Here is a 53,849-nt window from a genome sequence, read left to right on the forward strand (position 1 = left end):
CCCTTCCCCCTCGGAGCTCCCCCCGTCATGCACCCGACCCAGGACGAGAACCGCCCGCTCTCAGCGGCCCAGCACGGCATCTGGGTGGGGCAACAGCTCGACCTCCAGAGCCCGGTGTACAACGCCGGGGAGTGCATCGAGTTCAAGGGCGCGGTGGACCCGGTGCGCTTCGAGTCCGCCCTGCGCCGCACGGTGGCGGAGTCCGACGCGCTGCACTCGCGCTTCGTGACGGGTGAGCACGGGCCGGCGCAGCGCATCGGCGCGGGCACGGACTGGACGCTGCACCTCGTGGACCTGAGCGCGGAGGCGGACCCCTGGGCCGCCGCGCGCGAGTGGATGTGGAAGGACCTGGGCCGCACGGTGGACCTGGCGACCGGGCCGCTGTTCTCCCAGGCCCTGCTCACCGTGGGGCCGGAGCGCTCCTTCTGGTTCCAGCGCATCCACCACATCGCCATGGACGGCTACGGCTTCTCGCTGCTCGCGCGGCGGGTGGCGGAGCTCTACACGGCGGAGGCGAACGGCAAGCTGGCCCCGGTGGGCTTCAACCGGCTGGGCCCCGTGCTGGACGAGGACGTGGCCTACCGCGAAGGCCCCCAGTGGCAGAAGGACCATGACTTCTGGGTGGGTCGCTTCGAGGACGCGCCGGTGCCCGCGCTGCTGGCGGAAGCGGCGCCCATGTCGTCGCGCTTCCTGCGGCGCTCGGAGCACCTGTCCCCTGAATTGATGGCGGCGTTGCAGGCCGGCGCGAAGCAGGCGGGCGTGAGCTGGTCCGACCTGGTGCTGGCGGTGACGGCCATCTACCTGCACCAGCGGACGGGCGCGCCGGAAGCGGTGCTGGGCCTGCCGGTGATGGGACGGCTGGGGTCGGCGGCGCTGAAGGTGCCGTGCATGGCCATGAACATCGTGCCGCTGCGCATCGCCGTGCGGCCCGACGCCGGGCTGTACGCGCTGGCCCGCGACGTGGCGGCGGAGATGAAGGCCGCACGTCCGCACCTGCGCTACCGCTACGAGCAGCTCCGCCGCGACCTGCGCCTCGTCGGTGGACAGCGCAAGCTGTTCGGCCCCGTCGTCAACATCATGCCGTTCGACTACGCCCTGGACTTCGCGGGCGTGCCGGGCACCGCGCACAACATCTCCGCCGGTCCCGTGGAGGACCTGTCCTTCGGCTTCCATGCGCGCTCGGGCGGCAAGGACCTGCGCGTCGATCTGGACGCGAACCCCTCCTGCTACACGGAGGCGTCCCTGGCCGAGCACCAACGCGGCTTCCTCCAGCTCCTGGAGTCCCTGCTCGCCACGCCGGAGCAGCCCGTGCGTCGGGGCCCCGCGAGCTGGGGCGCCACCGGGGTCGCCGGTCCGGACGCGTCGATCCTCGACGGCGGGCCGGTGCCTGGCGTGCGCCCGGTGCTGGAGATGCTGAAGGCACAGGCCGAGGCCCGGCCGGATGCGATCGCTTTGGAGCACGGCCGCTGGCGGATGACGTACCGCGAGCTGCTGGCGGCGTCCCAGGCACTGTCCCTGCGGTTGCTGGAAGCGGGCGTGACGCCGGACACGGCGGTGGCGGTGAAGGTGCCCCGGGGCACCGATGCCATCGTCGCCAGCCTGGGCATCCTGTTCGCGGGCGCGGGCTACCTGCCCATCGACCCGTCGGGGCCTGCCACCCGCAACGCGGCCATCCTGGAGGACGCGCGCCCGGCCGTGATGCTGGTGTCCGAGCGCCCGACGCCCGACGCGGATCCGACCGCGCCCGGCGTCCTGGTGGTGCAGCGGCTGGAAGCGAGCGCCGAGGTCGCTCCGGCGTCCGATCCGGAAGCCCGCCTCGCCTACGTCATCTACACCTCCGGCTCCACCGGCCAGCCCAACGGCGTCCAGGTTCCCCGCAGTGCCCTGGCCCACTTCGTCGCGGGCGCGACGCAGCGCTACGCGGTGGGTCCCGACGACCGGGTGCTCCAGTTCGCCCCGCTCCACTTCGATGCCAGCGTGGAGGAGATCTTCGTCACGCTGTGCGCGGGCGCCCGGCTGGTGCTGCGCACCGATGAGATGCTCCAGTCCGTGCCCCGCCTGATGGACGCCTGCGCGGAGGCCGGCATCACGCTGCTCGACCTGCCCACGGCCTTCTGGCACGAGCTGGCCTACAGCCTGTCCACCGGCGCCGCCCGCCTGCCCGAAGCCCTGCGCACGGTCATCATCGGCGGTGAGGCGGCCCTGCCGGAGCGCATCGCCCGCTGGCGCGACGTCGCGGGCGACCGCGTGCGCCTGCTCAACACCTACGGCCCCACCGAGGCCACCGTGGTGGCCACCGTCGCCACCCTCGCCGGCCCCGACGCGCTCGCTTCCGGTGACGAAGTGCCCATCGGCCGTCCGCTGCCGGGCGTCGTCGCCGCCGTCATCACGCCGCAGGGCCGGCTGGCCGCTCCGGGCAAGGAAGGCGAGCTGTGCCTGATGGGCGGAGCGCTCGCCCGGGGCTACCTGGGTCGTCCGGAGCTGAACGCCGCGCGCTTCACCTCCCTGGCGCTGCTGGAGGGTCAGCCGCGCGCCTACCGCACCGGCGACAAGGTGCGCGTGCGCGACGACGGCCAGCTCGTCTTCGTGGGCCGCGTGGACGACGAGTTCAAGATCAGCGGTCACCGCATCGATCCCGGCGAAGTCGAAACCGTGTTGCTCAAGCATCCGGGTATCCGCGAGGCCGCCGTCGTGGGACAGGTGTTGCCGGGCGGGTCGCGCCGGCTGTGCGCGCACCTGGTCGCTTCTCCTGAGCCCACGCCCGCGGAGCTGCGCAAGCACCTGCTGACGGCGCTGCCCGCGCCCATGGTGCCCAGCGCCTTCGCCTTCGCCCAGCGCCTGCCGCGCACCCGCAACGGGAAGATCGACCGCAACGCGCTGAAGAACGCACTGCCGCCGGATGAGGGCGCCGCGCTGCTCGCCACCGCGACGCCGCTGGAGCGCACCGTGCTGGAGGTCTGGGAGCAGGTGCTGGGCCGCGCCGCCTCGTCGCTCCAGGACGACTTCTTCGAGCTGGGCGGCCAGTCCCTCCAGAGCATCCAGGTCGCCAACCGTCTGAGCATCGCCGTGGGCCGCGAGGTGCCGGTCGCCACCGTCTTCCGTCACCCCACCGTGTCGGGCCTCGCCCAGGCCCTGGAGCGCGGCAGCGCGGAGGGCTCCGAGCCCGGCGGCCTCACCGCCGCGATGCTCGCGGACGCCGAGCTGGGCCTGGACATCGTCCCCGCCACCACCGGCGAGGCCTGGGCGCGCGAGTCCACCCGCCTGGGCACCGGCTTCCGCCAGGTCCTGCTCACGGGCGCCACCGGCTTCGTCGGCGCGCACCTGCTCCACCAGCTCCTGCAACAGCCCGACGTCCGCGTCATCTGCCCCGTGCGCGCGAAGGATGAGGCGCAGGCGATGGAGCGGCTGAAGTCCGCGCTCGTCGGCCAGAAGCTTCCCACCGCGGGGCTGGAGGCGCGGGTGCTCGCGCTTCCGGCGGACCTGTCCCTGCCGATGCTGGGCCTGGACGCCACGCGCTTCCACGGCCTGGCCGCGGAGTGCGACGCGGTCATCCACAACGCCGCCGTGGTCAGCGTGGTGCGCGAGTACGGCAGCCTCCAGGGCGTCAACGTCCGGGGCACGCGCGAGCTGCTCAAGCTGGCCGCCGCCGTGCGACCCAAGCCCTTCCACTACGTGTCCACGCTGGCGGTGGCCCCGCAGACGAACCTGGCGCCGGACGTGCCGGAGGCCTTCGTCCCCGCGCACCCCGGCCTGCGCGACGGCTACCAGCAGAGCAAGTGGATCGCGGAGCGGCTGGTGCAGCAGGCGTCGGAGCGCGGCCTGCCCGCGACGGTGTACCGCCTGGGCCGCGTGGTGGGCGCGCCGGACACCGCGCTCGTCAACACGCAGGACCTGGTGTGGCGCATCGTGCTCGCGGGGCTCCCCGTGCGCGCCCTGCCCCTCTTGGACGTGGGCGAGGTGTGGACACCGGTGGACTTCGTCGCCCGCGCCATCGTCCAGCTCGCGCGCCGCTCGCACCCGGGCGCCGTGTTCAACCTGACGCCCACCGCGGAGGTGCGCCTGTCCGAGCTGTTCGGCTGGGTGCGCGACTACGGCTATCCGCTGGACCTCTGTCATGTCCCCGAGTGGCGCGAGCGTGTCGCGCGCGGCTCCGGGGGCCACGACGCCACCCTGGCGTTCTTCGACCTGCGCAGCGGTGACTCCACGCCCGCCTTCGGCCTGGGTCCCATCCGCTGCGAGCAGTTGCTGGCCGCCCTGGAGGGCACGGACGTCGTGTGCCCTCCCACCGACCGGAATCTCCTCTACCGCTACCTCGACTCCTGCGTCGCGCAGGGAATCCTGCCTCCGAAAGAAACGGCGCTCCCGTGACGAACTCCTCCTGGTCTCCCTCCTCCTGGCGCGCGAAGCCAGTCCGCTACATCCCCGACGACTACCCCGACCTTCCCGCCCTCGCGCGCGTGGAAGCGGAGCTGGCGAAGCTGCCGCCCCTGGTCCCCGCGGAGGAGACGCGCCGGCTGCGCGACGCGCTGGGACAGGTCGCCGAAGGCAAGGCGTTCCTCCTTCAGGGCGGTGACTGCGCGGAGAGCTTCAAGGAGTTCGCCGCCCAGAACGTCCGGGACACCTTCCAGTTGCTGTTGCAGATGGCGGGCGTCCTCACCTTCGCGGGTGGCTGCCCGGTGGTGAAGGTGGGCCGCATCGCGGGCCAGTTCGCCAAGCCGCGCTCCAACGCCACGGAGACGATCAACGGCGTCACCCTGCCCAGCTACCGCGGCGACATCATCAACGGCATGGACTTCAACTCCCGCGAGCGCACGCCGGATCCGCAGCGCCTCTTGCGCGCGTACCACCAGTCCGCGGAGACGCTGCAACTGGTGCGCGCCTTCGCCCGCGAGGGCTACACCGACCTGACCCGCCTGCTGGGACACCGGCCGGAAGCCGAGGGCGCCGTGCGCCCGGTGGACTTCTTCACCAGCCACGAAGCCCTGCTCCTCAACGTCGAACAGGCGATGACCCGCGTCGATGAAGCCACGGGCGGCTGGTACGACACGTCCGCGCACATGCTCTGGATTGGCGAGCGCACCCGCCAGTTGGACGGCGGCCACGTGGAGTTCATGCGCGGCATCCAGAACCCCATCGGCCTCAAGTGCGGCCCCACGATGGAGCCGGACGACCTCTTGCGCCTCATCGACACGCTCAACCCCCAGGGCATCCCGGGCAAGCTCACGCTCATCGGGCGCTTCGGTTCGGATCAGGTCGCCATCGCCCTGCCCCACCTGATGGCCGCCACCCGCCGCCATGGCGGCCCCGTGGTGTGGTCCATCGACCCGATGCACGGCAACACGCACAAGGCCAGCAACGGCTACAAGACGCGCTCGCTGGAGCGCATCCTCGCGGAGGTCATGGCCTTCCTCCAGGTCGCCGCCGCCGAGGGCGTCCACCCCGGTGGCCTCCACCTGGAGATGACCGGCCAGGACGTCACCGAGTGCCTGGGCGGTCCGCTGGACGTCTCCGAGGACGACCTCTCCAGCCGCTACCACACGCACTGCGATCCGCGCCTCAACGCGGATCAGGCCCTCCAGCTCGCCTTCCGCGTCGCCGACGGCCTCCACACCGTGCGCGCCCCCCAGGCCCGCGCGGCCTGACGCGGCGCGCGGCCTTGACAGTCCCGAACCGAAGCGGCTAAACGTCGCGCCGCTGATAATGAGAACCATTTTCATAATCACGAATGAGTGGCGGCGGTTCGGGGCGGGCGCCGCGCTGTTGACGAGCCTGTGTCTGGGCGATCCAGCGCACGCGGGCGCGATGCAGACAGGCGGGGCCGCGCAGGGGCCGGAGGCCACGCCCTCCGCTTCGGCGGCACCGGTCGCCGCTCCGGCGGCACCGGTCATCGAAGCGCCGAAGCTCCTCCAGAAGACCGAGGCTTCCTACCCCGCCGAGGCCCTGGCGGCGCGCCTGGAAGCGAACGTGCGCCTGCAACTGAAGGTGGACGCGGAAGGAAAGGTCACCGAGGCGGAGGTGATGGAGCCCGTAGGCCACGGGTTCGACGAGGCCGCGCGCACCGCCGCGCTCCAGTTCCGCTTCGAGCCCGGCAAGCGCGACGGCGTCGCGAAGCGCTTCCGCATCGTCTACACCTACGCCTTCCGGCTCCCGGTGGACGCCGCCCCTCCGGGCCCCGTGGCCGAAGCCGGCACGCCCCCGGACGCGGCGTTGCCGCCCGAGGTGGTCTCCAGCACGGATGAGAACACCATCGATGTGACCGTCGTCGGCGAGTCCGCCGCCGAGCGCCACCGCCAGTCGGCGGAAGCGGTGCAGGTCATCGAGATGGAGCAGATCGGCTACGAGACCGCGGACCTGGGCAAGGCCCTGGCGCGGACCGAAGGCGTGGACGTGCGCCGGGCCGGAGGCCTGGGAAGCAACACGCGCGTCTCGCTGGCGGGCCTGTCGGATGATCAGGTGCGCTTCTTCGTCGACGGCATCCCGCTGGAGTTCGCGGGCTACGGGCCGGGGCTCGCCAACGTGCCGGTGAACCTGGTGCAGCAGATGGAGGTCTACCAGGGCGTCGTGCCCATCCGCTTCAGCGCGGACGTGCTGGGCGGCGCCGTGCAGCTCATCACCGACCAGGACGTCCACGACTCCGGCGTGGCGGCCTCCTACGAGCTGGGCTCCTTCGACACGCACCGCATCACCGCGAGCGGCCACCACCTGCAGGAGTCCACCGGCCTGCTGGTGCGCGCGCACGGCTTCTACGACAACGCCCGCAACGACTACCTGGTGGACGTGCAGGTCCCGAACGACGCGGGCAAGCTTGCGCCCGCGCGACTGCCGCGCTTCCACGACGGCTATCAGGCCGGCGGCGCGAGCCTGGAGGTGGGCTTCGTGGACCGCCCGTGGGCCCAGCGCCTCCTGGTGCGCGCCTTCATCAACGCGACCGACCGGGACATCCAGCACAACCCGTCCATGACGCAGGTCTTCGGCGACGTGACGGGCACGGACGGCTCCGCGGGCACCACGCTGCGCTACGCGCAGACCTTCGGCCAGGGCCTCACCGTGGACACCGTGGGCGGCTATACGTTCCGGCGCAGCCGCTTCCTGGACGTGAGCAAGTGCCGCTACGACTGGTACGGCCGCTGCTTCGTGACCCTGGAGACCGGGGGCGAGATGGACTCCGGGGCGGTGGAGCGCTACGTCAACCAGCACGCCGTCTTCGCGCGCTTCAACGCGAGCTGGCAGCCGGGCGCGCCGCACACCCTGCGGCTCGCGGTGGCGCCCACGTTCGTCGTGCGCACGGGCGAGGACCGCCAGCTCCAGCTCCTCCAGCAGGCGGATCCGCTCTCCGCGGATCGCGACGTGGGCTCTCTGGTGACGGGCCTGGAGTACCAGTACGAAGCGCTCGAGGGCCGGCTGCAGAACGTCGCCTTCGCCAAGGACTACCTCCAGTCCACGGGCGCGCAGAAGCTGCTCGCGAGCAACGAGTTCCTGGACCTGACCCGGACCACGCACGAGCTGGGCGTGGGGGACAGCTTCCGCCTGCGCCTGACGCCCACCCTCACCGCGAAGGCATCCTACGAGTGGGCCACGCGCCTGCCCCGTCCGGACGAGCTCTTCGGCGACGGCCTGCTCATCGAGGACAACCTGGAGCTGGTCCCCGAAACCAGCCACAACTTCAACCTGGGGTTGGGCGTCTCCCTGCTGCCCGGCCGCCACGGCTCCTTCCGCGCCAACGTGGGCGGCTTCGCGCGCCTTTCGGATCAGCTGATCACGCTCATCCCGCAGGGGAGCTTCTCCCGCTACCAGAACGTCTACGCCGCGCGCTCGCTGGGGGTCATCGGCGCCGCCGGCTGGACGTCCCCCGGACAGCTCCTGTCGCTGGACGGCAACGCCACCTGGCAGGACGTGCGCAACGTGTCCGGCGAGGGCAACTTCGGCTCCTTCAAGGGCCAGCGCATTCCCAACCAACCCTCCCTGATGGCCAACGGCAGCGCGCAGGTGAAGCTCTCGGACCTGCTGCGCTCCCAGGACGAGCTGCTCATCACCCTGCGCTCGCGCTACGTGCATGAGTTCTTCCTCGCCTGGGAGGGCGCGGGCGCCGCGGCGACCAAGCTGACCATCGACACGCAGCTCACGCACTCGGTGGCGCTGACCTACGTGATGCGCGACACCCCCACGAAGCTGAGCTGGACGCTGGACCTGCAGAACCTCACCAACGCCCGCACCTTCGACTTCTACGGCGTCCAGCGCCCCGGACGCAGCCTCGCCGCCAAGTTCACGCTGGAGCGCTGAAACGCGCCTCCCGCATCCGCACGCAGCACCCACACCCCATCGAAAGGGAAGTCCTTGAAGCCCTCACCCTTCTTCCGAACCTCGGGCCGCGTCCTCGCGGCGCTCGCCTTCAGCTTCGTCGCGGCCTGCGACAACACGGATCCGGACAACGGCAACCCGGACGCGGGCACCGGCACCAACACGTCGCCGCTGTACGCGTTCGTGGCGCAGGTGAGCGCGGACTCCGCGTCCACCAGCTACATCATCCTCACGGACAAGGTGGACCACACCGAGCCCCTGTCGCTCGCGAACGCCACGGAGATCAACGGCCGCGCGCTGGGCTCCGGCATCGAGAAGACGGGCGCCATCTTCGTCTCCAGCAGCGGCTCCGCCGTCGTCACCCGCTACAACGTGACGGCCGACAACAAGCTGGAGAAGGCCGGCGAGGTGAGCTTCGCGGGCAAGGGCCTGACGACGATTGGCGAGTACCAGAACCAGTTCCAGTTCGCATCGGACACGAAGGCCTACTACTTCGACGGCCGCACCGCGCAGATCGTCATCTGGAACCCGAAGGAGATGACGCTGACGAACACCCTCGCCCTGCCGGGCATCACCATCGACGGGACGGTCCTGTCGTTCGCGTCCAATCCCATCCGCGTGGGCACCAAGGTGCTGATGCCGCTGGCCTGGCGTCCGTCCGCGGGCATCGGCATCACCAAGAAGGCGGGCATCGTCATCCTGGACACGGCGACGGACACCGCGCAGGTCGTCACCGACGACCGCTGCGGCTACGTGCGTGACGGCGTGGTCGGCACGGATGGCCAGGTGTACCTGGCGACGGAGGCGTACGGCGCCGCGGTGAAGCGCACCGCGCAGGCGAACCCGGACGTGCCCGCGCCCTGCCTGCTGAAGTTCGATCCGCAGACGGCCACCTTCGACCCGGCCTTCTACAAGGAGCTGGGCACGCTGACCAATGGCGGCGCCACGGGTTCGCTGCTCCAGGGCCCCGCGGGCTCCGGCTTCCTGCGCGTGCTGGACGAGTCGACCTACACGGTGGTGGACGGCACGCACCCGCGCGTCATCGCGAGCGCCGTGGCGTGGAAGTGGTGGAAGCTGGACCTGAAGGCGGACATGACCGCGGCCACGCTGGTGGACACCCTGCCGGCCAGCACGGGCAGCTCCTTCCTCTTCCACGCGGGTGACCGCACGCTGTTCACCGAGTTCACCAACAGCAGCGGCACGACGAACTTCCGCGAGCTGACCGACCTGAGCGGCAAGCTGGTCGCGACGCACGACGGCCTGTCGTTCTCGTTCCTGCAGCTGCGCTAGTCGTCCCTTGCGACAACCCAAGGGCCCTCGTGGCTCCGGACGCGGGAAGGCAGGACGCCTTCTTTCCGCTTCCGGCACCCCGGGGGCCCTTTCCCTTTCAATGGGGAGCACCGGCCTGCGCCTCCACGGACACCTGGGACGGGAGCGTGAAGGAGAACGTGCTCCCCGCCCCCGGAAGGCTCTGCACGCTCAGCTCTCCTCCGTGGGCCTCGACGAGCCCCTTCACGATGGCGAGCCCCAGCCCCGCCCCCTCCTTGCGCCTCGCGTGGGCCTGCCAGAAGGGTTTGAAGAGGTGCGGGAGGTCCTCCGGTGGAATCCCGGACCCCGTGTCGCGCACCGAGAAGCGCACCTGGTCTCCTTCGGCCTCGACGCACAGGGTGATGCTCCCGCCTTCAGGCGTGAACTTGAGGGCATTGCCAATGAGGTTGGAGAAGATCTGCAGCGTCCGTTCCCGGTCGGCCAGGACCCTGGGCAGCCCCTCCGGGATGAGGGCCACGAGGTGGAGTGAACGCGCCTCCGCGAGCGCCCGGTGCAGCTCCACGGCCTCGCGGACCAGGGGCGCCACCTCCAGCGCTTCACGCTCCACCGACAGGCCGCCGCCCTCCATGCGGGCCACGTCCAGCAGGTCCTGGATGAGCCGGTTCGCGCGCTGGAGCGACTTCTCCAGGGAGTCCAGGGGCCGCTGGAGGGCGCGCCCCTCTGGCAGCCCCTTGCGGAGCACCCCGGCGCTCAGGGCGATGACGTTGAGGGGCGCGCGCAGGTCGTGGGCGACGATGCGCAGCACCTGATCGCGGACCCGGGTCGCCTGTTGCGACTTCTCCAGGAGGAGGTGCCAGGACTGCTCCATCCGCTTGCGCTCCGTGATGTCCTGGATCTGCGAGACGAAGTGCAGGGGCTCCCCGTGGGCATCGCGGACCATCGAAGCCGTCATCTGGACGGTCACGATGCGGCCGTCCCGATGGAAGTAGCGCTTCTCCATCTGGTACGAGTCGATGTCGCCCTGGAGCAGCCGGCGCACGTTCAGCAGGTCCAGCTCCAGATCCTCCGGGACGGTGATGTCCTGGAACGTCCTCGCCAACAGCTCCGCCTGCGAATAGCCGACCATGTGGCGCAGTGAGGCGTTCACGTTGAGGAACCGGCCACTCAGGTCGACCAGGGCCATCCCGATGGGCGCGTCCTCGAAGGAGGTCCGGAAGCGCTCCTCGCTGTTGCGCAGCACCTCCTCCGCCTGCTTGCGCGTGGTGATGTCGCGAAGGATGACGGTGAGGGTCCGGGCCCCTTCCACCTCCAACTTCGAGATGCTGGCCTCCGCGGGGAAGGTCTCTCCCCCCTTGCGCCGGCCGGAGATGGGCTGCCGCACCCCCATGTGCCTGGACGTCATGGAGCCCCCGGCGAAGTGTTGGACGTGCCGCGCGTGGACGGCCTGGAGGCTCTCGGGCAGCAGCACCTCCAGGGACCGGCCCACGACCTCGCTCGCGGCGTAGCCGAAGATGCGCTCAGCGCCCGCGTTGAAGAGGATGATGCGCTGGGCATCATCGATGGAGATGATGGCGTCCGCCGCGTTGGAGACGATGCCGGCGAAGCGCGCCTCCGACAGCCGCAGGGACTGCTCCACCAGCCGGTTTCGCGCGTCCAGCCGGGAGACGATCCTCGCGTTCCAGAAGGTCACGGCGAGGAAGGCGACCATCGTCAGGCCCGCGAAGAGCGTGACGCCAAAGGCGGGCCCGAAGTACGCCAGCCGCTCCCCCAAGAGCCGGACCCCGCCCACGACCAGGGGCGCGAGGATGGCCGTCGGAAGGATCCGCCGCGCCAGCAGGCCGCCCAGGTCCTTCTTCAGGAGCACGCCCATCAGCCCCCGCTCCGGGTGGACGGAGAGGATGGCGAGCGACAGCAGCAACAGGACCAGCGCCGTGTGCAGCCCCATGGGGGTGAAGGACGACGGGGAGCGGACGGGCGGCTGCGGCCCCGCCTCGCGGAACAGGAAGCCCAGGAGGACCCACGTGGCCATCAGCGCACAGGCCAGGGCCAGCCACCGGGCGGGGCGCCCCCCCTGGCGCGTGCGCACGTGCAGCACCAGGAGCGCCAGTCCCGTGAGACAGAGCCCCACCCCGCTGCCCGGCGTGTCGAGCACGGACGTCGGCGCGCCCCCTCCGTCCCCGAGCAGGAGCCGGTGGACGCCCACGCCGCCCCCGAGCGCGGACCACCCGAGGGCTTCGATCCCCAGCAGCGCGGCCACCGTCGCCAGCCCACGCCCCACGCTCCGACGCCACCCCTGGACCGGCGCCTTGTGGAGCCACCAGAGCGCGCCGCCGGCCGCCATCAACCCCAGCGCCACGCCCGGCACCATCACGCCCGTGCGCGTCGAGGAGAGGGCCACGACGAGGCTGGGGACGCCCAGCACCCAGCCCACAAGCACGAGCGCCCCCATCCCCACCGCGGACGCGCTCGCGACCGGCACCAGTCCGCCGAGCATCCACTGGAGCCGCTGGAGCGAGTCGCTTCGCGAGCGTCCCAGCGTCTGGGCATGCGACTCCGGTTTCGTCATGGAGGTGGGGCCCCCGCCGTCCAGGCGTGGGCCCGGCCGGGCTCTCTCCCCAGCGCGCCCCCTCCCGGGGCAGAGGCTCCGTGGCGGGCAGGGCCGTGAGCGCCAGGGAGCCTTCGCCAGGCACGCGGACAACCGGTGGACCCCTGGCCGTGCGGGGCCATCGCGCGTCCGAAGCGCGGTGGGTGCGCGAGCCTGACGCGGGCGCCCGCTCCCCGGGCTGCGTCGACGAAACCAGACAGGCGGCTGACGCGGACGGGGATTCGCATGGCGGGGCCAGACGGAAAGCTGGAGTCCCTTCGGGGGTCCGGCAACGCGCAGGACGCCCCAGCGGGACGGAAGGGCTGCCCGGCTGGCGGCCTTGGTTTCAGGGCGGGCAAAGAAAAAGGGCGGCGCCCGGATGGACGCCGCCCCGGTTCAGCACATCAGGACTTCATCAGGTGCACATCAGCCACGAGCACTTGTTCGACTGGCACTCGCGCCCGGTGGAGCACAGCGAGCCCTTGGGACGCTTCTCCACGCACTTGCCGGAGTTGGTGCCCCAGCCGCAGAACTGGGTCGCGCCGCAGTGCGAGTCGGTGGTGCAGGAGCAGGTGCCGTTCAGGCCGCTGCAGCCGTCAATCGCGTTGCAGGAGCCACTGCGGCACTCCTGGTTGAAGCGGCACGTCTCCGCGACGTACTTGGTGGCGGGCGCGTAGGCCTTGCCGCAGATCTGCGGGAAGGCCGCCTCGCGGGTGGCCTTGGGGACGTAGGCCGCGACGCCGCCGGTGTCGATGTCGTTCGCCGCGTCCGCCATGCCGGAGCGGGCGCCGTTGGCGCGCTCCCACATCCGGATGTAGTTCTCCGACGAGCCCTCCAGGCCGCTGGTGTTGACGCCCAGCTGCTTGAGGTCCTTCACCACGTCCGGCAGCAGGCCCACGTGGGCCAGGCCGTAGATGTCGAAGTCGGTGCCCAGGCGGCCCGGGCCGGAGACGCGCTGCTGCTCGCGCTGCGCATCCGCCTCCGCGCGGAAGCCGGCCGAGCACGCGCCGAAGTCACCGAAGCGCGGGCGCGTCTGCTGGATGAACCCGTTCAGGTCCGCGCCGAAGCCCATGTTGACCTTGAGGCCCTGGCGGCCGAACTCGTACGCCTGCGCGAGCGAGCGCGTGGAGCCCTGGCAGGAGTTGGCGACGGCGGTGCGGGTGTAGTCGCGCGTCTCGTCGTGCGCGGTGCGCAGGCCGAACATGCCGCCCGTCTGGCGCACGTAGCGCACCACCCAGGACGGGGTGGTCTTCTCGTTGGCGGCGAGCGCCGGGTTCATGATCTCCCGGAAGTGGCCGTGGGAGATCATCAGCGGGTAGTAGGTGTTCGCCTGGGACACGGCATACGTGTCCTGCACGCTCTTCTCGGACATGTGGGCGATGTCGATGATCATCCCCTTGGCCATCATCTCCTGGACCAGCGCCTTGCCGTCCGCGGTGAGGCCCTTGGTGTTCTTGCAGTTCGCGTCCACGTCGAAGCCCAGCGTGAAGCCGGAGCCGGTGAGGCCGCAGTCCGTGTCGATGTGACAGTTCTCCAGGAACTGGGCGACCTGGAAGATGGCGTTGTGGGGCGCGGCGCCGCCAAAGCGGTTGTCCAGCTGGTGCACGGGCTGCAGCGAGCGCACGCCCAGCGAATAGACGCGGTTCAGCTCCGAGCGCCAGTCCTTGGTGCCGAACAGCTTGCTGGACTCGATGGAGAGCACCATCGCCAGCTTGCCGGAGGCGATGATCTGCCGGGCATGCGCGGGTGACAGGGCGATCTCCGCCCAGTCGGTGCGGGCATCGAAGTCGCGGGCCATCTGGAGCTGGACGTCCACGTCCATCATCTCGTCACAGGGCCGCTTGAGGTTCTGGTACGGCAGCGCCTTGCAGAGGAACTCGTTGCTGACGAGCGACACCATGACCAGGGACATGCCGCCCTGGCGGGCCTTGTTGAGCCAGCCTTCCCACGCCTGCTGGTGCGCGATGGTGTCCCAGCGGGGCCACTGGGTGTTGACGTCCTTGCGGCCCAGGTGCAGGCCGGTGTCGCCCTGCGTGCCTTCGACCTGACCGATGACCTCCGAGGCCAGCGCGCCGCCGACGCCGAAGACATCCGACAGGATGGGCACGCCGCCCAGGTTCACGCTGCCGGAGTTGGGACAGAGGTTGAGCATGTCGCGAAGGTCCATGCGGACCCGAGCATGGTCGCTCTCCGGCTCACCGCCGTCACAGCTCGCGAGCGTGCCGGTGTGGCTGCCGTGGAACCAGCCGCCGCCGAAGGCCTCCTCGGCGAACATGTGGTGATGCATCTCCGCGAAGCCGCCCACGGCCAGCGGCTGGGCGACCTCCGCCGGGGCCTCGGGTTGCGCGGACGGAGCCTCGTCGGAGACGGGGCCACAGCCCAGCGCGAGCGCGGAGGCCGCGAGGACTGGAGAGAACAGACTGCGGGGACTGAAGCGGGAACGACGTGACATGCGGTGCACCTTTCTTGGGGGGAAGGCTCACCGGGCGTATCAGCAGTCGTTCCAGCTAATCAATTCTCACGGGCTAAGCATGGTGACACGCCACACTGACGCACTGCGCGGGGTGGCGCGCGGACCGGGCCGCACGCCACCCCAGAGGGGCTACGGGGCGCTGAAGACGAGGTCGTCCATGTCGTCGTACAGGCCCGAGGAGCAGGCACTCCGCGTGCCGCCGTAGCGGAAGACGGCCCGCACCGCCTGGGGCACGCCGGCCGTGCTGGTGGGCAGGGGGAACGTCACGGACAGGTCCAAGGGCCCCGAGCTCTGCGGCGTGACGGTCCCGACGAAGGTCCACACGGGCGCGGAGGCATTGGGCGCGGAGTAGATGTCGAGGACGTCCGACGTGCTGTACGCCCAGACGGTGGCGGTCACCTTCACGGACGTCCCGGAGCGAAGGGCCCCGCCATCCACGGTGGAGATGACGAGCCGATCCACGGACTCATCCGAGTGGAACGAGCCGTACGTCCCATCCGCGCAACCGCCATACAGGGTGTTGGGAGCATGCGGCTCCGGTCCCAGGTTGGCCCGTCCCGTGAGCAGGGTGCCCGAATCACATCCCGAACCGGCCGCCCCCAGACAGACAGGGGTCTTCCAGGAGGTGTCATGGACGGCGCTCACGGGCCCCGGGGGCGCGACGTTGACGGTGATCAGGGTGGAGACGCCCAGATTGCCCAACCCATCCGTGGCTCGCGCATACAGCAGGTGCGCGCCCACCGTGGAGGAAGCCGTGTTCCAGCTCAGCGTGTAGGGAGGGCCCTGGGCGATGCCCAGGAAGAGGCCGTCCAGATAGAACGACACCTGTGTGATGCCAAAGGCGTCCTGCGCCGAGGCCACCAGGGACACCGTGCCGCTCACGGTCGCGTTATTGGCGTGCGAGGTGATCGCGACGCTCGGCGGAGTGTTGTCGATGGCGAAGGTCCTGGAGGCCTCGGATTGATTGCCTGAGAAGTCATACGCGCGGGCGACCACCCGGAAGGAAGTGGGCGTCGGGTAGGGGTGGACATAGGTCGCCGTGTACGGCGCCGAGGTGTCAACGGTGAGGGGGGTGAGTGCGCCGTTCGGCGGGTTGTTCTGGATGTAGAAATCGACGCGCTGGACCGCGACGTTGTCGGTCGCGCCCACCTGGAGATTGACCGGCTGGTACTGCGCTCCGACGGTGTCCATGACGGGAGCGGTGATCGCGACGATGGGCGGGGTCGTGTCCTCGGCACTGTCGACCTGGAAGACGAGGTCGTCATGATCCGAGGACGGCGCGGCGGCACAGCTCACCGAGTAAGGCCCTTCGCTGTCGTCGCGGACGATGCCACGCAGGACCTGGCGGTTGCCCACGCGCAGCACATGGGTGGTTGAAAGGACCTGGAGGCCCACGGCCGGTCCCGGCACCAGGCTCCCGACGAAGATCCAGTTCGGGCTGGAGGCGGACGCGGCGGAGAAGAGATCCACGCGGGTGGACGAGGAGGCATTCCAGAGCGTCACGTCCACCTGGACCGTCTTCCCCGGTTGGAACGGACCGCCGTCCAGGGTCTTCACCACGAGCCGATCCAGGGACGGATCGACGTGGAAGACTCCCGCCGTCCCGTCCGCGCAGGCGCTGGTCGTCAGCGTGTTGGGGGCGTGGGGCTCCGGCCCCAGCGCGTCCCGGCCCACCAGGAGCGAATCCGAGTCACAGCTCGACGACAGGGTGGCGCAGACCGGGGCTCCCAGCGTGGCGTCGTAGAGTGCATGCCCCTCCGGTACGATGACGCAAGCGCCCGGTCCCGGATCACAGGCTTCACCCGCGCCGCACACACCGCAGCTCAGCGTTCCACCGCAGCCGTCGGAGACGGGTCCACAGGCCCTCCCCTGCTCCGTGCAGGTGTTGATGGGCACGCAGACACAGACGTTGTTCGTGGCGCACACCTCGCCCGCGCCACAGGTGCCGCACTCCAGCGTGTTGCCGCATCCGTCGGGGATGCTTCCACAGGTCTTGCCCTGCGCCGCGCAGGTGGTGGGGCTGCAAACGCAGACGTTGGTGGCGGAGCAGGCCTCACCCGCGCCACAGGTGCCGCACGCCAGCGTGTTGCCGCACCCATCGGGGATGCTTCCACAGGTCTTGCCCTGCGCCGCGCAGGTGGTGGGGCTGCAAACGCAGACGTTGGTGGCGGAGCAGGCCTCACCCGCGCCACAGGTGCCGCACGCCAGCGTGCCGCCGCACCCGTCGGACACGGTGCCGCAGGTCTTGCCCTGCGCCGCGCAGGACTGGGGCACGCAGGAACCGGTGAGAAGCTCGGCGGCCTGGGGGCCGTTGATGCTCATGTCCGAATAGGCCCCGATCCGATACGAGCCGCCCACCACCAGCACCTCCCCGGAGGCGAGTTGCACCATCTTGGCCTGATGGCGCTTCTGGGCCAGGGCCGGCGCCTGGGACCAGGTGCCCGTGCCGGGCTGGTAGCGTTCGACCGACCCGAAGGTCGTGGCCACGCCATCATGCCCACCGGCGGCGAGCACGGTTCCATCCGCCAGCACGGTCGAGGCCGCGAAGTGACGGTTGTTGACGAGCATGGCGCCCGTGGTCGTGAACTGGAGGAGGACCGGGTCGAAGAGCTCCGACGTGGTCCGGCTCCCTCCGGCCAACAGGACCCGTCCATTCGGGAGCCGCTCGGCGAGATGGTCGTAGCGACCGTTCGCGGACGTGCCCACCTTCGTGAACAGGTTCGTGGCGGGATTGAAGACCTCCGCGCCGTAGAAGCCGACCAGCAACACGCGCCCATCCGCGAGCAACGTGATGGAGCAGTCCGAGTAGTACGAGTAGTTCGCCTCGTTGGGCAGGGCCGTCCAGGCTCCCGTCGCGGGGTCGAAGGTCTCCGCGCTCCGGGTGGCCACGTTGGACGGGTTGAAGCCCCCCACCACCAGCACCCGGCCGTCCGCGAGCCGGGTCGCCACCGGCCGTCCCCGGGGCTGGTTCATCGCGCCCGTGGCGGACCACGTGTTCGTCTGCGGAGTGAAGAGCTCCGCATTGGCGAAGCGGGTGTAGGGGCTTCCGCCCTCCCCTCCTATGGCCAGGGCCCGGCCGTCCGCCAGGGAGACCACCACGCTGTAGTGGCGGACGGGCGTCCGCGCAGGCGTGGCCGTCCAGCCATTGGTGGCCGGGTTATAGGTCTCCGAGATGTAATCCACCATCAAGGCACGTCCATCCCCCAGCAGCGTGAGCGCGGGAACGGAGTGTGAGTTCGTCATGGGACCGGTGAACCCGGTCAATGCCAGCTCCGTGGACTGGAACTCCGAATCCAATGAGCCGGGCGACACCTGACCACAGGCGATAGCCAACAGACCCGCCATGACGGCGAGCGTGAGACGTTTATGCATGGTGTTTCCTCGAAACCACGGTCCCCGGACCGCGGCGGGTGTGAACTCCACGAGGACCCAGAGTGGTACTGCCCCCCTCTTCGTCCCCCCTCCGCCATCATGGATCGCGGTGTCAGGAAGCCCTGACACCTGAACCCATCACGGCGCGGCGGGACCATACCGTGCTCACGCTCGGAAACAACAGCCCTGCTTGTCATTCATTGCTGAAGCCGGGAGCGGGTCTGTCTTCACCCGCACCGCTTGTCCTGAAGACTCCAGACAATGCCTGTTATCCAGGGGGCTTCCCGCAAAGACAACCGCGATTCACTCGTCGTAGCAGGGACCGCTCTGGCGGACCTCGACGGTGGACCACTCCGCCGCCGGGCACTCGCTGGCGATGGCCAGGGCTTCCTCGCGGGTGCTGACGTTGATGAGGAAGAAGCCCCCGACGATCTCCTTGGACTCGGTGAACGGACCGTCGCTGAAGGTCCGCTTGCCTCCACGGGTTTCAATCCGCACGCCTTCCTCATCCGACTTGAGCGAATCGCTGGCCATGAGCAGGCCCCGGGCGTGGAGGCCCGCGCCGTAGCGCTGCATGCGCTCCATCCGCTCGGCGGCGATGCGGCGTTCGCTCTCCGTGCGGGGACGCGCCCGCTCTTCCGACTGGATCAACAGCATGAACGACATGGCGTACTCCCTTCCTTGCCCCCTCTATGCCACGGCCACGCCCAGCCGTCCCCCGTCCAGTTGACCGGCCCCCCAGGTCATTCCCGCGAGGGCGCGGTCCGTAATACCTTCGCCGTCCCGCAAGCACACCGCGTCCGGTGTTTCAGTGTCAGCCGGACCGCCGAGGAGTCGAGCGCACCATGAAGAACGTCGAGGACGTCTACCGGCTCACTCCCGCCCAGCGGGAGCTGTTGTTGCCACCGTCGCCCGTGCCGGAAGCGCCCCTCGAACACCTCGTCGCGGACGTGCGGGGCCCCCTGGACGAAGCGTTGCTGGAGGAGGCCCTGCGGGAGCTGGTGCGCCGCCACACCGCGCTGCGCACCGCGTTCTTCCTCCAGGGCATGCCGGAGCCCATGCAGGTGGTCCGCGAGAAGCTCTCCCCTGCCCTGGAACGGGCGGACGCGCCCCAGGGCCTGGAGTCCTGGCTGGAAGCGGATCGCAAGCGGGGCATGGGCCTGACGTCCGCGCCGCTGGTGCGCCTGTCGGTGGTGCGCACCGCCCCGGAGGCGTCCTTCCTCGTCTTCGCATGGCACGCGGCGGCGCTGGACGCGGGCGCCGCGAGGCTCTGCCTGGAGGAGCTGCTGCGCCTGTATCAGGCCGCGCGGGGAAAGGGCGACGCCGGGCTGGAGAAGGCGCGGCCGTTCCGTGAGTACCTCGCGTGGATGGAGGCCCAGGGCTCGGGCGACGCGGAGGCCCACCTGCGAGAGGCGCTGAAGGATCCGCGCCCCACCCTGCTGGCCGTGCGCTCCGAAGCCGGCCCCGTGACTGTCTCCGGCCTGCAACAACTGCTGCTGCCCGCGACGGAGTCCGGCAACGTGCTGGCCTTCCTGCGCAAGCACAAGCTGGGGCTGGGCACGTTGCTTCAGGCCGCGTGGGCGCTGATGCTGCGCCACCACACCGGCAACGCGGAGGTCGTGTTCGGCGCGCAGGTCCCCGGCCGCACCGCCACGCTCGTCCAGGGCCGACCGCTGGTGGGCCGCTTCGCGCACCTGCTGCCGCGCAGGCTCTCCATCCCCGCCCAGGGCACGCCCCTGCGCTGGCTGCGCGCCCTCCAGGCCGAGCTGTCCGAGGCCCAGCGCCATGAGCACGCCTCCCTGTCCCAGGTGCGCCAGTGGCTGAAGCTGCCGGACGACGTCCCCCTCTTCCAGAGCGCCGTCCTCGCGTGGGAGCCCCCGGAAGAGGACACGCTGAAGCCGCTGGCTCGCGGCCTGGGCCTGGGTTCCTTCCGCCACGTCTCCGCCCCGCCGTCCGTCCCGTTGACGGTGGAGGCCGTTGCCGGCGAGCGGCTGGCGCTGCGGCTGCACCATGACGCGAACCGCTTCGCGCCCCTGGACGTCATCCGCCTCGTGGGCCAGCTCGCGGCGCTGCTCGATGTGATCGCCACGCAACCGGACCGCGAGCTGTCCTCGCTAGGCGAGGTGCTGGACTCCGCCGGCGGCACCGCGCGGAGCCCCGCCACCGCGAGCACGTCCGTGGGACCGGAGGAGCTGCGCGCCCTGCTGGCGTGGCACCCGGAGGTGCGCGCGGTGGACGTGCGCGTGGAGGGCTCTCGGCTCGTCGCGCACGTGGTGCCCACCCGCCGCCGCGCGCGGAAGCTGGACTTCGGCCTGTTCTTCTTCGCGGACGAGGACGCGGGCACCACCGACAAGTACCGCCTGCTGCTAGAGGCGGCGAAGTTCGGGGACGCGCACGGCTTCTCCTCCGTCTCCACCCCGGAGCGCCACTTCCACGAACACGGCGGCATCTACCCGAACCCGTCGCTGCTCGCCGCGGGCCTGGCCACGATGACGAAGCACATCGGCCTGCGCGCGGGCAGCGTCGTGCTGCCGCTGCAGAGCCCCTTCCGCGTCGCGGAGGAGTGGTCCATCGTCGACAACCTCTCCGGCGGCCGCGCTGGCATCTCCATCGCTTCCGGCTGGGTGCCCAACGATTTCGCCCTCAACCCGGAGGCCTTCACCCGCAAGCGCGACGTCATGTGGGAGAACCTGGAGAAGGTTGAACGGCTGTGGCGCGGCGAGTCCGTGCCGGCCCGTGACGGCGTGGGCAAGGAGGTGGACCTGAAGGTCTTCCCCCGCCCCATCCAGCCCCGCCTGCCCACGTGGGTGACGTGCGCCACGGACCCTGCCCTCTTCGAGCGCACCGGCACCGGCGGCTACAACGTCCTCACGTCCCTGCTGGGCCAGCCGCTGGAAGAGGCGCTGGAGAAGATCGGCCTCTACCACGCGGCGGCGGACAAGGCCGGCCACGCGCGCGACCAGCGCACCGCCACGCTGATGATGCACACCTTCGTCGGCCAGGACGTGGACGACGTGCTGGACACGGTGCGCGCTCCGCTCACCGCGTACCTGCGCGCGCACGTAGCGCTGATGCAGACCATGGTGAAGAGCCTGGACCTCCAGGTGGACATCAACGAACCCAAGTGGGCGGACTACCTGGCCTCGTACGCCTTCGAGCGCTACTACCGCTCCGGCGCGCTCATCGGCACCGTGACGTCCTGCCTGCCCATGGTGGACAAGCTGCTCGCCGGAGACGTGGACGAGGTCGCGTGCCTCATCGACTTCGGCGTCGGCACCGACGCGGTCCTCCAGAGCCTCACGCACCTGGCGGAACTCAAGCGGCTGGTGCAGGACGAGTCCCTGCGCATGGAACGCGTGCTCACCGAGTACCTCGCGGAACGGCTCCCGGGCGCACGCCCCGCCCTGTCGGTGAGACTGACCGACAGCCTGTCCGCCGAGCATCCCGGCCCCACCCTGTAGCACCCGCGCGGGAAGCCCTGTCAGAGGCCCGATGTATCAAGGGCCTCGACCAGGAACTGCCTGTCAACATGGACAGTTTGTAACGTGCTGTGTTAACTGTACTGTACGTTTTCCACGAATAATTCCGCTCACGCTGCATGAGTCTCGTACTGCCCCTGCGGGTCGTTTCGGGGAGTCGGGTCTCGACACATCTCGGTCGGCCCAACGCATGCGTTCGCCTGAATTGTTACAAGATGTGTCGACGCTGGTGGAGCTGTCGCGTCGCAGGGCGGAGCAGCGCCCGGACCAGCTCGCCTACACGTTCCTCGTGGATGGTGACTCGGAGGAGGCGCACCTCACCTACGGGGACCTGGATCGACGGGCGCGGGCCATCGGGGCGGCGCTGCAAGCGCGCGGGGCTCGGGGCGAGCGGGTGCTGCTGCTCTACCTTCCAGGTCTTGAGTACGTGGCCGCCTTCGTGGGTTGTCTGTATGCCGGCGCGGTGGCGGTGCCGGCGTATCCGCCGGATCCGATGCGACTGGCGCGCACGCTGCCCCGGCTGGAGGCGGTGATCCAGGACGCGCGGGCGCGGTTCGCGCTCACCACGGGCTTCATCCAGGGCTTCATGGAGTCGATGGGCGAGCAGTCGGCGGCGCTCGCCGGCCTGTCGTGGCTGGCCACCGACGCGGTGGAGGACAGCGAGGCCGGTGCCTGGAAGGATCCGGGCACGGCGCGGGAGGCGCTGGCCTTCCTCCAGTACACCTCCGGCTCCACCGGCACGCCCAAGGGCGTGATGCTCAGCCACGGCAACCTGCTGGCGAACTCGCTGGCGATCCACCAGTGCTTCGAGCACTCGGACGACAGCCGCGGCGTCATCTGGCTGCCGCCGTACCATGACATGGGCCTCATTGGCGGCGTGCTGCAGCCGCTGTGCGGCGGCTTCCCCGTGGTGCTGTTGTCGCCGCTGGACTTCCTCAAGCGGCCGGCGCGCTGGCTGGAGGCCGTGTCGCGATACCGCGCGACGACGAGCGGCGGGCCCAACTTCGCCTTCGACCTGTGCGTGCGCAAGACGACGCCGGAGCAGCGCGCGGCGCTGGACCTGAGCTCCTGGGACGTGGCCTTCAACGGCGCGGAGCCGGTGCGCGCGGAGACGCTGGAGCGCTTCACGCGCGCCTTCGCGGACTCGGGGTTTCGCAAGGAGGCCTTCTACCCGTGCTACGGCCTCGCGGAGACCACGCTCATCGCCTCCGGTGGACGCAAGGCCGCGCCCCCGGTGGAGCGCGTATACCGGCAGGACGCGCTCCAGCAGGGCCGCGCGGAGGCACCCGCCCCTTCCGAGCTGACGGACGCGCGCACGCTGGTGGGCAGCGGCGTGAGCATCCCCGGGCAGGAGCTGATCATCGTGGAGCCCGAGTCCCGCCTGCCCGTGCCCGAGGGCCGGCTGGGGGAGATCTGGCTGCGCGGCCCGAGCGTCGCGGGCAGCTACTGGGAGCGCCCTGAGGAGAGCGAGGCCACCTTCCGGGCCCGCCGCGCCGACACCGGCGAAGGGCCCTACCTGCGCACCGGCGACCTGGGCTTCGTGTCCGGTCAGGAGCTGTTCGTCGCGGGCCGCATCAAGGATCTGATCATCCTGCGCGGCCGCAACCACTACCCGCAGGACCTGGAGCTGACGGCGGAGTCCAGCCACCCGGCGATGCGTCCGGGCTGCTCGGCCGCGTTCTCCGTGGACCGGGGCGGCGAGGAGCGGCTGGTGGTGGTGTTGGAGGTGGATCGCAAGGTGCTGGGCGAACCGTCCGCCGCCATCGACGCCATCCGGCGCGCCATCGCGCAGGGCCACGAAGTGGCCGTGGACACGGTGGTGCTCATCCCCGCGGGCGGACTGCCCAAGACGTCCAGCGGCAAGGTGCAGCGGCGCGCGTGCCGCACGCAGTATCTGGCGAACGGGCTGGAGATCCTCGCGCAGGAAGCCCTCGCCGACGCTTCCGCCGACGCCGTGAGTGCTCCCGAGGTCGCTGCCCCGGAAGAGTTCCGGCTGACGCGCGCCGCGCTGCTGACCGCATCCGAGGCGGAGCGCGCGGCGCTGCTGGGCACGTACCTGCGGCGGCACCTGTCACGGGCGCTGTCCGTGCCGCTGTCGTCGCTGGAGGCGACCCGGCCCCTCACAGCGCTGGGCCTGGACTCCATCCACGCCGTCGAGCTGAAGGCGGCGCTGGAAGAGGAGCTGGAGATCCACCTGCCGGTGGCGCTGTTGCTGGAGGGCGTGCACCTGGAAGCGCTCACCGCGCGGGGGCTCGCGGAGCTGCGCCATCCCACCGCCGCACCGCCGCCGTTGGTGGCGGGGGCTCGCGGCGATGCGCCGCTGTCGCACGGCCAGGAGCGGCTGCTGTTCCTGGATCAGCTCGCGGCGGGCAGCGCGGCCTACAACATCCCGGCCGCGGTGGAGCTGGAGGGACAGCTGGACGTGGCGGTGCTGACCCGCAGCCTGGAGGCCATCGTCCACCGGCATGAAGCGCTGCGCACGCGCTTCCCCCGCTCACAGGGCCGCCGCGTGCAGGACATCGTTGCGCCTTCGGGTGTTCCAGCGGGCGGACCGCTGGCGCTCCCGGGCGCGGTGGTGGACCTGAGCGGCTTGCCGGAGGCACAGCAGGCCGCCGAGACGGAGCGCCTCACCGCCCAGGAGGCGCGCGGGCCCTTCGACCTGGAGCGCGAGCTGCCGGTGCGCGCGAAGCTGTTGAAGCTCTCCGACACGCGGCACCGGCTGCTGCTCACGCTGCACCACGTGGTGTCGGACGGCTGGAGCATGGGCGTGGTGGTGCGGGAGCTGGGCGCGCTCTACGCGGCCTTCGCGCAGGGCCGACCGTCGCCGCTGCCGGAGCTTCCCGTGCAGTACGCCGACCATGCGGCGTGGCTGCGTCGCCGGCTGGAGGGTGGCCTGCTGGACGAGGAGCTTTCGTGGTGGAAGGAGCGCCTGTCGGGAGCGCCTCCGCTGCTGGAGCTGCCCCTGGACAAGTCGCGTCCGGAGCGCCAGCACTTCGAGGGCGCGCGGCAGCCGGTGTCGCTCTCCGTGGCGCTCAGCGAAGGGCTGCGGCAGTTGGGCCGGGCCGAGGGCACCACGCCCTTCATGTCGCTGCTGGCGGGCTTCCTGGTGGTGCTGCACTCGCGCACCGGCCGCACGGACCTGGTGGTGGGCACGGACGTGGCCAGCCGCGAGCACGCACGCACCCAGAACCTCATTGGCCTGTTCGTCAACCAGCTGGTGCTGCGCGTGGGCCTGGAGGGCAACCCCACCTTCCGGCAGGTGCTCGGGCGCGTGCGCGAGGTGGCGTTGGGGGGACAGGCGCATCCGCATGTCCCGTTCGACAAGCTGGTGGAGGCGCTGCGCCCTCCGCGCGACGCCCGCTACAACCCCTTGTTCCAGGTGATGTTCGTCCTGGAGAACGCGCCCCTTCCCGCGCTGCGACTGCCGGGACTGAAGCTGCGCCAGCTGGAGATCGACGACGGCGGCTCGCCGTTCGACTTGTCCGTGCTGCTGTCCGAGTCCGAGGGCCGCTTCCAGGGCGTGCTGCGCTTCGCCACCGCCCTCTTCGACGCGGCCACGCTCGCGCGGCTGGCGGAGGACTACGAGGCGACGCTGGCCGCGGCGGTGGCCCGGCCGGACGCGACGTTGGAGGAGCTGCACGGGGTGCTCGTGGAGCGTGAGCGCCAGCGGCAGCAGGAGCGGGCACAGGCGCTCCAGTCCTCTCGCAAGGAACTGTTCCGCGGCGTGCGCCGTCGCGGTGGGAGCGAATCATGACGACGGATGGTCAGCCGAAGCGCGCACTCCCGAAGCTGCGCAGGCGCGAAGTGGATGGCTCCGGCCAGGACTGGGTGCGCTTCGAGGAGCTGCGGCCCGGGCTGCACCTGCCCGTGGTGGCCCGTCCGGCGCTGCCGGGCATCGAGCTGGCGGACTGGGGCCGCACGCACCGCGCCCTCGTGGACGCGCAGATCCACAAGCATGGCGCAGTGCTGTTCCGGGGCTTCGACGTGGTGACACCCGAGGCCATGGACCGGGCCATCCAGGCGATGGCGGATGAAGCGCTGGCCTACGAGGAGCGCTCGTCGCCGCGCTCGCAGGTGAGCGGGAACATCTACACGTCCACGGACCACCCGCCGTCCGAGCGGATCTTCCTGCACAACGAGCAGTCCTACAACCAGACCTTCCCGGCGCGCCTCTTCTTCGCCTGCGTGTTGCCATCGCAACAGGGTGGCGAGACGCCGCTGGCGGACACGCGACGCATCTTCCAGCGCCTGCCGGCCGAAGTGCGCGCGCGGTTCCTGGAGCAGGGCTACACGTACGTCCGCAACTTCGGCCACCGGCTGGGGTTGAGCTGGCAGCAGGCGTTCCAGACGGAGGACCGCGCCGAGGTGGAGGCATACTGTCAGCGCAGCGGCATCCAGGTGGAATGGCGCGACGGCAACCGCCTGCGCACGCGGCAGGTGCGTCGCGCGGCCGGTCTGCACCCCGTCACGGGCGAGCCCGTCTGGTTCAACCACGCCACGTTCTTCCACGTCTCCACGCTGCCGGCGCCGGTGGCCTCCGCGCTGCTGGCGGACCTGGGTGAGGAAGAGCTGCCCAACCACACGTATTACGGCGACGGCGCTCCCATCGAGCCCGAGGTGATGGAGACGCTGCGCGCCGCGTATGAGGCCGAACAGGTGATGTTCCCCTGGGAGAAGGGAGACCTGCTCGTCATCGACAACCTGCTGGCCGCCCACGCGCGTTCGTCCTTCGTGGGACCCCGGCGCGTGCTGGCCGGCATGGCCCGTCCGTTTCCGTGGAGCGAGGTCGCCCCGGTGGCGGACGCGCCCCGCGATTCCCCTCCAGGCTGAACGCCTGAATCCGCGGGTCTCGCGCCCGCCCCCGTCCCCTTCCAGGAGCCTTCAGCGTGACCCAGCCAACCGGATTCCGGCTCTCCCCCCAACAGGCAAGACTCTGGTCCCTCCTGGCGGCCGTTCCAGGAGCGCCATCGCGCGCCCGGGCCGTGCTCTCCCTCGACGGACCGCTCGACGTGGCGCGACTGGAGCGCGCGGTGCGTGAGCTGATCTCCGCGCACGAGGTGCTGCGCACCACGTACCGCCACCTCGCCGGCACGGCCGCCGCGGTGCAGGTGCCCGGGGAGGTTCCGGCGACAGTCCTGGAGGTGCTTGACTGGAGTGCCCTCTCCGAGACGGAGAAGTCCGCACGACTGGCGGCGCTGGGCTCCGAGTCCGGTTCGGCGGCGCTGGACGCTCTGACACCGTGGCGGCTCGCGGTGCTGGGCCCGGACCGCCATGCATTGCTCGTGGAGGTGCCCGCGCTCTCCGCGGACCGGCAGACGTTCGCCGTGCTCGCACGCGAGCTGGGTCGCGCGTTGACGACTTCGTCGCCCCAGGACGAAGAGCCGCCTCCGCAGTACGCGGACGTGGCGGAGGTCTTCCACCAGATCCTCGAATCCGACGACGGCGCGGATGGACGGCGCTTCTGGAAGGGTCGTGACCTGACGGGCGCCACGGGCGCGACGCTGCCCACGCGCCGCAAGGACCCGGGGGCGCTCGGACTTCGCCCCCGTCGTGAAGCACTCGCACTGGCGCCCGAAACGGTCTCGGCCCTGGAGGCACTGGCCGGCCGGCTGGGTGTCCCGGTGGCGGACGTCGTGCTCGCGGGCTGGTCGCGCCTGCTGGCACGCATGGGAAGCAGCGGCGATGCGTGCGTCTCCGTGCGCGTTGAAGGCCGTGGCTACGAAGGACTGGACGTGGCGCTCGGCCTCTTCGAGCGCTGGCTGCCCGTGCGCACCTCCGCTGCCTCCAGCTTCGATGCGCTCGCGCGCGACGTGGCGCGAAGCGTTCGCGAGACCGCCGCCTGGCAGGACGACTTCGACGCGTCGAGCGCCTTCCCCGCCGTCGGTGGCACCCCGCCCTCCCGCGCCTTCGCCTTCGAGGACCTCACGTGGCCGGAGCCCGTGCGCGCGGGTGGACTGACGCTGACCCTCGCCCACGTTGAAGCGCGCGGCGAGCGCGCCGAGCTGACCCTGGCCCTGGTGCGCGGGCGCGGTTCCCTGTCGCTGGAGCTGCACCACGACGAAGCCGCGTACGCCCCGGAAGAAGCAGCCCGGCTCCTGGAGCGACTGGAGACCCTGCTGGCCTCGGCGCTGACCGCGCCCGAGCGCTCGCTGGACGCCCTTCCCTGGGTCGGTCCGCATGAACTGCGGCAGTTGGCGGACTTCAACCGCACCGCTCGCGATCACGACACGCAGGACACGCTGCCCTCGCGCTTCGACGCCGTGGCGCGCACTCGGCCGGACGCCGTGGCGGTCGCCTTCGAGGACGAACAGCTCACCTTCGCCGCGCTGTCAGAGCGCGCCAACCGGCTCGCGTCGCACCTGCGCTCCAAGGGCGTCGGGACCGAGACGCGCGTGGCGGTGTGCCTGGAACGATCGGTGGAGCAGCTCGTCGTGTTGCTCGGCGTCCTCAAGGCCGGCGGCACCTTCGTGCCGTTGGATCCGACCTACCCGCGCGAGCGACTGGCCTACGTCATCCAGCAGGCCGGCGCGCCGCTTGTCGTCACCCGCTCGAACCTGCGCGCTTCGCTCCCTGACGGCGCGCACACCTTCGTCTGCCTGGACCAGGAGACCGACGCCCTGGCCGCCGCGTCCTCCCACGTGCCCGACGTGACGCTCTCCCCGGAGAACGCCGCCTACGTCATCTTCACGTCCGGCTCCACGGGCCGCCCCAAGGGCGTGATGATCCCGCACCGCTCGGCGCTCAACCTCGCCGCCACGCTGCGCGACGTCGTCTACCAGGGCCGGGGCCCCGGCCTGCGGGTGAGCGTCAACGCGCCGCTCGTGTTCGACGCCTCCGTGAAGCAGTGGCTCCAGCTCCTCAACGGGCACTCGCTGCACATCGTCCCGGAAGAGGTGCGGCCGGACGCGGTGCGCATGCGCGCGTGGGTCCAGCGGTACGCCGTGGACGTCGTGGACTGCACGCCGTCGCTGTTGGGACCGCTGCTGGTCCAGGGACTCGGCCGTGACGCGGATTTCTCCCCGGCCATCGTGCTGGTGGGCGGAGAAGCCATCGACGCGCGCACCTGGACGGACCTCACGCCGCTTACGCGCACGCGCTTCGTCAACATGTACGGCCCCACCGAGTGCACCGTGAACGCCACGGCGTGCCCCATCGCGGACTCCGCGCAGCCGAGCATCGGCGGACCGCTGGGCAACGTGAGGGTGCACGTGCTGGACGCGGGCCTGCGGGAGCTGCCCCTGGGCGTGCCCGGTGAGCTGTTCATCGGCGGCGCGGGCGTGGCCCGAGGCTATGAAGGCCGGCCGGACCTCACCGCCGAGCGCTTCGTGCCGGATGCCTTCAGCCCCACGCCGGGCGCGCGGCTGTACCGCACGGGAGACGTGGGCCGCTACCGCGAGGACGGCCGCATCGACTTCCACGGCCGCGCCGACTTCCAGGTGAAGGTGCGGGGCTACCGCATCGAGCCCGGTGAAATCGAAGCGCAGATGCGCTCGCACCCGGAGGTGGGCGAAGCCGTCGTCGTCGTGCGTGGCACGAAGGAGGATGCCCGGCTGGTGGCGTACTTCGTGCCCCGTCGCGGAATGCCCGCGGACACCGATCCGGCGACGGCGCAGCTGGCCCTGGAGCTGCGCGGCTTCCTGCGCGAGCTGGTGCCCGAGTTCATGCTGCCCTCCCACTTCGTGCCGCTGGCGCGACTGCCGCTCAACCGCAACGGCAAGGTGGACCGGGGCGCGCTGCCGGAGCCGGTCGCCGCGAGGCCGGAGACGGTGCCCTACGAGGCGCCCGTCACGGAGCTGGAGCAGCGCATCGCCGCCATCTGGCAGGAGGCCCTCAAGGTGGACCGGGTGGGCCTGCACAGCAGCTTCTTCGATCTGGGTGGGCACTCGCTCCTCATGGTGCAGGTGCACGAGAAGCTGTCGGTGCTGATGGGCCGGCGCCTGTCCATGGTGGAGCTGTTCCAGCACCCCACCGTGGCCTCGCTGGCGAAGTACCTGGGACAGGCCCCGGCGAGCGCGGCCCAGGAGTCCCTGCAACAACAGGCGCGTGACGAGCGCGCGAAAAAACAACTCCAAGCGATGCAGCAACAGGCCCTCTTGATGAAGGCCAGGGGTAAGCGATGAGCAGCGAAGTCGAGCAGGACGCTCCTCAGATGGAAGGCGTGGCGATCGTGGGCATGGCGTGCCGGTTCCCCGGCGCCAGCACCCCCGAGGCTTTCTGGAAGAACCTCCAGGAAGGCGTGGAGTCCATCACCTTCCTCAAGGACGAGGAGTTGGATCGCGCCGCCATCGACCCCGCGGAGCTGAAGGATCCGAAGTACGTCAAGGCGCGGGCCACGCTGGACGGCATCGACCAGTTCGACGCGCGCTTCTTCGAACTGTCGCCGCGCGAGGCGGAGATCACCGATCCGCAGCAGCGCCTCTTCATGGAGTGCGTCTGGGAGGCCCTGGAGACCGCAGGCCACGACCCGTCGCGAGCCAAGGGGCCCATCGGCATCTACGCGGGCGCGGGCGCCAACGGCTACCTGCTCTACAACCTGTCGTCGGCCGGGCACCTGACGGGCACGGTGAGCGCGTTCCAGGCCGTCATCCACAACAAGAACGACCACCTGGCCACGCGCGTCGCCTACAAGCTGGACCTCAAGGGCCCGGCGGTGACGGTGCAGACCGCGTGCTCCACGTCGCTCGTGGCCGTCTACCACGCGTGCCAGAGCCTGCTGAACTTCCAGTGCGACATGGCGCTGGCGGGCGGCGTCACCATCACCGTCCCGCAGAAGACGGGCTACCTCTACACCGAGCGTGGCATCGGATCCCCGGACGGCCACTGCCGCCCGTTCGACGCGAACGCACAGGGCACGGTGGGTGGCAGCGGCGCGGGCGCGGTGGTGCTCAAGCGCCTGTCTGACGCCATCGCGGACGGCGACATCATCCACGCGGTCATCCGCGGCGGCGCGCTCAACAACGACGGAACCGACAAGGTCGGCTACACGGCGCCCAGCGTGAACGGCCAGGCCGAGGTCATCGGCATGGCGCACGCGCTGTCCGGCGTGGATCCCGACACCATCACCTACGTCGAAGCCCACGGCACGGGCACGCCCATGGGCGACCCGATTGAAGTGAAGGCGCTGACGAAGGCGTTCCGCTCCGGCGGCGCCACGCGCAACGGCTACTGCGGCCTGGGCTCCGTGAAGAGCAACGTGGGCCACCTGGACACGGCGGCCGGCATCGCGGGCCTCATCAAGACGGCGCTGACGCTGAAGCACCGTCAGCTTCCGCCCAGCCTCGGCTTCGAGAAGCCCAACCCGGAGATCGACTTCGCGGGCAGCCCCTTCTACGTCAACGCGAAGCTCCAGGACTGGAACGCGCCCTCTCCGCGTCGCGCGGGCGTGAGCGCGTTCGGCCTGGGCGGCACCAACGCGCACGTCGTCCTGGAGGAGGCGCCCCAGCGCGCGCCGTCCGGGCCCTCGCGTGAGCACCAGTTGCTGGTGGTGTCGGCCCGCTCGGACGCGGCGCTGGAGACGGCGACGACGCGGCTGGCGGAGCACCTGAAGGCGCATCCGGACCTGAACCTCGCGGACGTGGCTTTCACGCTCCAGAAGGGGCGCAAGGCCTTCGAGCACCGCCGCTTCGTGGTGGTCCGCACCGTGGAGGAGGCCGCGCAGGCGCTGGCGACGCTGTCCCCGGACCGCGTCATCACCCGCACCCAGGAGCGCGTCACCCGGCCCGTGATGTTCATGTTCCCCGGCCAGGGATCGCAGCACCCGGGCATGGCCGCGTCCCTGTACCGGGGCGAGTCCGTGTTCCGCCAGGAGGCGGACCGCTGCCTGGAGCTGCTGTCCAAGCGCCACGGGCTGGAGCTGAAGGCGCTGCTGTTCGAAACCGACACGCAGGATGCGCAGGCCGCCTCGAAGCTGGAGCAGACGGCCCTCACCCAGCCCGCCCTCTTCGTCGTGGAGTACGCGCTGGCGAAGCTGCTGCTGTCGTGGGGCCTGGAGCCCGCGGCGATGATCGGCCACAGCGTGGGCGAGTACGTCGCGGCCTGCCTGGCCGGCGTCTTCACGCTGGAGGACGCGCTGGAGCTGGTCGCCACCCGGGGCCGGCTGATGCAGTCCTGCCCTCCGGGCGCCATGCTGTCCGTACAGCTCGCGGAGGCGGACGTTCGCCCGTACTTGAGCGAGGGGCTGGAAGTCGCCGCCGCCAACGCGCCGGGCTCGTGCGTCGTCGCGGGCCCTCCGGCGGCCATCGAGGCGCTGGAGAAGCGGCTCGCGGCCAAGGACGTGCTGGCCCGTCGACTGCGCACGTCGCACGCGTTCCACTCCGCGATGATGGACCCCATCGTCGGGGCCTTCCGTGACGCGGTGGCGAAGGCGAAGCCCTCCGCGCCGAAGCTGCGCTTCATCTCCAACGTGACGGGGACGTGGATCACCGCCGAACAGGCCACGTCGCCCGACTACTGGGCGAAGCACCTGCGCCAGCCGGTGCGCTTCGCGGACGGCCTGGATGAACTGCTGAAGGAGTCCGAGGCGGTGTTGCTGGAGGTGGGCCCGGGCAAGGCGCTCCAGTCGCTGGCGCGCTGGCACCCGCGCAAGAAGCCGACCCAGTCCATGCACACCCTGCTGCCGACGGTGGGCGAGGCCACGCCGGAAGCGGAGTACCTGCTGCGCACGCTGGGCCACCTGTGGCTGCTGGGCGTGGATGCGCCGGGCTACTTCGACGGTGAAACGCGCCGTCGCGAGCCGCTGCCCACCTACCCCTTCGAGCGCCAGCGCTACTGGGTGGACCTGCGCTCCTCCACCAGCGCCCAGGCGAAGCGCGGAGGTTCGCTGGAGAAGCGCCAGGACGTGGCGGGCTGGTTCTGGCTGCCGGTGTGGAAGGAGTCCGCGCCGAAGGTGGCCGCCGTCGGAGCCGCCAACGCGAAGGCGGCGCCGTGGCTGCTCCTGCAGGACAAGGCGGGCCTGGGCGCGAAGCTGGCCACGCGCCTGCGTCAGCAGGGCCACGCGCTGGTGGAAGTCATTCAGGGCCGTGAGTTCCGCCGCACGGGCGCGGACGCGTACGAGCTGAACCCCGGCCGCCGCGAGGACTACGCCTCGCTGCTGTCGGAGCTGGCGGCGGATGGACGGCTGCCGGAGCGCATCGTCCACCTCACCGGCATCACCGCCGAGGGCTCGGGCGCGGCGACGGAGGACGTCGTCGAGCGGTCGTTCTTCAGCCCGCTGCACCTCGCGCAGGCGCTGGGCGCGCACACGACGGGCAAGCCGGTGCGCCTGACGCTGGTGTCCAACGGCATGCAGGAGGTCACGGGCGGGGACCTCGTGTCGCCGGAGCAGGCGGTGGCGCTGGGGCCCACCAACGTCATCCCGCGCGAGCTGCCGCACGTGCACTGCCGCAGCGTGGACGTCACCCTGCCCCCGCTGAGCAGCTTCCAGGCCGGACGGCTGGTGGAGCTGCTGGCCGCGGAGCTCGCGTCGGACTCGGAGGAGCCCGTGGTGGCCTTCCGGAGTGGCCGCCGCTGGGTGCGCGACTTCGAGGAGGTGCGCCTGGAGGAAGGCCCCGAATCGGCGGTGCCGCTGCGCGAAGGCGGCGTGTACCTCATCACCGGCGGCCTGGGCGGCATCGGCCTGTCCTTCGCGGAAGCGCTGGCGGAGAAGTGCCACGCGCGGCTGGTGCTCGTCGGGCGCGCGGTGGTGCCTCCTCGCGAGGAGTGGGCGAAACACCTGGAGGCGTCCGGTGGTGACGAGGCCACGCGCCGTCGCATCCAGGCCGTGCAGCGCCTGGAGGAGAAGGGCGCGAAGGTGCTGGCGCTCAGCGCCGACGTGACGGACCTGGAGCGCATGCGGGCCGTGGTGGCCACCGCGCGGGAGCGCTTCGGCGCCATCCATGGTGTCATCCACGCGGCCGGTGTGCCGGGCGGCGGGCTGCTCCAGCTCAAGACGCGCGAGGCGGCGACGGCGGTGCTCGCGCCCAAGGTGACGGGCACGCGCGTGCTCGGGGCAGTGCTTGAGGGCGAGCGGCTGGACTTCTTCGCGGCCTGCTCGTCGCTCACCACCGTCGTGGGCCGCTTCGGCCAGGTGGACTACACGGCGGCCAACGCGTACCTGGACGCCTTCACCCGCGCGTACCAGGCCCGCACCGGCACCTACGCGGTGTCCATTAACTGGGGCGCGTGGGACGAGGTCGGCATGGCGGCGCGGCCGGCGACGCAGACCGGCGAGGGCCGTGCGATTCCGCACCCGTTCGTGCACCGCTGCCTCGTGGACACGCCGCAGCGCAAGGTCTTCTCCGGCACCTTCGGCGAGCCGCGCTCGCAGTGGGTGACGGACGAGCACCGCATCCTCGGCAACCCAACGGTGCCGGGCGTGACGTACTTCGAGATGGTGCGCGCCGCGGTGGCGGACGAGGCGAAGGGCCGCACCATCGAGCTGTTGGACAACTACTTCCTCGCGCCGCTGCGCGTGCCGGAGAACGAGACGCGCGAGGTGCGCCTCACCCTGGAGAAGGACGGGGACGGCTACCGCTGGGGCGTGAAGAGCCTGCCGCCGGGCGGCGTGGGCAAGGGCACGGACCACTCGGCGGGCCGGGTGCGCTTCGGCGGGCCCCGCGTGGCGCGCGTGGAGGACCTGGAGGCCATCCGCAAGCGGTGCGACAAGCCGCGTCCGCAGTCGCTGGAAGCCGAGTACGAGCAGGAGCTGGGGCCGCGCTGGCGCAGCGTGCAGGCCATCCTCCCGGGTGACAACGAGCTGTTGATGGTGCTGGAGCTGATGCCGGAGTTCACCGGCGACTTCGAGCAGCTGCTCTTCCACCCGTCGCTCATCGACCGCACGTCGGGTATCGCCAAGAGCTTCCTCGCGGAGCACGGCTACTACCTGCCCTTCGGCTACAAGGTGCTGCGCCTGCACGGCGAGCTGCCGCGCCGCGTGTACAGCCACGCGCGCTTCCGGGCCAACGAGTCGTCCAACGGCGATGAGACGCTCGCCTTCGACCTCACGATGATGGACGAGCAGGGCCGCGTCCTGGTGGAGGTGGAGCGGCTGACGCAGAAGCGCGTCAACGACCCCGCCGCCGAGCTGCGCGCCCTGGCCGCCGCCGCCCGCGAGTCCGCGCTGGCGAAGGTGCTTCCCACCGAGGAGCGCCAGGAGATCTCCCCGCGCGAGGGCGTGGTGGCGCTGGAGCGCATCCTGGCCTCCGCGCTGGCGTCCCAGGTGGTGGTGTCCGTGCGCGACCTGCACGCGACCATCGCCCACACGGACGAGGTCGTCCGCGAACGGGTGCTCCAGGCCGTGGGGGAGACGCGTGCCCCCGGCGAGCAGCAGGCCCGTCCCAAGCTGAAGACGGAGTACGTGGCGCCGCGCAACGACATCGAGCAGCGCATCGCCGAAGCCTGGCAGGCGGTGCTCGGCATCGACCGCGTGGGCGTGAACGACAACTTCTTCGAGCTGGGCGGCGACTCCGTGCAGGCCATCCAGATCATCGCGCGCGGCAGCCAGTCCGGGTTGCAGTTGAGCCCGCAGCAGTTCTTCCAGTACTCCACCATCGCGGAGCTGGCGGCGATGATCGCCGGCATCGTTGCGAAGCAGGCCGAACAGGGACCGGTGGTGGGCCCTGCCCCGCTCACCCCCGAACAGCGTCGCCTGTTGGAAGCGCCCACCGGCGCCTCCACGCGGGTGGCAAGGGTCGCGGTGCGTGGGCCGGTGGACGCGCCCGCGCTGTCCCAGGCCCTGGGCACGGTGCTGTCGCACCACGACGCCCTGCGCCTGCGCTTCACGCGAGGCGTGTCCGGTTGGCAGCAGGCGGGCACGGCTCCCGGCACGGAAGTGTCCTTCGCGGAGGTGGACCTGCGCGCACTGCCCGCCGCCGAGCACGAAGCGGCGCTGCACGGCGAGGAGGAGAAGCTCCGCGCGAAGCTGGACGTCGGCGCGGGTCCGCTCGCGGCGGCCGCGTGGGTGCGGCTGGAGGGCGGCGTGGGCAGCCAGTTGCTGATCGCGGCGCATGGGCTCGCGGTGGACGGGGCCTCCTGGAGACTCCTCGTGGAGGACCTGTCCGCGGCCGTGCGCCAGACGCGCGGTGGACCGGCCCTGCGCGCGAAGACGGCGTCCTTCAAGCGCTGGGCGGAGCGGCTGACGGAAGAAGCCGCCTCCGAGTCCCTGCGCAAGGAGGAGTCGGTGTGGACGGGCGCCGCCCAGGAGGGCGCCACGAAGCTGCCGGTGGAGCGCGCGGGGAGCCCGTCGGGGGCGGCGCGCGTCGTGGAGGTGTCGCTGTCGGAGGATGAGACGCGGCGGCTGCACGAGAAGCTTTCCGGCACGTGGCGCGCGGACGTGGCCGAGGGCGCGCTGGCGGCGCTGGGTCAGGCCCTGGCGACCTGGACCGGCGGCGGACGGCTGCGCGTGGATGTCGTGACGGACGGACGCGACGCGTTCGACGGTCAGGACTTCTCGCGCACGGTGGGCTGCTTCGACGTCACCTGGCCGCTGCTGCTGGAGCTGGATCGTGACCAGGGGGCAGGCGACGCGCTCAAGGCCGCGAAGGAGCGCATGCGCCGCGTGCCGCGCCGGGGCATCGGCTTCGGGCTGCTGCGCGACGGCTCTCACGGCGAGCTGTCCGAACGCCTGCGCCACCTGCCCAGGGCGGAGGTGCTCGTGCGACACCTGGGGTCGGTGGACGCTACGGAGGACGCGGCGCCCTTCGGTGCGGGTACGTCGCCCGGTGCCCACCGCGCGACGGGTGGGTACGCGCTGGAGGTGGAGACGTTCCTGTCCGGCGGGCGCCTGCACGTGCGCTGCGCCTACGACGACGGGACGTACACGCAGGGAACGGCGTCGAAGCTCGCGGGCGATGTCCTCGCGGCGTTGCGCACGCTGGGCAGCGAGGCGCAGGACACGAAGGCGGCGCTGTCATCCGTGGATTTCCCCCTCGCGGGACTGGATGACTCGCAGCTGGGGGCACTCGCGGCGCTCATCAACGATGCGGACGGGTCGGAGAGCTAGGCAACACCATGAAGAACGTCGACGACATCTACCGTCTTTCGCCCATGCAGCAGGGCCTGCTGTTCCACACGCTCGGCGCGCCGGGCACCTACGTGGAACAGGTCTACTGGTCCTGGCGCGGCGAGCTGGACGTGGCCACGCTCCAGCGCGCGTGGCAGCGGATGGTGGAGCGGCACACGCCGCTGCGCACGGCGTTCTTCTGGGAAGGCATGAAGGACCCCCTCCAGGCGGTGCGTCGGAAGGTGGAACCGACGTGGCGTCTGGAGGACTGGACGCAGGTGCCTCCGGAAGATCAGGAGGCACGCTTCGCGGCCCGGCTGGAAGCGGATCAGCGCGAGGGCTTCAATCTGTCCGCCGCTCCGCTCCTGCGCTTCACGCTGGTGAAGTGCGGGCCCGCGCTCACGCGGTGCATGCTCAGCTACCACCACCTGGTGATGGATGGCTGGTCGCTGCCCGTGTGCATGCGGGAGCTGTTCCTCACCTACGACGCGCTCAGCCGGGGCGAGGAACCTCAGTTGGATCCGGCCCGGCCGTACCGGGATTACATCGGCTGGCTGTCGAAGCAGGACCGGGCCCAGGCGGAGCGCTTCTGGCGTGAACGGCTGGCGGGCTTCCACGCCGCCACCCCGCTCGCGGCGGACCGGCCCGCTGGGCATGGTTCGGAGGTGGAGGCCTACGGCACCCGGTCCCTGCGGCCGGGCGCGGCGCTGAGCGGGAGGCTGGCGACCTTCACGCGGCAGCATCAGGTGACGTTGAGCACGCTGGTGCAGGGCGCGTGGGCGCTGACGCTGGGCCGGCACAGCGGACAGGAGGACGTGGCCTTCGGCACGGTCGTGTCCGGACGTCCGCCCTCGCTGCCCGGCGTGGACGGCATGCTGGGCACGTTCATCAACACACAGGTGAGCCGGGTGCGGCTGCCTTCGGACACCAGCGTGCTGTCGTGGCTGAAGGCGCTGCAGGCGGAGCAGTTCGCCGCGCGGGACTACGAATACGTATCGCTGGTGGACGTGCAGGGGTGGAGCGACGTGCCCCGCGGCCAGCCCCTCTTCGAGAGCCTGGTCATCTTCGAGAACCTGCCGCGCCGGGGACTCGCGTCGGAGATGACGGCGAGGCTGCCGGTGGACGGCTTCGCGCGCACGCACGCGCGCACCGGCTACCCGCTGAGCTTCGTGGTGCTTCCAGACGCCACGGACCTGGAGCTGCAACTCACCTACGACGAGGCCCGCTTCGACGCGGCCACGGTTCAGCGGATGCTGGGCCACGTCGCCACGGTGCTGGAGTCCATCGTCGGCGCGCCCGAGGCGCGGCTGGCGGACGTGTCGCTGCTCACACCCGAGGAGCGTCAGCAGGTCCTGCACGCGTGGAACGACACGCGCGCGGAGTACCCGTCCTCTGAAGGCATCGCCTCACTCTTCGAGTCCCAGGCGCGCCGCACGCCGGACGCGATCGCGCTCTCTTTCGAGGGACAGTCCCTCACCTACGCGCAGCTCGACGCGCTCTCGAATCAGCTTGCCCGGCGGCTCCAGGAGTTGGGGGTCCGCCCCGGTGACTTCGTCGCCCTCTCGCTGGAGCGCTCCTTCGAGCTGGTCGTCTCCATCCTCGCCGTCTTGAAGACGGGCGCGGCCTACGTGCCGCTGGAGGCTTCTCATCCCCGTGAGCGCCTGGCGCTGATGCTCCAGGATGTCGGGGCGCGACTGCTCATCACCCGGCAACGGTTCGCGGACGCGCTCTCTCCGCTCGTCCCGGCGACGCTCTGCCTCGATGAGGACTGGCGCGCGCAGCTCGCGTCCCTGTCGGACTCCACGCTGGAGGTCCCGGGCCTGGGCGGAGACAGCCTTGCCTACGTGATGTTCACGTCCGGCTCCACGGGCCGGCCCAAGGGCGTGTGCGTCCCCCACCGTGCGGTCGTGCGGCTGGTGCACGGCAATCGCTTCATGCGCTTCGGGCCCCAGGAGGTCTTCCTCCAGTTGGCCCCCGCCGCGTTCGACGCCTCCACCCTGGAGGTCTGGGGTGCGCTGCTGCACGGCGCCCGGTTGGTCCTGGCCCCCGCTCGGGACCTCTCGCTGTCCGAAGTGGCGGCACTGCTGCGCGAGCACCGCGTCACCACCCTCTGGCTGACGGCTGCGCTCTACGAGCAGATGGTGCTCCACCACGTGGATGCACTGGCGACCGTGCCCCAGGTGCTCGCGGGCGGCGACGTGCTGCCGGTGCAGCGCGTGCGGGAGCACGTCTCGCGGTTGTCCGCGGAGTCGGTGCTGCTCAATGCCTACGGCCCGACGGAGAACACCACCTTCTCCACCACGCTCACGCTCACGCGGAGCAGCACGGTGGAGGCCGCGGTCTCCATCGGGCGTCCCATCGGAAACTCGACGGCGTACGTGCTGGACCCGGCGCTGCGGCCGGTGCCCGTGGGTGTTCCGGGCGAGCTGTACGTCGGTGGCGAAGGGCTCGCGTGGGGCTACCTGCACCAGCCGGCCCTGACCGCCGAGCGCTTCCTCCCCCACCCCTTCAGCCCCACCCCGGGTGCGCGTCTGTACCGCACGGGCGACTCCGTGCGCTGGCGTCCCGACGGGACGTTGGACTTCCTGGGCCGCACCGACTTCCAGGTGAAGCTGCGCGGCTTCCGCATTGAGCCCGGTGAAGTCGAGGCCGCCGTGCGCCAGGTGCCCGGTGTGCGTGAAGCCGTCGTCCTCGTGCGCGAGGACATCCCCGGCGACAAGCGCCTCGTCGCGTACGTGGTGCCCGCCGGCCCGGATGCGGCGCACCCCTCCCCGTCCGAACTCCGCGAACACCTGCGCCAGCGCGTGCCCGAGTACATGGTGCCCGCGGCCTTCATGGTGTTGGAGGCGCTGCCGGTCAACGCCAACGGCAAGGTGGACCGCAGGGCCCTGCCCGCGCCCGACGCGAGCGCCGTGGTGCGCGCCCCTTCGCGCCCCCCCTCCACCGACACCGAGCGCCGGCTCGCGGCCCTCTGGACCGAGGTGCTCAACGCCGGCACCGTGAACGCGGAGGACGACTTCTTCGCGTTGGGTGGCCACTCGCTGCGCGTCACCCAGCTCGTCTCCCGCGTGCGCGCGGTCTTCGACGTGGAGCTGCCCCTGCGGGCCGTCTTCGAGGCCCCGACCCTCGCCGCCCTGGCCGCGCGCCTGGACGCCGCCAACACCGACGCCGCGAAGCAGGCACCGCCCCTGGTGCGTGCACCGCGCGAAGGCGCCCTGCCGCTGTCCTTCTCACAGCAGCGGCTGTGGTTCCTGGATCAACTCCAGCCGGACAGCGCCTTCTACAACGTGCCCGGCGTGGTGTGGCTGGAGGGAGAGCTCGACGCGCAGGCCCTGGAGCAGAGCTTGCGCGCCCTGGTGGAGCGCCATGAAGTGCTGCGCACCACCTTCCCGCCGGAAGGCGACACGCCCGTCCAGGTCATCCACCCCACGGGGCTGGCCGCCCTGCCCGCCATCGACCTGACGGACCTGTCCCCCGACGCGCGCGAGGCCGAAGCCCGGCGCCTCGCCTCCGAGGAAGCCGGACGTCCGTTCAACCTGAAGCACGGGCCCGTGCTGCGCGTCACCCTGCTGCGGCTGGAGCCCACGCGTCACGCGCTGCTCGTGACGCTGCACCACATCGTGTCGGACGGCTGGTCCCTGGGCGTGATGGTGCGCGAGCTGGCCGCCTTCTACCGCGCCTTCACCACCGGCCAGTCTCCCAACCTTCCCACGCTGCCCGTGCAGTACGCCGACTTCGCCGTCTGGCAGCGGCAGTGGCTCCAGGGCGACGTCCTGGACGCGCAGCTGGACTTCTGGCGTCAGCAGCTCGCGGGTGCGCCCGCGGCGCTGGAGCTGCCCACCGACCGGCCTCGCCCCGCGATCCAGTCCTTCCGGGGCGCGTCCCTCCCCGTGCGACTGCCCCGCGCCGTCGTGGATCCGGTTCAGGCCCTGGCGCAGCAGGAAGGCGCTACGCCCTTCATGGTGCTGCTGGCCTCCTTCCAGCTCCTGCTCTCGCGCTACTCCGGTCAACAGGACGTCAGCGTCGGCGCGCCCATCGCGAACCGCAACCGCGCGGAGACCGAAGGCCTCATCGGCTTCTTCGTCAACTCGCTGGTCCTGCGCGCGCGCATCGACGCACGCGCTTCCTTCCGCACCCTGTTGCGACAGGTGAAGCAGTCCACGCTCGCCGCCTACGAGCACCAGGACGTGCCCTTCGAGAAGCTCGTCGAAGCGCTCCAGCCCCAGCGGGACCTGAGCCGTTCTCCGCTGTTCCAGGTCATCTTCGCGCTGCAGAACGCGCCCATGGGTTCGCTGGCGCTGCCCGGACTGAGCCTCAAGCTCCAGGAGCCGGACACCTCCACCGCGAAGTTCGACCTGGACCTCAACCTCCAGGAGACCCCTGAAGGCCTCGCCGGCTCCATCGGCTACAGCACGGACCTCTTCGACACCTCCACCATCACCCGGATGGTGGAGCACTTCGGCGTGCTGCTGAGCGCGCTGTGCGCCCGGCCGGATGCACCGCTCGCCTCGTTCTCCCTGCTGACCGGTGACGAGCGGCAGCGCGTGCTCGTGGACTGGAACGCCACCGCCCGCGACTACCCGCGCGAGCCGTCCCTCGCGGCCCTCTTCTCACGACAGGCCGCGCTCACCCCGGACGCCATTGCCCTCGTGCAGGGCGAGCAGGTGCTGACGTACGCCCAGCTCGACCTGCTCTCGAATCAGGTCGCGCATCCGCTCCGGGTCCTCGGCGTCGGCCCCGGCTCCCGCGTCGCCCTTTCGCTGGAGCGTTCGTTCGAGCTGGTCGTCTCCATCCTGGCCATCCTCAAGGCGGGGGGCGCCTACGTCCCCCTGGACGCCTCGCTCCCTCGCGAGCGCCTGGGCTTGATGATCCAGGACGTCGGGGCCCGCATCCTCCTCACGCAGGAGCGGTTCGCCGCATCGCTCTCGCCGCTGTTCGACTCGACGTTCCTCTTCGATGCCGACTGGCGCGCGCGCCTCGCGACGCAGCGGGACTCCGCGTTGGAGATCCCGGACGTGGGAGGCGACAGCCTCGCCTACGTGATGTTCACGTCCGGCTCCACGGGCCGGCCCAAGGGGGTCTGCATTCCCCAGCGTGCCGTCACGCGGCTGGTGCGCGACAACACCTTCCTGCGCTTCGGACCCCAGGAGGTCTTCCTCCAACTGGCGCCCGTCGCCTTCGACGCCTCCACCCTGGAGCTATGGGGCCCGCTGCTCCACGGCGCCCGGCTGGTGCTGCCCCCTCCGCACGCGCTGTCCCTGGAGGAGATCGCCGGACTGCTGCGGCAACACCGCGTCTCCTCGCTCTTCATCACGACCGCCCTCTTCGCCCAGTTGGTGCAGAACGAGCCCGAAGCGCTGGCGAACGTGTCCCAGCTCATGGCCGGCGGCGAAGCCATGCCCCTGGCGCGCGCTCGCGAGCACCTGGAGCGCATGCGCCCGGGCACGCGCTTCTTCCACGTCTACGGGCCCACGGAGAACACCACCTTCTCCACCAGCCAGCCGCTGGAGCCCGGGACGCCCGTGGGCGGCTCGCTGCCCATCGGCCGGTCCATCTCCAACTCCACGGCCTACGTGTTGGATCCGGACCTGCAACCGGTGCCGGTGGGCGTACCCGGCGAGCTTTACGTCGGTGGCGAGGGCCTTGCCTGGGGCTACCTCCAGCAGCCGACGCTGACGGCCGAGCGCTTCCTTCCGGATCCTTTCGGCACCACGCCGGGCGCGCGCCTGTACCGCACGGGCGACAAGGTGCGCTGGCTGGCCGACGGGGCCCTGGACTTCCTGGGCCGCACCGACTTCCAGGTGAAGCTGCGCGGCTTCCGCATCGAGCCGGGTGAAATCGAAGCCGTCCTGCGCCAGGTGCCCGGCATCCGGGACGCCATCGTGCTTGTGCGCGAGGACAGCCCCGGGGACAAGCGGCTGGTCGCGTACGTGGTTCCGTCCGCATCCGGCGAGGCAGGCCCCACGCCGGACACGCTGCGCACCACGCTCAAGCAGCACCTGCCCGAGTACATGGTGCCCGCGGCCTTCGTCCTGATGGACGCGCTGCCGCTCAACGCCAACAACAAGGTGGACCGCAAGGCGCTGCCCGTGCCCGACGCGGGCTCCGTGGTGCGCGTCGCGTCGCGTGCGCCCGAAACGGACACCGAGCGTCAACTGGCGGTCCTCTGGGCCGACGTGCTGAAGCTCGACACGGTGGGCGCCGGGGATGACTTCTTCGCCCTGGGCGGCCACTCGCTGTTGGCCACGCAGCTCGTCTCCCGCCTCCGCGCCGCGTTCGGGGTAGAGCTGCCCCTGCGCACGCTCTTCGAGGCCCCCACGCTCGAAGCGCTCGCGGCACGCATTGATGCCATGCGCACCCGGGCGCTCGCGCCCACGGCTCCGCCGCTGGTGCCGGTGTCGCGCGAGGGCGCCCTGCCGCTCTCCTTCGCGCAGCAGCGGCTGTGGTTCCTGGATCAGCTCGAACCCGGCAGCACCGTCTACAACGTCCCGGGCGTCCTCCGGCTGGAAGGAGAACTCGATACCGCCGCGCTCCAGCAGGCCCTGGATGCGCTGGTGCGGCGACACGAAGTGCTGCGCACCACCTTCGCCCCGGGCCCGTCCGGCCCCGTGCAGCGCATCGCGCCGCCCGCCCCGTGCGTCTTCGAGCGCATCGACCTGGAGTCCCTGTCGCCGTCGGCGCGCGAGCTCCGGCTGCGAAGCCTCATCGCCGACCACGCCTCGCGTCCGTTCGACCTCGCGCGAGGCCCGCTCTTCCGCGCGGTGCTGGTGCGCCTGACGGCGAAGCAGCACGCGCTGCTGGTGCTCACGCACCACATCGCTTCGGACGGCTGGTCCGTGGGCGTGATGGTGCGCGAGTTCGCCGCCCTCTACCGCGCCATCTCCACCGGAGAGGCCTCGAACCTGCCCGCGCTGCCGGTGCAGTACGCCGACTTCGCCGTCTGGCAGCGGCAGTGGCTCCAGGGCGACGTCCTGGACGCGCAGCTGGACTTCTGGCGCCAGCAGCTCGCGGATGCACCCGCGGCGCTGGAGCTGCCCACCGACCGGCCCCGGCCCGCGATCCAGTCCTTCCGGGGCGCATCCCTTCCGGTCTCCCTGTCCGCCCCGGTCTCCCGCGCCCTCAAGGCCCTGGCGCAGCAGGAAGGCGCTACGCCCTTCATGGTGCTGCTGGCCTCCTTCCAGCTCCTGCTCTCGCGCTACTCCGGCCAACAGGACATCAGCGTCGGCTCGCCCATCGCGAACCGCAACCGCGCGGAGACCGAAGGCCTCATCGGCTTCTTCGTCAACACGCTCGTCCTGCGTGCACGCATCGACGCGCGCGCTTCCTTCCGCGCCTTGCTGCGCCAGGTGAAGCGCTCCACGCTCGCGGCCTACGAGCACCAGGACGTGCCCTTCGAGAAGCTCGTCGAAGCGCTCCAGCCCCAGCGTGACGCCAGCCGTTCGCCCTTCTTCCAGGTGTCCTTCGCGCTGCAGAACGCACACGTGGGCGCGCTGGAGCTGCCAGGGCTGAGCCTGAAGCTTCACGAAGCGGAGGCCACCACCGCGAAGTTCGACCTGGACCTCAACTTCCAGGAGACCGCGGACGGCTTCACCGGTTCCATCGGCTACGGCACGGACCTGTTCGACGCCTCCACCGTCACCCGGATGATGGAGCACTTCGGCGTGCTGCTCGACGCGCTGTGCGCCCGGCCGGACGCGCCGCTGTCCACGCTGTCGCTCCTCGCGGGCCCCGAGCGACAGCGGGTGCTGGTGGACTGGAACAAGACGCGCGCCACCGCTCCGGTGGACGACACGCTCCCGAGCCTCTTTGAATCCCACGTCCAGCGGGCCCCATCGGCCGTGGCCGTCGAACACGAAGGCCAGCGCCTCACGTACGCGGAGCTGGACTCGCGCGCGAACCAGCTCGCCCACCACCTGAAGTCGCTCGGCCTCCCGCCGGAGGCGCGCGTCGGCCTGTGCGTGGAGCGCGGGTTGGATCTGATGGTCGGCCTGCTGGGCATCCTCAAGGCCGGTGGCTGCTACGTGCCGCTGGAGCCGGCCTACCCCCGACAGCGCCTGGCCTACATGTTCCAGGACTCGGGTGTGGCGGCGGTGGTGACGCAGCAGGCGCTGCGAGACTCGCTGCCCGAACATTCGCTCCCCACGGTGTGCCTGGACTCGGACGCGCCGGTGCTCGCGCGTCAGTCCACGCAGGCCACCCAGGGGCCTCGCGTCGCGGCGGATCAGCTCGCGTACGTCCTCTACACCTCCGGCTCCACGGGCCTGCCGAAGGGCGTGGGCATCACCCACCGCTCCATCGTCCACCTCGTGCGCGACACGGACTACGTGGACCTGGGCCCGGCGGACTGCATGGCCCAGGTGGGCACGCCGTCGTTCGACGCGGCCACCTTCGAAATCTGGGGCGCGCTGCTCAACGGCGCGCGGCTGGCCGTCATCCCGCGCGACGTGACGCTGTCGCCGCGAGCGCTGGCGAAGCGGCTGAAGGAGGTGGGTGCCACCACCGCCCTGCTCACCACCGCCCTCTTCCATCAGGTGGCGCGCGAGGTGCCGTCGGCCTTCGAGGGCATGCGCTACCTCTTCTTCGGCGGAGAGAAGGCGGACGCGCGAGCAGCGCTCCAGGTGCTCGGCGCGCATGGCCCCCGGCATCTGGTGAACCTCTACGGCCCCACCGAGGCCACCGTCTGCTCCACCTCGCAGGAGGTCGCGGGCCTGCCGCCCGACGCCACCGCCATCCCCATTGGCGGACCGCTGACGCGGATGCGCGCCTACGTGCTGGATGCGCACGGACAGCCCGTGCCCACCGGCGTGCCCGGTGAGCTGTACCTGGGCGGCGTCGGACTGGCGCGGGGCTACCTGGGCCAGCCCGCGCTGACGGCCGAGCGCTTCGTGCCGGACGCATTCAGTGACCTCCCCGGAGCGCGGCTGTACCGCACGGGCGACCGGGCGCGCTGGAACGCGCACGGCACGCTCGACTTCGTGGGCCGCGTGGACGCACAGGTGAAGCTGCGCGGCTTCCGCATCGAACCCGCGGAGGTGGAGGCCTTCCTCCTCCAGCACCCCCAGGTGCGCGAAGCCGTGGTGCTGGTGCGCGAGCAGGCGCCGGGCGATCACCGCCTCGTGGCCTACGTGGTGGCCACTGTCCCCGAACCGGACACCGCGGCCCTGCGCGCCTTCCTCACCGAACGGCTGCCGGCCCACATGGTGCCGTCCGCCTTCGTGTCGCTGCCCGCACTCCCGCTGACGCCCAACGGGAAGCTAGACCGCCACGCGCTGCCGGCCCCGGATGCCCGGTCCGTCGCCACCGCGTCCACGCCCGCCGTGCCTGAGAGCCTGACGCTCTTCCAGCAGCGCATCGCCGCGCTCTTCGGCGAGCTGCTGAACCTGGAGCGCGTGGGCCTGCACGATGACTTCTTCGCGCTGGGCGGCCACTCGCTGCTGGCGACCCAGCTCGTCTCGCGCGTGCGCTCCACCTTCGGCGTGGAGCTGCCGCTGCGCACGCTCTTCGACGCGTCCACCGTCGCCCGGCTCACCGGACACGTGGAGGCACTGCTCCTCTCGCGCGCCACGACGCCCCAGCTTCCGCCGCTGCGCCCCGTGCGCCGCGACGCGGACCTGCCGCTGTCCTTCTCCCAGCAGCGGCTGTGGGTGGTGGATCAGCTCCAGCCCGGCGGCAGCCAGTACAACATCCCCGTGGCGATCCGGCTGGAGGGCACGCTGGACGTCGAGTCCCTGCGCCTGGCCCTGGAGCACCTGGTCGCCCGCCACGAGTCCCTGCGCACCACCTTCGCGCTGAAGGACGGACAGCCCGTCCAGCAGGTCCATCCCGCCTCCACGTGGACGCTGCCACTCACCGACCTGGGCACCGTGCCGCCCGAAGCCCGCGAGGCCGAAGCGCACCGCGTGACCGCGGAGGAAGCCAGCGCGTCGTTCGACCTGGGCACCGGCCCGCTCCTGCGCACGCGCCTGTTGCGGCTGGACGCGGAGCATCATGTCCTCTTGCTCAACATGCACCACGTCGTCTCCGACGGCTGGTCCATGGGCGTGCTCGTGCGCGAGGTGGCCGCCGGCTACGCGGCCTTCTCCACCGGGAAGACGCCGTCGCTGCCGCCGCTGCCGGTGCAGTACGCCGACTTCGCCGCGTGGCAGCGCCAGTGGCTCCAGGGCGACGTGCTCTCGCAGGAAGTGACGTGGTGGAAGGAACAGCTCGCCGGGGCGCCGCGCGTCCTGGAGCTGCTCACCGACAAGCCCCGTCCGGCCATGCGCTCCTCGCGCGGCGGCCTGCTGCCCGTGCACCTGCCCCTGGAGCTGACCCAGGGCCTGCTCAAGCTCGCGCGGCAGGAGAACGCCACGCCGTTCATGGCGCTGCTGGCCCTGTGGCAGGTGCTCCTGTCCCGCTACACGCGGCAGGAGGAGCTGCTAGTCGGCTCGCCCGTCGCGGGTCGCCGCCACGGCGAGCTGGAGGGGCTGGTCGGCTTCTTCGTCAACACGCTGGTGCTGCGCGGTCGCGTGCGCGGCAGGGATTCGTTCCGCGCGCTGCTCGCCCAGGTGCGTGACACCACCCTGGCCGCATACGAGCACCAGGACCTGCCCTTCGAGAAGCTCGTCGAGGAACTCCAGCCCCAGCGCGACCTGAGCCGCAACCCGCTGGTGCAGGTCATCCTCGCGCTACAGAACGCGCCCCAGGGTGAGCTGAAGGCCCCGGGCCTCACGCTGCGCCCGGTGGAGGTGGAGAACGCCACGGCCCGGTTCGACCTGGGCCTGCTGCTCTCCGAGTCCCCGGACGGCCTGCGCGGCGTGCTCGAATACAGCACCGACCTGTTCGAGCCCGCCACTGCGGTCCGCATGGCCGGACACCTGCGCACGTTGCTGGAGTCCGTGGTCTCCACGCCGGAAGCGCCGCTGTCCACGCTGGAGTGGCTGACCCCACCCGAGCGCCAGCAGCTCCTGGTGGACTGGAACGCCACCGACGCCGCCTACCCGCGCGATGCGTCCATGCCGGAGCTGTTCGAGCAGCAGGTCGCCCTGCGCCCGGATGCGATGGCGTTGGAGTTCGAGGACGAGCGCCTCACCTACGCCCAGCTCGATGCCCGCGCGAACCAGATGGCGCACCTGCTGCGGGAGCACGGCATCGGGTTGGACTCGCTGGTGGCCGTGTGCCTGGAGCGCTCCACGCAGATGGTTGTGTCGCTGCTGGCCATCCTCAAGGCCGGTGGTGCGTACGTGCCGCTGGACGCCGCGTACCCGACCCAGCGCCTGACGTACATGCTGGAGGACGCGCCGCCGCGACTGCTGATCACCACGCGCGCGCTGCGCCCGAGCCTGCCGGTGTCCGACGCGCTGCCCTGCCTGTTCGTGGAGGAGCTGCGCCTGGACGCGCAGCCCACGTCCCCGACGGGCGTCCGTCCGCTGGCGCGCAACTTGGCCTACGTGGACTTCACGTCGGGCAGCACCGGCCGGCCCAAGGGCGTGGCGGTGGAGCACCGGGGCGTGCTGCGCTTGATGTACGGCGCGAAGTACGTGGACATGGGGCCCGAGGAGACGCTCATCCTCATGGCGCCCATCTCCTTCGACATCTCCACCATGGAGGTCTGGGCCGCGCTGCTCACGGGCAGCAAGCTCGCCATCTTCCCGCCGGTGCCTCCCACCGACCTGGAGCTGCTGGGCACCGTGCTGCGGCGCCATGCCGTCACGACGCTCTACCTGTCCACGGGCCTGTTCTCCCAGATTGTGGACGTGGGGCTGGAGATGCTGCGCGGCGTGCGCCAGGTCATCGCGGCCGGCGACATCCTGTCCCCCACGCACACGCGCAAGGTGCTGGACACGCTGGGCATCCCCGTCGTCAACGGTTACGGGCCCACGGAAGGCACCGTCTTCGCCAACTGCCTGCGGGTGACGCGCGCGGAGGACGTGGGCACGAGCGTGCCCATTGGCCCGCCCATCTCCAACACGCAGGTGTACATCCTGGACGCGCACCTGCGCCCGGTGCCGGTGGGCGTGCCCGGTGAGCTGTGCATCGGCGGCGACGGACTCGCGCGGGGCTACTTGTCCCGCCCGGACCTGACGGCCGAGCGCTTCGTGCCGGATGCCTTCGGCGGCAGGCCCGGAGAGCGGCTCTACCGCACGGGCGACCTGGCGCGCTGGCGTCCCGATGGCGCGGTGGACTTCCTGGGCCGCATCGACACGCAGGTGAAGGTGCGGGGCTTCCGCATCGAGCTGTCGGAAGTCGAAGCCGCCGTGATGTCCACGCCCGGCGTGCGCGAGGCCATCGTGCTGGTGCGCGAGGACGTGCCCGGCGACAAGCGGCTCGTCGCCTACGCCGTGCCCGCGCTCCCCGCCACTTCGGGAGAGGTGGCCACGGCCCTGTCCGCCACGGACCTGCGTGAACACCTGCGCCAGCGGCTGCCCGAGTTCATGGTGCCGTCGGCCTTCGTCGTCCTGCCCGCGCTGCCGCTGAACCCCAACGGCAAGGTGGACCGCAAGGCGCTGCCCGCCCCCACGTCCACCGGGAGCGCGGGCCGCTTCGTGGAGCCCGGCAACCCGCTGGAGGAGAAGATCGCGGCCATCTGGGCGCGCGAGCTGGGACTCGAGCGCGTGGGTGTGCACGACCACTTCTTCGAGGACCTGGCCGGCACGTCGCTGTCCGTGGTGCGCGTCTCCACGCGTCTGCGCGAGGAGCTGAAGCACGAGCTGCCCGTCGTGTGGCTCTTCGAGCACCCCACCGTCCACGGCCTCGCCCTGCGCCTGGAGCGCGAATCGGGTGGAGCCCTGGGCCGCACCGAAGCGACCGTCGCGCAGCCCAGCGCGCCCGTGGCTCCGCCGCGCGCGAAGGCCCCGCAGGCGTCGGGGTCCGCCGACATCGCCATCATCGGCATGGCGGGCCGCTTCCCTGGCGCGGGGTCCGTGGAGGACTTCTGGAAGAACCTGCGCGAGGGCGTGGAGTCCATCTCCCGCTTCACGCCGGAGGAGCTGGAGCACCTGCCCGGCCTGCCCGAGGGCATGGAGCTGTGGCAGCACCCGGGCTTCGTCCCCGCCGGTGGCGTGCTGGACGACATCGACCAGTTCGACCACGCGTTCTTCGACATGTCGCTGCGCGAGGCGCAGTGGACGGATCCGCAGCAGCGGCTGTTCCTGCAGTGCACCTGGGCGGCGCTGGAGGACGCGGGCATCGAACCGGAGCAGTTCCCTGGAGACATCTCGCTGTACGCGGGCGCGAACGACTCCGGCTACGCGCAGGCGGTGCAGCAGAACATGCCGCTGGACGGCGCCGCCTTCTTCGAGCTGTACGGCACCGCCACGCACCAGAGCCTCGCGCAGAAGACGTCCTGGAAGCTGGGCCTGCGCGGAGAGAGCACGCTCGTCTACACCGCGTGCTCCACGGGGCTCGTGGCGGTCCACCTCGCGTGCCAGAACCTGCTGGCCGGGCTGTCCGACGTGGCCCTCGCGGGCGCGACGCGTCTGAGCGCGGCCCAGCGCACGGGCTACGTGTACCAGGAGGGACTCATCTTCTCTCCGGATGGCCACTGCCGCGCGTTCGACGCGAAGGCGAAGGGCACCATCTCCGGCAATGGCGTGGCCGCGGTGGTGCTCAAGCGGCTGGACGACGCGGTGCGGGACGGCGACTCCATCTACGCCGTCATCCGCGCCACGGCGACGAACAACGACGGGCGGGACAAGTCCGGCTTCACCGCGCCCAGCGTGCAGGGCCAGTCCTCCGTCATCACGCAGGCGCTGTCGCGCGCGGGGGTGCAGCCGAAGGACATCGGCTACGTGGAGGCGCATGGCACGGCCACACCGCTGGGCGACCCGATTGAAGTGGCTGCGCTCCAGCGGGCCTACGGGCTGGGGCCCGAGCACCGGGGCACCATCGCGCTCGCGTCGCTGAAGACGAACATGGGCCACCTGGACACGGTGGCCGGGCTCGCGGGCCTGATGAAGGCCGCGCTCGCGCTGCACCACGGGGAGATTCCCCCCAGCCTGCACTTCGAGAAGGCCAACCCGCAGATCGACTTCGACGCCGGACCCTTCTTCGTCAACACCACTTTGCGGCCCTGGCCCGCCGGCGAGACGCCGCGTCGCGCCGCCGTCAGCTCCTTCGGCGTCGGCGGCACCAACGCCCACGCCGTGCTCGAGGAAGCACCCATGTCGCACAGCGGTTCCACCACGCGTTCCCACCAGGTCGTCCTGCTCTCCGCTCGCACCCCCGAGGCGTTGGAAGCGGCGTCCCAGCGGCTCGCGACGCACGCGGAAGCCCGGGCGGACCTGTCCATGGCGGACGTGGGCTTCACCCACGCGGTGGGCCGCAAGGGCTTCGACCACCGGCGCACGGTGGTGGCCCGCGACGCGGCGGACCTGGCGAAGCAGCTTCGCAAGCCGTACACGCCGGTGACGGTGAAGGACGCGGAGTCCGCGCGCCGTCGCCGCGTGGCCTTCGTGTTCCCCGGTCAGGGCGCCCAGCAGGTGGGCATGGGCCGCGATCTGTATGAGGCGGAGCCCGCCTTCCGCGCGCACCTGGATGCGTGCCTCGTGCTGCTGGAGGTGCCGCTGCGCGAGCGCGTCACCACGTTGCTCCAGGCCGTACCCGGTCCGCAGGCTCCGGAGTCCGCGCTGCTGGCCGACACGCGCGTCGCGCTGCCCGCGCTGTTCGCCGTGGAGGTGTCGCTGGCGCGCATGTGGATGGACTGGGGCGTCAGGCCCCACGCCGTCCTGGGCCACAGCTTCGGCGAGTACGCGGCCGCATGCGTGGCGGGCGTGCTGTCGCTGGAGGACGCCCTGAAGCTGGCGGTGGCGCGTGGAGAGCTGATGCACCGCATGCCGCCCGGCGCGATGCTCGCGGTGGCGCTGTCCGAGGCGCAGGTGGTGCCGCTCCTCAAGGGCCGCCTGACGCTGGCCGCCCACAACTCGCCGGACCGGTGCGTCGTCTCCGGTCCGGTGGAGGAAATCGAGCGGTTGCAGGAGGAGCTGAAGCGGCGCAACGCAGGGGCGGTGCGCATGCCCGCGCCGCACGCGTTCCACTCGGCGGACGTGGAACCGCTGATGCCCGAGCTGGCGAAGGTGGTGGGCTCGCTGGGCCGCGCCGAGCCGACGGTGCGCTACGTCTCCGGACTTACCGGCACCTGGGCCCGTCCGGGGGAGCTGGGGACACCGCGCTACTGGGCGGATCAAATGCGCCAGCCGGTGCGCTTCACGGACTCCGTAGGGGCGCTGCTGGAAGAGGGCTGCAGCGTGCTGCTGGAGGTGGGGCCCGGACAGGATCTCACCCCGCTGATGCGCGCGTGCTTCGGCCAGGACAAGGACCGCGTGAAGGCGGTGCCCTCGGTGCGTCGCGGAGGCTCCACGCCGGAGCACGCCGGCCTGTTGGCGTCGATGGGCGAGCTGTGGACCCACGGGCTCGCGCTGGACTGGAAGGCGTTCTACGCCCACGAGCAGCGCCTGCGGATCCACCTGCCCACGTACCCGTTCCAGCGCAAGCGCGTCTGGGTGGAGGCCTCGCGCACCACCGCGCCCGTGGCGGCGCCGGCCAACGCACCGCGCGCGGAGCCTGTCCCCGCCCAGGCACCGGCGCCCGTGGTGACGGTCTCCCCGTCCTCGCAGGGAACGCTCGCCGCCCCTTTGCCGGACACGTCCGCGCGGACCGGAATGGCCCAGCCGGCCGCCGTGGCCCAGGCTCCCGAGCCGGCTCCCCTGGCCCGGGTTCCCGTGACGCCCGCGGCGGTCACACCGGGAGCCCCCGCGCGCGCGGATGCACCGCGAGGCGACATCGAGGAGCGCGTGGCCGCGCTCTGGCGCGAACGGCTGGCGCTGGAGTTCGTCGGACGCGACGACAACTTCCTGGAGATCGGCGGCAACTCGCTGATGGCCGCGCAGTTGCTCAACCAGTTGCGTGACACGTTCGGCGTCCAGGTGCCGCTGGCGGCCCTGTTCGAAGCCCCCACTGTGGCGGGCATCGCCGCGCGCATCGAACCGATGATGCAGCAGGCGCCCAGCGCCGTGCAGACGCGCGAGCTGCCACTGGAGGCCCTGCCGCGCACGGGCGAGCTGCCCCTGTCCTTCGTGCAGGAGCGCGTGTGGCGCCTGGAGCAGCACCTGCCGGGCCTCTCCGCCTACAACATCCCCGTCGTCCTCAAGCTGGAAGGCCCGGCGGCCGTGGAGCCGCTGGAGCGCGCCATCCAGGAGATCGTCCGCCGCCACGAAGCGCTGCGGACCACCTATGACCTGGTGGACGGCCGTCCCGTGCAGCGCTTCCACCCGCACGTGCGCATCCCGCTGGAGCGCGTGGAGCTCACCGGCACGCCCGAGGAGCGCGAAGCCGAAGGCCTGCGCCTCGCCCGCGAGGACGCGGCGCGTCCGTTCGACCTGGTGAACGGGCCCGTCCTGCGCACCACGCTCGTGCGACAGGCGGAGGACGTGCACCTGTTGCTCGTCTGCATCCACCACGTCGTCTGCGACACGCTGTCCATCGCCATCTTCATCCACGAGCTGAGCCAGCTCTACGGCGCCTTCCGCCAGGGCAAGCCCTCCCCGCTGGCGCCGCTGACCGTGCAGTACGCGGACTTCGGCGCGTGGCAGCGCCGCACCATCGCCGAGCACCTGGTGCCGGAGCAGGAGCAGTGGTGGCGCACCCGGCTGGCGGGCATGCCGCGCCAGTTGGGCGTGCCCACGGACCGGCCGCGCCCGGAGAAGTGCCCGCTGACGTCGGAGCGCATGAGCGTGGCGTTCACGCAGGCGCTGGCCCGGGAGCTGGTGGCCTTCGGCAAGCGCGAGGGCTTCACCGGCTACATGACGGTGCTGGCCGCGTGGAACGTGCTGCTGCACCGCTACACGGGGCAGACGGACATCATCGTCGGGACGCCCATCGCCAACCGCACGCGGCCGGAGCTGCTGTCACTCATCGGCTACGTGGCGCACTCGGCGGCGTTCCGCACCAGCCTCGCGGGGGACCCGTCCTTCCGCGAGCTGCTGGAGCGCGTGCGCCAGGAAGTCACCGACGCGCAGGCCCGCCCGGACGTGCCGTTCGAGTACCTGGTGGAGCAGCTTGTCCCAGGCAAGGACATCGGCCGGGACCGCATGGCCGACACCGTCTTCGTCTACCACAGCAACGCCGTGTCCAGCGTCGATGCGCAGGACACGATGGGCGTGCGCACCTCCATCGTGGAGGTTCCCGGCACCCCCGTGCAGTGGGGCACGACGCTGTCCGACCTGACGCTCATCCTGTCGGAGGGGCCCGCGGGCGTGCACGGCGCGCTGGAATACGCCACCGAGCTGTTCGATGCGTCCACGGCCCGGCGGATGCTGGAGCACCTCCAGACGCTGCTGACGTCCGCCCTCGCGACGCCCGATGAGCGGCTCTCCCGCCTGTCGCTCGCCACCGAGGTCGAACGCAACGCCTGGCCCCGTCCCC

14 protein-coding genes are annotated in these 53,849 nt (G+C 71.2%); 10 read left to right on the forward strand and 4 right to left on the reverse strand.

Translation table 11 applies throughout. The annotated features are described in order from the left end of the window. The first annotated feature begins 27 nt into the window (after positions 1-27). The 4 genes from mxcG to D7Y13_RS04210 all read left to right on the forward strand — a co-directional run bounded on the left by mxcG (position 28) and on the right by D7Y13_RS04210 (position 9,588). Complete coding sequence (gene mxcG, locus D7Y13_RS04195; RefSeq protein ID WP_120582502.1) at positions 28-4,368, forward strand: myxochelin non-ribosomal peptide synthetase MxcG; 4,341 nt, start codon at positions 28-30, stop codon at positions 4,366-4,368. Beyond that, positions 4,365-5,642: a 3-deoxy-7-phosphoheptulonate synthase class II gene (locus tag D7Y13_RS04200; RefSeq protein WP_120533878.1), complete on the forward strand. Its 1,278-nt coding sequence runs from the start codon at positions 4,365-4,367 to the stop codon at positions 5,640-5,642. Before mxcG ends, D7Y13_RS04200 begins: the two co-directional genes overlap by 4 nt. Before the next feature lie 118 nt (positions 5,643-5,760). Further along, entirely contained in the window at positions 5,761-8,280 is a 2,520-nt protein-coding gene (mxcH, locus tag D7Y13_RS04205; RefSeq protein ID WP_244222316.1) for a TonB-dependent siderophore myxochelin receptor MxcH, read from the forward strand. 54 nt (positions 8,281-8,334) lie between these two features. Next, positions 8,335-9,588, forward strand: coding sequence for a DUF4374 domain-containing protein (locus D7Y13_RS04210; RefSeq protein ID WP_120582500.1), 1,254 nt, complete (start codon positions 8,335-8,337; stop codon positions 9,586-9,588). 97 nt (positions 9,589-9,685) lie between these two features. Here D7Y13_RS04210 and D7Y13_RS48600 read toward each other — a convergent pair whose 3' ends face one another. From D7Y13_RS48600 to D7Y13_RS04230, 4 genes are all read right to left on the reverse strand, one after another. After that, complete coding sequence (locus D7Y13_RS48600) at positions 9,686-12,133, reverse strand: PAS domain S-box protein (protein ID WP_120582499.1); 2,448 nt, start codon at positions 12,131-12,133, stop codon at positions 9,686-9,688. A 433-nt stretch (positions 12,134-12,566) separates the two neighbouring features. Next, positions 12,567-14,603: a membrane dipeptidase gene (locus D7Y13_RS04220; RefSeq protein ID WP_120582498.1), complete on the reverse strand. Its 2,037-nt coding sequence runs from the start codon at positions 14,601-14,603 to the stop codon at positions 12,567-12,569. A 150-nt stretch (positions 14,604-14,753) separates the two neighbouring features. Beyond that, positions 14,754-17,996 carry an Ig-like domain-containing protein gene (locus D7Y13_RS04225; RefSeq protein WP_120582497.1) on the reverse strand — a complete coding sequence of 1,081 codons (3,243 nt, stop codon included), beginning with the start codon at positions 17,994-17,996 and terminating at the stop codon, positions 14,754-14,756. 303 nt (positions 17,997-18,299) lie between these two features. Beyond that, entirely contained in the window at positions 18,300-18,662 is a 363-nt protein-coding gene (locus tag D7Y13_RS04230) for a YciI family protein (RefSeq protein WP_120534172.1), read from the reverse strand. A gap of 179 nt (positions 18,663-18,841) precedes the next feature. Between D7Y13_RS04230 and D7Y13_RS04235 the strand changes: the two genes are divergently transcribed. From D7Y13_RS04235 to D7Y13_RS04260, 6 genes are all read left to right on the forward strand, one after another. Further along, positions 18,842-21,457, forward strand: a complete 2,616-nt coding sequence (locus D7Y13_RS04235; RefSeq protein WP_120582496.1) for a MupA/Atu3671 family FMN-dependent luciferase-like monooxygenase — start codon at positions 18,842-18,844, stop codon at positions 21,455-21,457. Positions 21,458-21,665: 208 nt separating this feature from the next. After that, the gene (locus D7Y13_RS04240; RefSeq protein ID WP_158620285.1) at positions 21,666-25,229 is read left to right on the forward strand and encodes a condensation domain-containing protein; all 3,564 of its coding nucleotides are present in this window, start codon (positions 21,666-21,668) and stop codon (positions 25,227-25,229) included. Next, the gene (locus D7Y13_RS04245; RefSeq protein ID WP_120534175.1) at positions 25,226-26,305 is read left to right on the forward strand and encodes a TauD/TfdA family dioxygenase; all 1,080 of its coding nucleotides are present in this window, start codon (positions 25,226-25,228) and stop codon (positions 26,303-26,305) included. Before D7Y13_RS04240 ends, D7Y13_RS04245 begins: the two co-directional genes overlap by 4 nt. Before the next feature lie 56 nt (positions 26,306-26,361). Next, entirely contained in the window at positions 26,362-29,595 is a 3,234-nt protein-coding gene (locus D7Y13_RS04250; RefSeq protein WP_120582494.1) for a non-ribosomal peptide synthetase, read from the forward strand. Beyond that, positions 29,592-36,452 carry a type I polyketide synthase gene (locus D7Y13_RS04255; protein WP_120582493.1) on the forward strand — a complete coding sequence of 2,287 codons (6,861 nt, stop codon included), beginning with the start codon at positions 29,592-29,594 and terminating at the stop codon, positions 36,450-36,452. The genes D7Y13_RS04250 and D7Y13_RS04255 overlap by 4 nt, the downstream gene beginning before the upstream one ends. 8 nt (positions 36,453-36,460) lie before the next feature. Further along, positions 36,461-53,849: non-ribosomal peptide synthase/polyketide synthase (locus D7Y13_RS04260; protein WP_120630633.1), on the forward strand; the 17,389-nt coding region annotated here is incomplete at its 3' end.

The sequence above is a fragment of the Corallococcus praedator genome, from assembly GCF_003612125.1.
Classification (GTDB): Bacteria; Myxococcota; Myxococcia; order Myxococcales; family Myxococcaceae; genus Corallococcus; species Corallococcus praedator.

Excerpts from the sequence above, each read along its gene's own strand:
- D7Y13_RS48600 (WP_120582499.1), bottom strand. The coding sequence starts at position 12,133 with ATGACGAAACCGGAGTCGCATGCCCAGACGCTGGGACGCTCGCGAAGC.
- D7Y13_RS04240 (WP_158620285.1), top strand. The coding sequence starts at position 21,666 with ATGCGTTCGCCTGAATTGTTACAAGATGTGTCGACGCTGGTGGAGCTG.
- D7Y13_RS04230 (WP_120534172.1), bottom strand. The coding sequence starts at position 18,662 with ATGTCGTTCATGCTGTTGATCCAGTCGGAAGAGCGGGCGCGTCCCCGC.
- D7Y13_RS04220 (WP_120582498.1), bottom strand. The coding sequence starts at position 14,603 with ATGTCACGTCGTTCCCGCTTCAGTCCCCGCAGTCTGTTCTCTCCAGTC.
- D7Y13_RS04255 (WP_120582493.1), top strand. The coding sequence starts at position 29,592 with ATGAGCAGCGAAGTCGAGCAGGACGCTCCTCAGATGGAAGGCGTGGCG.
- D7Y13_RS04225 (WP_120582497.1), bottom strand. The coding sequence starts at position 17,996 with ATGCATAAACGTCTCACGCTCGCCGTCATGGCGGGTCTGTTGGCTATC.
- D7Y13_RS04235 (WP_120582496.1), top strand. The coding sequence starts at position 18,842 with ATGAAGAACGTCGAGGACGTCTACCGGCTCACTCCCGCCCAGCGGGAG.
- D7Y13_RS04245 (WP_120534175.1), top strand. The coding sequence starts at position 25,226 with ATGACGACGGATGGTCAGCCGAAGCGCGCACTCCCGAAGCTGCGCAGG.
- mxcG (WP_120582502.1), top strand. The coding sequence starts at position 28 with ATGCACCCGACCCAGGACGAGAACCGCCCGCTCTCAGCGGCCCAGCAC.